Genomic DNA, 57,671 nt, shown 5'->3' with positions numbered 1-57,671 from the left:
AGAAAGAGAGGGTTACATATGGAACAAATACAGCTTGCTGAGAATGTAAAATTTTCTCGTATCGTGCATGGCTTGTGGCGCTTAGCAGAGTGGAACATGACAGACGCTGAGGTTGTGCAATTAATTGAACAATGCATGGAGCTTGGTATTACAACGTTTGATCATGCCGACATTTATGGGGATTACACATGTGAAGCGCTATTTGGTCAAGCTTTGCGCCAAAAGCCATCGCTTCGTGAAAACATGCAAATCGTAACAAAGTGCGGTATTAAGCTACTGTCAGATAAATATCCAGAACGCACAGTAAAATATTATGACACAAGCAAAGAACATATTATCAGAAGTGTAGAACAATCACTGCGTAATCTACAAACTGAGTATATTGATGTTTTGCTGATCCATCGTCCGGATCCGTTCATGAACCCTGCTGAAGTTGCAGAAGCATTCCGTCAATTGCGTCAAGAAGGAAAGGTATTACAATTTGGTGTATCCAACTTCTTACCATCTCAATTTGATATGCTGAGCGCTCATGTAGATGAACCGCTTGTTACTAATCAAATTGAAATTTCGGCCCTGCAGCTTGAACATTTCGGAAATGGTACATTAGATAAATGTCAAGAAACACGCATTGCGCCAATGGCTTGGTCACCGCTTGCTGGCGGCAGTATTTTCCGTGATTCGTCTGAGCGTGCTGTGCGTGTTCGTGGTGTTCTTGAGAAAATTGGTGGTGAAATCGGTGCCACATCATTAGATGAAGTGTTGTATGCATGGTTACTGCAGCATCCGGCGCGTATTATGCCGATTGTTGGTTCTGGCAAGCTAGAGCGTATTCAATCTGCAATGAATGCGACGAAGCTGTCTATGACAACGCATCAGTGGTTTGAGATTTATACGGCGTCTATGGGGCATGAGGTACCGTAGAAGATAAAACCGAAAACCGAAAACCGAAAACCTTTTTCTTTTTATAGGGGAGAGTTGCTCGTGCTTTGTAAAGTAGCGGTTTGGACTGGACAGAGAGCGGTCGTAGGGAGTGACGTGTTCTAATGTATGAAAGTTATGGATGAGAAGTAAGGTGATACCGATGCGTCGCTCGACTTAGTGAGAGGTTAGTTTTCTGGATAAAAAAACCTGCACATTGTGCAGGTTTTTTTTATTCTTTGTTATTCTCTTTAATAATTGTTTTTACAGTACCTGTTTTAATTTTGTTTCCTTCAAAGAAGCGGAGTAGGTCGCCTTCGATGATTTTGTCAGACATTTGCAGTTCATTTTTAGCGCGGTCTGTAAGAGCCTTTGCTTCTTCTTCAGGTAAGGTTACTTCTTGACCTGTTATACGGTCATAGAATTTGTTATCGTGGTATGTGTACTTATCTGTTACGAAGCTACCATCACGCATAACAACGAATGGGTTGCGGTCTTTTGAGAATAGGTCATGACCGAATTTAATATCGTTGTTATTCTCGATACCAAGCAAGTTCAAGATGGTTGGTTTAATGTCAACTTGACCGGCTGGTGTTGAGATTACTTCACCTTTTGTTTGACCTGGTACATGAATAAACAATGGTGTACGTTGTAGGTTCATATGGTCGTACGGTGTAATTTCATCTTTTCCTAAATATTGTGCCATTGCACGATTGTGATTCTCAGAAATACCGTAATGGTCACCGTAGAAGACAATTACGGAGTTATCGTAGATACCTTCTGCCTTTAGACGTTCTACAAAGTGCTTCAAAGCTTCGTCCATGTAACGTACTGTCACAAAGTAACGGTCCACTGTACCATTTCCAGAGTTATACGGTTCAATCAACTTTGTGCTGTCATCATACAAGAATGGATAGTGGTTTGTTAATGTGATGAAGCGTGTATAAAACGGTTGCTTCAATGTTTTTAACATATCTACAGATTGATCAAAGAATTCTTTATCTTTTAAACCCCAGCTCAATTTGTTCGTATCATCAATTTTGTAATCAAGCTCATTGAAGTAACGATCATAACCAAGGGCTGGATACATCATGTTACGGTTCCAGAATGTTGCGTTGTTTGCATGGAATACCGCAGAGTAATATCCTTGTTGACGCAAAATTTCCGGCGTGCCAACATACTCGTTATTTGCATGTGTAAAGTATACTGCACCGCGGTCTAGTGGGTACAAGGAGTTATCAATCATAAACTCAGCATCGGATGTTTTTCCTTGCCCTGTTTGATGATAAAAATTATCAAAGTAATAGCTTTCTTTTATGAGTTGGTTCATAAATGGTGTAACTTCTTGTCCGTTTACTGTTGCATTAATCAAGAATGACTGTGTGGATTCAAGAGATACTACAATTACGTTCTTACCTTTAGCAATACCAAACATTTCAGGATTTGGTTTTACTTCGTTTGCTTTTACATAGTTCTCAGTTTCTTGTAGTTTGCTGCCGTCAGCTAGCGCTTTTTGGGAACTAGATTTTGCTTGTAGACCGATATCATATACTTGATGTGCATATAAACCAAGGTTTTTAACAAGCATTACACGGTCAAAAGAACGTGTTAATAGTTCAGGGCGCTCTGCTTCCGCAAGACCAAGGTTAACAAAGAATACTGCTACACCCGTTAAAAAGTATACCATCTTCATAGGGCGAGCAATTCGGTGCGTTTGGGCAAAATTTTTGCGCTTCATCGCAACCCAAAGCAATACAAGAATATCTGCAAACATCACTAACACTTTAAAGCTTAATAGCTCCTTTGCACTAGAACCCAAGCTACCGAAGTTAGAAGTTTGCGTTAATACTGGCAGTGTAACGAAGTCGTTAAAGAAGCCGTAAAATGCCACGTTTCCCATCAATATAAATGTTAATAAAAAGTTAAGGGAAATCGCAATGTAGTTTCGCTTCGCACCGTTCACCAACAGTGAAAGTCCTACCACTAATAGGGAAGCCGCCAATGGGCTAATAAACAAAATAAACTCCTGCATAAATGATTCGAGTTTCAAATCAAAGCTCATGCGAGTGACAATATATGTTTTCAACCATACAAGAAGCGCTGTTAGCACTGTGAATCGCATGCTCTTAAATTCTGCTTTTAATGATTCCTTCATCCATTCTCACCCTTTCTATATCAGCTCCATAGAAAAAAAGGAGCCTGGCAAACCAACATAGTATATCTATGCAATGCTGCAAGTTTCCTTTATAACTAAAATAACATTATACAATAAATTTACTTTTTTAGGAATATGGTACTTTGTAACATATTATTCAGACGTTCGTTGAACCGCACAAAACACTTTAACATCTGTTTTATTTTCCGTCAACAGTAAACTATAACCTGTCCTTGCCATGCTGATGGTTCAATATATGCTGCAGCTCTAGCAAACAGGACAAATCCCTGTGAAAGTATATAAGCCAGATGTGACATTACGAGCTGAAAATAGAATTTGTATGCGCAGATATTGGGACGAACGGAAGATTTCCTATATAATGAAAGAAAGTCATTAGGAGGGATTAGGATGGAAACAAAATTTTCGCCGGATGCCTTTTGGCAAAAAACAAAGCAGGTAGCAAAAAAGGCAGGATATTTGGTCATATATGCTGCGCTTCTATTGTTTTATGTACTAAAAAAGCCAGAAGTGCCAAAGAAAACGAAGATAGCAATTATTGGTGCCTTAGCCTACTTTATTGCACCAATTGATGCGGTTCCCGATATCTTAGCAGGTCTCGGCTATACAGATGATCTGGGCGCATTAGGTGCTGCACTCGTACAGGCGGCCATGTATATTGATGATGACATAAAAGGGCAAGCAAAGGAAAAACTTGCGGAATGGTTTGAGGGTGAGTTGGATACAGGTGCTATTGATTCTAAGCTAGAATAGAAAAAGGTTGAGAACGTTTGTTCCTGTTGGTATACTGAAATAGTAAATATAATGAGGAGAAACTTATGCCATCGGGAAAAACACATACAAGTTTAAATTTATTTGCATTGCCGTTTTTGCTTTTTTTGCTGATTTCGTACGGTTTTACAAGCTGGGGCTTTTTACTTTGGTTTTGCGGCGGTTTTATTGCTGGTACCTACTTCCTAAGCCCTGATTTAGATACGCGTAGTACACCGTATCGTGCATGGGGACCACTGCGTGTACTTTGGTATCCTTACCAGGTTATTATGCCCCACCGATCGCCGCTTACGCATATGCCTATTATCGGAGATGTACTGCGCGTGTTGTACTTTGTTTGCGTTAGCATACCAATTGTCCATGTACTGGACACATATGTATACGATGTGAATGTAAAAGAGATACTAATGCGGTACAAATCAGAGCTAGTTATAATCTTTTTCGGTATTGTAACGGCAAGTACACTACATATTATGGTAGATATTATGAACACAAAACGAAAAAGATTATGGAAAAAAAGAAGAAAATAAAGTGTGAATGTAGTAGTTGACGGCACACTTTTTTTACATTATTATTTGTATGTACAAACAAACAAAAGGGAGTTTATAAATATGATGAAAACACTTGTTATTGTGGCGCATCCTAACATGAAAAATTCTCGTTTTAATAAACGTTTACGTGATGAATTAACCAAAACGGATGTAACCATTCATGACTTATATGAAACATATCCAGATGAAAATATTGATATAGCTCGTGAGCAAGAACTGCTGTTGACACATGATCGTATTGTACTGCAGTTTCCATTTTATTGGTACAGCTCACCATCTTTATTGAAGAAATGGCAGGATCATGTCTTAGCATTTGGATGGGCATACGGTCCTGGCGGCACGAAGCTACATGGTAAAGAGCTTATGCTAGCTATCACAACTGGCGGTCCGGAGGCTGCGTATCAAGCAGGGGGTTATAATCAGTACGCCATGAGTGAATTACTAAAGCCATTTCAAGCAACAAGTAACCTCATTGGTGCTAGATATTTACCGGCTTTCATCATTCATGGTGTCAACCAATTAACAGAACAACAAGTTAATGAGCATGCAGCTCGTTATGTGGAACATATTGCAAAAGATTTTGGTCCAAGAAGATAGGGCGAGCTATGTAATGAATGAACGTATTGTTATGATTGGAGGCAGCACTATCAAAAGTAACGGTGGCCATCCACTTTCATAAGAGTCTCGGCATATCGCCGAGGCTTTTTTGTATAAGAAGCTTAACTAGGTGCTTAAGATATAAAACAAGCTTATAATAGAGAAGAAGGAGTGATTATATGAAATATGTTGTATCTTGCTTAATGCTACTGCTTTTGTTCGGATGTGCACCGACAGATGAAAAATCTCAATTGTTTAAACAAGCAGAGGAAGGTTGGATTGATGCTGGCTATCGTTTAATTTTAACAAAGGAAGAACCGCCGATTGTCTTTCCAGCGCCACATCGTCATTATAAAGTGAACAATGATCACTTGGTTATGTACATATTTGATAGTCCGGAAAAGGCAAATCAAGCAAAGCTTGATGCTGAGAAACCAAATCCAAAGTGGGATTATCTCATTCCTGTTTATATAGTGAAAGATAATATGTTGTTCATTTACTTTACGTCTGCCGCACAAGCAAAGCCGCCGCTGTTTAATAAATTAGAAAAAGTAGTAGAAGGAATTAATTTACAAAAAGAGGCAAAGTGAAGGGGAACGATTTTAATTTTTGAAAAAATGTAATAAATAATAAGCCAGGCGCTGCCCGGCTTATTTGCCTTTAATAAAGGTGCGATCTTTTAAGAACAAGTTCCAGAAGAAAATGAACCCTGGAAGGAGGATAGCAATACCAATTGCGTATAGGACAAGTAACGTATAAAATGTTTCCTTCGTAGTAAAGCTCGTATCAACCGTTACGTCAGGATAGACAAGGTACGGTAGATGGGAGGCACCGTAGCCGTAACTGGCAAAGGCGTATTGTGCGATAACAGCTAGTACGGCGATACGCGGCCAACCGAGCGAATTGTGGGCACGGTTCGTCCACCAGAGTGACGTATAACCGACCACAAAGAAGATAAGAGATATCGCAAAAAACGGAATTTGCTTCATTAAGTTATCTAAAAACCAACTAGCATCTACATCAGTAGCCACCAATGCGATAATCGCTGTTACAAGTGTGGCAGGACCGAGAAAAATAGCACTGCGGCGGTACACTTGGTAGGTTTCTTCTGAACCTTGTTCACGTGAGAAATCTGCTAGAAACAATGCAGACAGAAAGAGCTCTGATGTTAAACCAAACAGCATGTAAAAATAAACGGCAGGGCTGCTGAACAGTTTGCCATATAAAAGAGACTCCGTATCGCCAGAGAAATCAACGTAGCCGCCTTCTGTAACTGGTAAAACAGTAATGAGCAGGGCTGGAATCAACAGGCCGGTAATACCTGAGATAATGCGCAGCATTTTTTCGTAACGAGGCAATGAATAAGCAAATACCATAAATGTACTGCGAATAGCAATTAAAACAAGTATCAGTGTAACCGGCGCAAACATGATTGTAGCTAATGTGTAAGCTGCCTTTGGAAAGAAGCCAATAAATGCAACAACCACAAATACAAGAACTGTATTGGTTAATTCCCATGTTGGTGATAAATAACGGTTGGCAATTTTACTGGCTAGTGATTTATGATTGGCGTACACCATCGCCCAAAAGCCAGCTCCAAAATCGATGGAGCCGAGAATACTGTAGGCAAAAATCACAGCCCATAAAATTAAAATGGCAATGCTTTGTTCATTCATCACACTTTGCCCCCATTCCCTTCAAGCTCAGGAAGCAACGGATGTCGTCTAAAAAATGTACGTAGTACGATAACGGTCAACACAGAGAGAAATACATACAACACGATGAACAACATATACATTGGAGCAATGAAATCCGCACGTGTGGCCGCCTCTGTTGTACGCTGAAAACCGTAAATCGTCCATGGTTGACGACCGCTGCAACTGAAAATCCAACCAAACTCAATCCCAAGCATGGACACTGGGCCAATAGAAGCAATGCTCCAGAGCAACCATTTCGGCAGTTTCCCGCCTCGCTTATGGTGGATAAAATACCAATAGGCAAGCGCGAGCCCAGAAATCATTGTTGTCCACCCCGCGGCACCTACCATGAGATTAAAAAAAACATGTGTGTAGAACGGGGGCCATGTTTCTGGCGGGAATTCATTTAAGCCTTTTACAACAGTATCCGGACTTAAGCCTGTTAAAATACTAAGTGCCCATGGAATTTCAATGCCGTACTTCACTTCTTGTGTAACAGGATCTACAAAGCCACCAATAGCAAGCGGCGCATGGGATTGTGTTTCAAATAGACCTTCTGCAGCTGCGAGTTTTTCAGGGGAATGCTCGTGCAAATTAATAGCCGATGAATGACCTGTCACCCACATCATGATGCCCATTGCAAAGGTCATAATTAAACTTAGTAGCAATCCTTTTTTATGATAGGCAATCTCACGTGCACTTTGATTGCGTTTGAGAAGCTTGTAGCCTGCCACAGCTGCCACAATGCCTGCGCCTGCTGCATAAGCAGTAATCACAACATGTGAAGCACCTGTATAGAAACTCGGGTTAAAGAATGCTTCCCATGGATTTACATCATATACTGTACCATCTGGACGCATAGAAAAACCGGCTGGTGTATTCATCCATGTATTGGCAGATGTAATTAAAATACCAGATGCAGTAGCGCCAATCATAACAAAAAATAGGGAAAGTAAGCGTAGAGAGGAAGAAAGTTTGTCGGCCGCATACACGTAAATGGACATAAACAATGCTTCTAAGAAGAATGCAAAAATTTCAATTTGGAAAGGCACAGCAATAACTTGTCCTACAATTTTAGCGAAGCCTGGCCAAAGTAAAGCAATCTGAACCCCGACAATTGTCCCAGTAGGAATGGCCACGCCCAATAAAATCGCGAAAGCCTTTGTCCAGCGTTTTGCCATTACTGCATAATCTGAGTCTTTCTTCCATTGATACAAAATCTCAAATAACAGAATCATAAGAGACAGTCCAATGCCGAGTGTGGCAAAAATGATATGGAACGCAAGAGATGTGCCGAAAAAGGCACGCGATAAAGTAACTGTATCCATATGTACGTTCTCCTTCGTTTTTACCAGTATTTTCTTACATGTAAAGGGAAATTATTCAAAAATATTTATATTTTTATATGTTTTGCAGAATGTAATTGTGATAATATCAAAGTATATTTTTAAAATTGAAAATTCTAAAAATTAAAACCATTTGTGACAAAGATATGACATTTTTCTTAATGCATGAGAAAAATGAAAGTAAGAGAATTGATTTATCGAAAAGTATGCTCTATAATAAATCGAACATAAGTTTGTGTTCAGTAAGGAGGCTTTTTGATGTATCCAGAGATTATTAGTAAAATGGCGTTCTCAAAAGCGCATAAAGATTTGTTATTAAAGCTGTACAACAAGGAAATTACAAGGAGAGAATATGACCGCTTAGTCCAAGAACTGTATGAGCCGGTGCCACAACCTGTAGAGAAAAAATAGCATTTACATAAGTTATGCTTTTTGCTTCAACCAATCGTTACCTTCTGTTAAGCGCGCAGTCATCATACTGCAACCATTATTGCCAAACAGTACACACCAAGTGTAACTAGAGCGGTAAAGAGAACACTTGGGCTATAGACGTTCATCTAAAATCGGCAAGGATACCCCCACTTCAAACAGACCGCAAGGTCGTTAAGTGGTGGGTTGTTGACCCAAAGAAGAAAGCGATTTGTCACACGCCGCCAAGTACAGAGCTGTCTTTATAAAGCGTAGCTACGAGTGGTATAAACTTAATTAAGTTTAGAGAGATTTGTGAAGTGATAAGCGGGCTACACAAAAGAAAAAAGCGCCAGAGCGGCGCTTTTTATTAGTTTTCGAGACGTGCTTTTACTTTTCGGTACACAGAAATAATTGGCTTATATTTTTCATGAACAAGTCCAATTACCTCGGCGATAATTTCACCGACTAGAAGAAGTACAAGTAAGATTAGCATAGACTGCCATAATAACAGTCTGGAAAATACAATGGCACTAACGCTGAAGAAAATGCCAAACATATAAATTAGCAAAACCGTTTTTCGGTGAGAAAAGCCCATTGCAAGTAAGCGATGGTGTAAATGTGATTTATCAGGTGCCGAAATGGGTTGCTTGTTTACTAACCTGCGTATAATCGCAAAACTTGTATCAAAAATAGGTACACCAAGAATAATGATAGGAACAATTAAACTAAACAAGGTAACACTCTTATACAAGCCAAGCAAAGATAAAATGGAGATACAATAACCAAGGAACAACGCCCCTGTATCACCCATGAAGATTTTTGCTGGGTTAAAGTTATAGAATAGGAAAGCAATTGTACTTGCGATTACAATAACAGCAATCGTTAGTATAAGAGGTGTATTTCCTAAAAAGGCCATAACAGCAAGTGTTGTTAAAGCAATAGAAGAAACGCCTGCCGATAAACCATCTAAGCCATCAATCAAGTTAATGGCATTTGTAATACCTACAATCCAAAATATTGTTAAAGGATATGCAAATAAACCAAGTTCATACGAGTCATTTGTAAAAGGAATATTTACATAATCAATCATTAAGCCGCTTCGTACAATTAAAAGGGCTACAAATACTTGACCAAGAAATTTCCATTTTGCAGATAGCTCATACATGTCGTCTAAAACACCGATTATTACAATAACAATCGCTCCTACCACAATCGTTGTCATTCGCTCGTTGTATAATCCGCTAACAAAATAACCAACAACTACACCAATAAAGATGGCAAGGCCACCAATACGCGGCGTGATTTTTTGATGTACCTTTCGGGCGTTCGGCTTGTCTACGGCACCAATTTTAAATGCGAGCTTGATTACGAAAGGGGTAACGAGCAGCACTGTGATAAAAGACGCGATAAACGCGTAAATAAGCTGTAAGTTCACTAATACTCCCCACCCTTAAGTATAGTTTTTATTCAATCAAACTATGTGCAGGCTTTATGCTGTATTTTTCATTCATTAGCTATCGTATCATAAACAAAAGAGAATTCAATCTTTTTTTCATGTAAAATTGATTACTATAACATGAAAAATGTTACAATCTGTCTTTTTATGGTGTTTTTTAGAAGGCAAAAGTATGGATATACAAGCCTTGCTTTTACATATTCTTAAAAAATATCGTAAGACTGTTTATATATAATAAAAGGGGAGATAGTATGATTTGGAAAGAGGTGTGGTGATGCACGTTACAGTTGTTGGAACAGGATACGTTGGTTTGGTGACAGGTGTTGGTTTGGCAAAAATGGGACACAATGTCATTTGTATGGATATCGACCACAAGAAAATTACGGCTTTGCGACAAGGACAAATTCCGATTTATGAGCCTGGTTTACAGGAGTTAATGATAGAGTGTTTGGAACGAGGGACACTACAATTTACAAGTGATCCTTCGTATGCGTATCAATATGCAAATCTGATTTTTTTGGCTGTAGGAACGCCGCAGCACCCGGACGGCACCGCAAATTTATCTTACATTGAGAGCGCATGTGATACAATTGCAGCGCATCTAACGGAATCAGCCCTTATTGTTACCAAGAGTACGGTGCCAGTTGGAACGAATGAACGGCTGCGCGCGCGTATGGCGAAGCGGTTGCCAACGGGGATAGAGGTTGAGTTTGCTTCTAATCCGGAGTTTCTAAGAGAAGGATCTGGTATACATGACTTTTTCCATGGAGATCGCATCGTAATTGGAACGGAGAATGAGAAAGCAAGGTTATGGTTGCAGGAGTTGTATGAACCGCTTGAAATTCCGATGTTTTTTACAGATGTACGCAGCTCAGAAATGATTAAATATGCCTCCAATGCATTTTTAGCAACGAAGATTAGCTTTATTAATGAGATAGCAAACATCTGTCAAAAAACAGGTGCTGATGTGGAAGCTGTTGCACGTGGTATGGGAATGGATATGCGAATTGGTTCCCAATTCTTAAAAGCGGGCGTCGGTTACGGCGGTTCTTGTTTTCCAAAAGACACAAATGCGCTTGTGCAAATAGCGGGTGATGTAAAGCATGACTTCCGGCTGTTAAAGGCTGTAATTGAGGTTAACAACCAGCAACAGGAAGTATTGGTGGAGATGGCAGAAAATGTGATGATGCTGACCGGAAAAAAGGTTGCGCTTTTAGGTCTTTCTTTTAAGCCAAATACAGATGATATACGGGAAGCACCGTCTATAGTCATCGCTAAGCGACTGCTAGCAGCAGGAGCTATTGTACGAGCATACGACCCGCAAGCAATGGGTAATATGAAGCGTGTATTGCCCGATTTATTGTATACAAGTGCAGCAGAAGAAGCACTGCAAGATGCCGATGCGGCGTTTCTTGTGACAGAATGGAAAGAAATCATACATATTCCTCTTAAGCGCTATGTCGAGTTAATGAAAACGCCGCGTATCTTTGATGGACGTAATGTCTATTCTTTACAGGAAGCGCTTGAGGCAGGCGTAGAATATTACTCGATTGGTCGTAAAGCGATTGGAAATGAGACATTGACAACTCAATAATGTATGCATAAATACCTGCTGTTAACAGAAACTAAAATGATGCATTTTCTAAAGGCAGGTGCTCTTATGGATATACGTATTTATGTTGCGGCTTTTTTAGTCAGCTTTTTAACAGTTATCATCGCAACACCGCTTTTGATTCGCGCTTCTCATAAAGCTGGCTTAGTGGACCGTCCAAATGAGCGGAAGGTGCATACAACAGCAATTCCCCGCACAGGAGGAATTGCTATTGTATGCGGTGTAATTCTCGGTTTAATTATGTTTCCGGTCTCTTTTCCGAATTTTAAAGGTGTTGCAATCGGGTCAGCTGTTATTATTTTAGTAGGGATTATTGATGACATTTATACGTTGCCGCCGCTGTATAAACTGGCGGGACAAATCGTTGCCGCAATTATTCCCATAGCCTACGGAGTTACGATTAGCAAATTTATGCTTCCGTTTTACGGTGAAGTTAATTTTGATGTGATGCGTTATGTCATTACATTTGTTTGGATTATTATTGTGACGAATTCCATTAACCTTATTGATGGACTTGATGGTTTAGCCGTTGGGATTTCTACCATCGCCCTCGCCATCATGCTGTTGTTTGCTTTTGCACAGCAGCAATACATGCTCGTTGGTTATATTGTATTGTTAATTGGCAGCAATGTTGGTTTTCTTGTATATAACTTTCATCCGGCAAAAATTTTTATGGGTGATGTTGGTTCTTTGTTTTTAGGATATACAATCTCATTGCTGTCCATTTTGGGATTTTTCAAAGGTGTAGCGCTTACCAGTTTGCTTATTCCAGTAATTATGCTAGCTATCCCGCTTTCGGATACTTTTTTTGCCGTTGTAAGACGAGTGGGGGATAAGAAAGGGATTATGAAGCCTGATAAATCCCATTTGCATCATTGTTTAATGCGAATCGGATATAGCCACCGTCGTACGGTGCTTATTTTATACGGCGCCGCTATTTTATTCGGAACGGTTGCCTTGTTTTTTCCATATTATAATTATCGAGTAGCTATTGTACTATTTCTCATTTTGTTGTTTTTCATTGAATTATTTGCAGAAATTATTGGATTAACCGGGAGAAAAACAAACCCAGTTTTAAGATTATTACGAAAAATAGGGCTGTTACTACCAGATAAAAGAACTTAAAAAATAGGCTCTGTTAAAGTTTGTTGTCAATGAGTAACATCAGATGTTAACATAGCCAAAAATAAAGGAACTTGCAGTGCAAGTTCCTTTATTGCGTGCTTTCTTCATTTGTATTATCAGTTGTATCTTCTGTTAAGTCCTCTTTTGGTACAAGCTCTAATATATCCATAAACGTATCATGAACCGTATCTACACTTTCCTCATCTAACTGATAGTAATAAATGCTGTTAATCGTTGCATCTTCACCTTCGAGCTTCAAGGTTTCAATGGATTGTGCATTAAACTTAGAAAACTTCCTGTATAGTGCTAAGCCGTCTGAAACCGGAATATCCGTTTTGATATTTTTACCAACTGCCTTTGCTAAATCGTTTACTTTTAATAAAGAGGATGGAGAGCTCACTTTCTCAAAAATAGCAGAAAGCAATTGACGTTGACGATCTGCCCTCCCGAAATCACCGCGCGGGTCGTGCTTACGCATACGCGCATAGGCAAGTGCTTCTTCACCATTTAAATGCTGCTTTCCTTTTTTAAATGTAATGCCTTTACGGGGATTCAAGTCTGACCCTTCTACAAAGTCAAAAGGTACATCCACAGTTACACCACCGACTGCATCAACGATTTGTTTAAAGCCGTTAAAGTCAATTTTCGTATAATGATCAATCGGTATGCGTAGCAATTGCTCCACTGTGTCAATCGTGAGTTGTTCGCCTCCATATGCGTAGGCTGCATTAATTTTATCTTTTTTCGTTCGGCCTGGGATTGAGACGTAACTGTCGCGCGGGATACTCATCATGGTAACACGTTGTGTTTTGGGATTCACTGCTGCAACAATCAAAGAATCTGTGCGCCCGTTATGTCCGCCTGAAGAGTAATCTTCTACCCCCATAAGCAGCACAGTAAACGGTTTTTTGGTAATCTCGACCTCTTCTTCGCGCAACTTGGACTGTTTTGTCTTTGTTCCGCTGTAAATGTCAAGCAAAGAAGAGAAGGAACTATATACATAGTATCCGCCGCCCCCAAACAGCAGTAAAATAATCAGCAGCAAAGTAATACGTCTTCGTTTTTTCTTTTTCTTTTGTTGCATTAAATATTGATAGCGGTCTTTCATATGTGTGCTCCTTTAATTAACATCGATTTCAATATATAGTGACTCAGCGGACACAATTTCGCAGCGACCGTTTGTCAGTTCAACCATCCAATCTTCGAATGCGGCGGTTTCTTCTTCCGCTACATACGTATGAAACGTAACTTGATCTAAATATTCTATCTGCTGTAGCAAAAAAGCAGAGCCGCGCAGTTCATTCTCTACTTTTCCAAGTAAGGTGTACTCTACGCTTGTGCACATATGACGCATTAAGCGGCGCTCTACGATACCTGTATGAGCAACTCCTTCGCTTACGCTTTTTCCATACGCGCGAATTAGGCCACCAGCACCAAGTTTAATTCCTCCAAAGTAGCGGGTTACAACAACGACTGTGTCCTTGAGTTTCTTTTTCTTTAGAACTTCCAACATTGGTACACCTGCGGTTCCGCTGGGTTCACCATCATCGTTTGCTTTTTGTATTTCATCGTGTTCCCCAATGAGGTAGGCAGAGCAGTTATGATTAGCGTTATGGTGTTTTTTCTTAATGCCCTGAATAAAAGCTTGTGCCGCTTCCTCGGTTTCGGCACGATCTATAAAGCAAATGAACCGCGATTTTTCAATGATAATCTCATGCTCTCCATACCCTTTTACAGTGTAATATTGATTTAACAATGATTATACGCCCCTATCTCATACAATGACATGTATTCTATTCTAAAAGGGTATTTTTTTAAATTCAAATATTTTTCTTGTTTTTCATATTAGAATGAGGAAAAAGCACATAAGCTATGCATGTTTCAAGTACATACAAGCAGGTTTTGCTTTTGTATTTTAACACCTTTCAATCGAGAAGAACGGTATGTTTAGATTTTCACTACAAGTAGATAAAACTTGTTTTTCTCTCTTAGTCAAAAAAGCATGTCGCATTTTGTGTTTGTACGTATATAAATTTTGAATTTATCTATGATTTAATGCACTGTTCTTCATTTTCATGTACAATTAGATAATAAAAAGTCAAAGGAAGGTAAATTTATGAGAACAGCGATTGTCACCGACAGTACAGCGTATATTCCAAAAGATGTACTAGATCGGTTAGATATACATATGGTTCCGTTGAATGTAACCTTCGGTGATGCCTCTTATCAAGAAGAAACGGAAATTACGGATTTACAGTTCTACATGAAAGTTCGTGAGCAAGAGGAACTGCCGAAAACGTCACAACCGGCGATCGGACTGTTTGTGGAATTGTTTGAACGTTTGGCAAAAGAGTATGACGCGATTATTAGTATTCATCTATCTAGTGGCATTAGCGGGACGTATCAAACAGCAACAACAGTGGGGAATATGATTGAAAATGCACGCGTCTACACATATGATTCTGAAATCAGCTGTGCGGTACAGGGCTTTTATGTACGAGAGGCGGCAAAAATGGCACAAGAAGGCCAAGGCCCGGAAGCTATTATTGCGCGTTTGAATGAAATGAAACAAACCGTGGATGCTTATTTTGTAGTAGATGATTTAAATCACCTGCAGCGCGGCGGTCGTTTAAACAGCGCAGCTGCTTTTATCGGCAGTCTTTTGCAGGTCAAACCGATATTATATTTCCGTGACAAAGTTATTGTCCCGTTTGAAAAGATTCGTACTCGTAAAAAAGCGCTCAAGCGAATTATAGAAATCTTTGATGAGAAGGCAAGTAAGGGTATGCCGATGGAAGCTGTGGTCATTCATGCAAATTGCGAGGAAGAAGCAAAGCGTTGGCAAGCTGAACTACAGGCGTTGTATCCTCATGTGAACGTCAGTCTTAGCTATTTTGGTGCCGTTATTGGTACGCACTTAGGTGAAGGTGCGATTGGGCTTGGATGGTACGTAAAATAAGTTCCCTGTAAAGGGGACTTTTTGTATGCGATGAAAAAGAGAGTTTTCCGTGCATATGTTTGTTGTCTACATATCGTGGATATAATTGTAAAAGAAAGATACTTACTTTTTGTAAGAAACTGTTTTATAATAAAATGGAGGTGAGAATATGGAACACAATCCTGCTTTATGTCCTAAGTTTGAGTCCGCGTTCACCCTGCTCAGCAAAAAGTGGACAGGTCTCATCATTCAATCGCTTTTGGGTGAGCCGATGCGTTTTCGAGAGATCGCGGAAATTATTCCGAATATGAGTGACCGGATGCTTTCGGAGCGTTTAAAAGAGCTTGAAAGTGAAGGTATCGTGGTACGTACTGTATACCCTGAGGTGCCGGTTCGCATTGAGTATACGCTAACTGCTAAGGGAAGAGCGCTTGAAAGTGTAATGAGGGAAGTACAAAAATGGGCGGAGCGCTGGGTGTAGCGCGCATAATAGATGAAACCTTGTGCCACAGGCACGAGGTTTTTTTGTAGTTGTTACAGAAGATAGCTAGGGCGTTTGAAGACAAAATGTAGTCGTGGGGACGTTTAAGTAATAGGACGAAATGTAACAAAGAAGCACCCTATAACTGCCTACATTTGTCGAAACAGTACGTATTATCTATATAAATATTACAAAAAAATGCAATTTAAGACGTATTCCACCACGAAAATACATAGTTTGTATTACGATTTTTTTACAAGTATGTAACAAAGGCGAAAATGTAAGAAAATTGTGGTATAAAAGAGAAAGGAAAAAGAAGGTGTGGGGGAAAAGAAAATGAAACAATTGAAAATGGTTACAACCGTAATTGCTACGGGTCTTATTATGTTTTCAACAGTAGCACCTCAAGTAAACGCAGAACGTAACAAACAAACCATTCAGGCTAATATACATACAAAAGAGCAAGAACGTAAAGATATCATGAAGCAAATGGATGAGCGTTTAAACGAAATCAAAGCGCTTGAGAAAACGATTGCTGATAATGAAACAAAGCTAAAGCAAACAGAAACGGATATTTCTGAAACACAGAAATTAATTCGTGAGAAAACAATTGCAATCGACGCGTTACAAAAGAAAATCGAACAGCGCGGAGAAGTTATAAAAAAGCGTTTGGTATCATTGCAAACACAACCAACAACAAATATTGTAACAGAAGTCGTTATCAATGCGAAAAGCTTTGCCGATTTATTAGATCGCATGAACTCTATTAATCTTTTGTTACAATCTGATAAAAGTATCCTAGAAGCACAAGAAAAGGATAAAGCGCAAGTTGAAAAGGATCGTGAGTTAATCCTTCAAAAAGAGCAACAGCTCCGCGCATTCATGGAAGAGCTTCAAAAAACACAGCAGCAACTTGCGGCAGATCGTCAAGCTAAACAAGCAATTTGGAATGAGCTAAATGATAAATTACAAGCAATCGTTGCAACAATTGCGGCTGAAAACCGTGAGCTAACAAAAGCGGAAGAACGTGATTTCCAACGTCTTTCTCTTAACCTGCAACGCTCTGACAATACAGAAGATACAAAACCAGCACCGGCTGTACCAGCACCAACAAAACCTAGTATCGCAGCACCGGCACCAGCAGGTGGTGTAGTAGCGAAAGCGCAGCAATATTTAGGTGTTCCTTACGTATTTGGAGGTGCCTCTCCGCGCGGTTTTGACTGCAGTGGGTTTATCTCTTATATTTACGGTGGCGGTCGTAAAACAGCGGCAGGCTATTATGCTTCAGCAACTAAGATTAGCACGCCACAACCAGGGGATTTGGTATTCTTTGCTAACACGTACAAGCCAGGCATTTCCCATATTGGTATTTACGTTGGAAATGGACAAATGATTCATGCGAGTGACAGAGGAATTGCTTACTCTAGCTTAAGCAGTTCTTATAACCAAAAACATTTCGCAGGATATGGAAGACTGTAAAATGATTATCAACAACTAACAAAACCAAAGTCGGTAACTTGCTTTTTCTTGAGCGAGTTATCGGCTTTTTTATATTTGTTTCTTTCTTCTCTCCCTTTTACAATAAGACTGTGTTACAGCTTGATGTTGATTGAAGTAGGTAGCCTGACGGCCTGCAACAATCAACGGTGACCCTAGAGTCTACAATAAAAGAAAAGAGGGGAAGTATGGAAGACTATTGTGTATTGCAAGGCAGACGTTTGCTGTTAAGTGAGGTTGATATTCCTTTAAATAATGAACGTGTTCGATACGAACCGGCGCTCATTCCTAAAGGGAAGAGCTATCTGTGCAAGCGTTGCGGCAATGATACGCCGTATTTATTTGCACAAACACCTTGTGTGCATTGCGGTACTTGCGTCTATTGTCGCAAGTGTATCATGATGGGACGTGTGCAATCATGCTCAACACTGGTCTCTATGCATCCTGAGCCGTTGCCAATCCAAAATAAACCGCTGTCTTGGAACGGTACCTTATCTATAGGACAAAAACAAGCATCAGACGCCATTGTGCGCGCTGTAATAGAAAAAAAGGAGCATCTTATATGGGCGGTGTGCGGCGCTGGTAAAACAGAGATGCTGTTTGCTGGTATTGAAACCGCATTGCAGCGCGGAGAACGCGTATGCATTGCCGCGCCGCGAACCGATGTTGTTCTTGAACTGCACCCCCGCCTACAACAAGTATTTCCTTATATCGATGTTATTGCTTTATATGGCAATAGTCCCGATCGTCATCGTAATGTCCCTCTTGTTATTGCTACAACACATCAGCTTCTTCGTTATTACCGCGCATTTGATATCCTTATTATTGATGAAGTCGATGCTTTTCCTTATACAGTAGATAAGACCTTGCGTTATGCGGCGGAGCAAGCACGAAAACAGCAAGCTGCGCTTATTCATCTTACCGCGACGCCGAGTAAACTATGGAAGCGTGAAATAAAACAAGGAAAGCGTTCAGCGACAATCATTAGCTCGCGCTACCATCGTCAGCCGCTTCCCTTACCAATGTTTGTATGGAGTGGGAATTGGAAGGCACACATAAAGAAGGGAAGGTTGCCTGCTGCTGTGCAAAATTGGATAAGAACTCATGTGGAAAGTAAACGTCCTGTTTTTTTATTTGTATCTAAAGTTTCTTATGTACAGCCCCTCGTTGCATGTTTGAAACAATTTTATCCTTCTACAGAGGGTGTTCATGCGGAAGATCCTGATCGTAAGCAAAAGGTAGCTGCCTTTCGGAAAGGAATGCTATCTGTTCTTGTGACAACGACAATACTGGAGCGCGGTGTAACTGTTGCTAATTTACAAGTTGCTGTACTTGGTGCAGAGGAACCGATTTTTACAGAGAGCGCGCTTGTGCAAATTGCGGGGCGCGTGGGACGAAACGCATCATTTCCAACTGGTGATGTTGTGTTGTTTCATTTTGGAAAAACCAAAGCGATGGTAGCGGCCCGCCGGCATATTCAGTCCATGAACCGTGCTGCGCGTCGAAAGGATCATCTTTCATGAACTGTCTTATTTGTTTTGACGAATTGCAGGTTGGTGATACGTGGTTTTCTTTTTTGCTTCCAACATATACAAAAGCAGTGTGTGCGCATTGCGATCAAACATTACAACGAATACAAGGTGTACTTTGTATGTGCTGTGGGCGTATGCAAGCTACGTCATCGAGTGAGTCTGAGGTCATGTGCGAGGATTGTAGAACATGGCGTCGTCTTGCGGACCCACTACGATGTAATCGTTCCTTGTATATATATAATGATGAAATGAAAAGGCATATGAATCGGTTTAAATTTCGTGGTGATGTAGCGATTGCCACAGCTTTTGGACCGGAATTACGGGCGTTGTTTTGGCATTCGTTTCGGGACTATACACCGGTCCCTATACCGCTTAGCGCAGAGCGCTTGAAAGAGCGCGGTTTTAATCAAAGTGAGGTATTGGCGGACCTTTTACAAGTACCGTTTCAACCGCTATTAGCGCGTAGACATACAGAAAAGCAGAGTAAAAAGAGTAAATGGGAACGTATGAACACAGAAAATCCCTTCTTTTTGTCGAATGAGGTGGTCGGCGGCAAGAAATATGTGTTAATTGATGATATCTATACAACGGGTGTAACGTTGCGGCAGGCAGCTTCTATCTTGTGTAAGTATGGCGCGGTCGAGGTGGCGGCGTTGACGCTGTGCAGAGGTTAGACTTGTCGTAAAAACACGACAAATCTTCTTTGACTTCTAGAGGGAAAATCCAGTATATTCAAGATGTGGGAAAACCATAAGTACATTGTTGAAGGGAATGGAAAGCATGCAAGGAAAAGTAAAATGGTTTAATGCAGAAAAAGGTTTCGGATTCATCGAGCGTGAAGAAGGAGACGACGTGTTCGTTCACTTTTCCGCAATTCAACAAGACGGATACAAGTCTTTAGAAGAAGGTCAAGAAGTAGAATTCGAGATTGTAGAGGGTGCGCGCGGACCGCAAGCTGCTAACGTAACAAAGCTGTAATTCCTCTACATATTTATATAGGAACGACAAAAAACTCCTCTAAGACGAGGAGTTTTTTTGATAGGTCTATAAATAATATACGATTCGCTCTGGTGTATAGCGGAGAACTCGTACCCAAAGCGGCAAGTCTTTAAAATCTGCATGCTTCATTTCTTTCGCATCCTCAAAGTCTTTCCGGAGTGCCATATGTACCATCTCAATTGCGTCTTTATCGTAGATGATACAATTTGATTCATCGTTGATAAAGAAGCTACGTTGGTCCCAGTTTGAAGTGCCAATTTCCAGTGTTTTATTATCGGTAATCATTACTTTACCGTGGAAAAAGCCCTTTTGATATTCGTACACTTTCGCACCGTACTTTGTTAAGGTTTGAAGTGCAACATAAGCAGGCGGTTGTGTGAACCAAGCATCCGTTTTTTTCGTTACTAAAATCTTCACCTGCACACCTCGGCGCAGTGCTTTTTTTAGTTCTTCAGTCACACGTTTTGAGGGTGCAAAGTATGGATTGGCAATTACAATGGATTGTGATGCACCTTGGATTTGTTGGAGCATATGCTCCTCAAGCCCTGTGCCAGAAGCGTATATGTATTGATGGGGGACCTTACCGGGCGGCTGTGCAGTCGCTACAGGCTTGATTACCTCATCTGTGTCTTCTTCCCAATCTTTTAAAAATTGTCGTTGTGCCTCAAAGGCACCAGTTCCAACGATACGTATTTGGTAGTCTCGCCACTTTCCGAGTTTTTTGTTTTTACCTAAATACTCTTTACCGATATTAAATCCGCCAATATAGGAGATTGTGCCATCTATTACGGCAATCCGCCGATGGTTACGCCGGTGTAATGTATAAAAAGGATGCTGCCAATGTACTTTGCGACTATAGGTAAACTCAATGCCATTTTGGCGCATGCGCTTTAACATATCAAGTGTGATGCTATGTGCGCCAAGTAAGTCTGCTGATAATTTGACATGGATACCTTGTTTGGCACGTTTCTCTAACAATTCAAGAAAGGATTTGCTGATGTGATCGTTGCCGATAATAAAAAAATGAATATAAATGGAATAGTGCGCTTTTTCGATATCATGAAACAGTGCATCATAAAAAGTTTGTCCTTCTGTATATAACCTCAAGTCTCCTGTATAAACCGGTGATATGACGAGTGGATGCGTTTGTGCGTATGTTTGCTTGCCTGCCTTTACGTCGTGATCCATCCAAAAAAACAACCCGATAAGCACGAGACCGCATAGGAAGGTGAATATCAACTTTTTTAACATAAACATTCTCCTTAGTGCGTTCTTCTCTCTCATCTAGACATGATTTGTACTCATAGCATGCGCATCTTCACGCATTTGTAACAAACTATTCATACGTTTGTGCGACTAATGCAATAATTATCGGTTACAATATAAATGTAAGGAAGGCAATCGATAGCAAAGAAATTTGTCGATTTTTCCAACCTTTTTTCAAAAAAAGAAGGAAAGCCATTCCTTATTAGCGAATATAGTGTACATAGCTTGAAAGGAGGAATTCATCTATGAAGTTTAACGTTCGTGGTGAAAACATTGAAGTAACTCCTGCATTGAGGGAGTACGTGGAGAAGAAGCTCAGCAAGCTGGATCGCTATTTCGATACATTCCCGGAAATTAAAGTCAACTTAAAGGTATACTCTGACAAGCAACGCGTAGAAGTAACTATTCCGTTTTCCAACTTAATGCTTCGCGCGGAAGAAACACATGATGACATGTATGCGGCCATTGATCTAGTTGTAGATAAATTAGAGCGTCAAATTCGCAAACATAAAACAAAAGTAAATCGCAAATTACGCACAAAGGTTCCGCAGCTGACAGTTGATTCAGCTATCGCAGTACAAGAGACAGTGGATGAGGATGAAATGGAGCTTGTGCGCACCAAGCGCTTCGACCTGAAGCCGATGGACGCTGAAGAAGCAATTCTACAAATGAACATGCTTGGCCACAACTTCTTTGTTTTCACAAACGCACATACAAACGAAACAAACGTCGTCTACACACGCCGTGACGGCAAGTACGGCTTAATTGAAACAAAATAATAAGACTGCCGGGGGCTCCCGGCAGTCTTATTATTTTGTTTTGACCGAAAAAGTTGTAAACTGACCGATATATTTGTATTTTGACCGGAAAACTGATTTAAGTGGCCGATATATAGTAGAAACTGACCGGAAAGAGCCTTTTTGGTCAGAGAACCTCAGCCCTATGGAGCTGAACAAGCCGCTTCCACTTTTCTTATTGGCATATTTTCTATGCAAGTGTTACAATTATCTGTAGATTTTTTAAATCGGTATTTTCATCTTACTTATAGATTTGTCATATATCCTACAAAGAGGAGCGTATTCCGATGATTGGTATTTTGAAGAAGGTATTTGATACGAACCAGCGTCAGATTAATCGTATGCAGAAAATAGTTGATCAAGTAGAAGCGTTGGCTCCAACGTTTTCCGGTTTAAGCGATGAACAATTACGAGGAAAAACAATTGAATTCCGCGAGCGCTTGGCAAAAGGAGAAACGCTTGATAGTTTATTGCCGGAGGCTTTTGCGACTGTTCGCGAGGCGGCAACGCGCGTGCTTGGCATGCGTCCGTATCCGGTGCAAATCATGGGTGGTATTTCTCTGCATGAGGGTAATATATCCGAGATGAAAACAGGGGAAGGTAAAACCTTAACTTCCACCATGCCGGTATATTTAAATGCGTTGACAGGAAAAGGTGTTCACGTTGTAACAGTCAACGAATACTTAGCGCAGCGTGATGCGAGTGAAATGGGCAAGCTTCACGAATTTTTAGGCTTAACAGTGGGCCTAAACCTAAACAGTATGTCACGCGAAGAAAAGCAAGCTGCATATGCAGCTGATATTACGTATAGCACAAACAATGAGCTTGGTTTTGACTACTTGCGTGATAATATGGTGCTTTATAAAGAGCAACGTGTACAACGTCCGCTTCATTATGCGGTGATTGACGAAGTAGACTCTATCCTAGTCGATGAAGCACGTACACCGCTTATTATTTCTGGACAAGCCCAAAAATCTACAGAATTATATTTATTTGCGAATGCATTTGTGCGTACACTGCGTGTTGAAACGGACTTCACGTACGATGAAAAAACAAAGAATGTAATGCTTACAGAGGAAGGCATGAATAAAGCAGAAAAAGCCTTTCATGTTGAAAACATCTTTGACTTGAAAAACGTGACATTACTTCATCATATCAATCAAGCGCTTCGTGCTCATGTCGTAATGGTACGTGACGTGGATTACGTGGTACAAGAAAATGAAATTGTAATCGTTGACCAATTTACAGGTCGTTTAATGAAGGGACGCCGCTACAGCGAAGGCTTACATCAAGCCATTGAAGCAAAAGAAGGCGTAGAAATTCAAAACGAAAGTATGACGCTTGCGACAATCACATTCCAAAACTACTTCCGTATGTATGAAAAACTGTCTGGTATGACAGGTACAGCAAAAACAGAGGAAGAAGAGTTCCGTAACATTTACAATATGAATGTTATTGTTATTCCGACAAACCGCCCGGTTGCCCGTGACGACCGTCCAGATTTAATCTTTAAGTCCATGGAGGGCAAGTTTAACGCTGTTGTAGAAGATATTGTAGAGCGTCATAAAAAAGGACAGCCTGTTCTTGTCGGTACGGTTGCCATTGAAACATCTGAGCTGATTTCAAAAATGCTTCTTCGCAAAGGGGTTCGTCACAACGTATTGAACGCGAAAAATCATGCCCGTGAAGCAGATATTATCTTAGGTGCCGGTCAAAAAGGTGCTGTAACGATTGCAACAAACATGGCAGGTCGCGGTACGGATATCAAGCTTGGTGAAGGTGTAAAGGAAGTTGGCGGCCTAGCCGTTATTGGTACAGAGCGTCATGAAAGCAGACGTATTGATAACCAGCTCCGCGGTCGTTCTGGTCGCCAAGGTGATCCAGGTGTGACGCAATTCTACTTGTCTATGGAAGATGAGCTCATGCGTCGCTTTGGTTCTGACAATATGCGTGCCATGATGGATCGCCTCGGTATGGATGATTCACAACCGATTGAAAGCAAAATGGTTTCTCGTGCGGTTGAGTCTGCTCAAAAACGTGTAGAGGGTAATAACTACGATGCGCGTAAACAGCTTTTACAATATGACGATGTACTTCGCCAACAACGTGAAGTGATTTATAAGCAGCGTCAAGAGGTATTGGAATCTGAGAATCTGCGCGGTATTATTGAAGGTATGATTCATAGTACAGTGGAGCGTGCGATTACGGCACACACCACACAGGAATTGGATGAAGACTGGAACATCAAGGGTCTAATTGAGTACTTGGAGGCATCTGTTTTAGAACCTGGTGATGTGACGGAGGAAGAGCTTCGCCGTTTGGCACCAGAAGAGATGGTAGATGTAATTGTAAGTAAAGTGAAGCAACATTATGATGCAAAAGAAGAGATGTTACCGTCCGAGCAATTGCGCGAATTTGAGAAGGTAGTTGTACTACGTGTGGTAGACTCTAAATGGATGGAGCATATCGATGCGATGGATCATTTGCGCGAGGGCATTCATTTGCGTGCATATGGTCAAATCGATCCATTGCGTGAGTATCAAATGGAAGGCTTTGCGATGTTTGAAGCGATGATTGCTTCTATTGAAGAAGAAATTTCTCGCTATATCATGAAAGCACAAATCGAAAGCAATCTGCAGCGTGAAGAGGTTGCAAAGGGACAAGCAATTCATCCGGGTAGCGGCGAAGAAGTTAAACGTCAGCCGAAGGTAAATCAAGATGACACAGGTCGCAATGAAGCGTGTCCGTGCGGCAGTGGCAAAAAGTATAAAAATTGTCACGGCGCATTAAAATAAAACAAACCATGCAGGCAACCGGCAAAACTCTCTCTGCGGTGCGGAGAGAGTTTTGCGCTGTAATTTAAACGAAGAGGTGGACGAAATGGAATTAACAGAAATTAGACAAGAGCTTGAAAAAATGGCTAAGCGATTAGCGGACTTTAGGGGGTCTCTTTGACCTCGCTAACAAAGAAAGCCGCATTGCTGAGTTAGATGAAATTATGCTAGATCCGACGTTTTGGGATGATCAGCGCAGTGCACAAACCATCATTAATGAAGCAAATGCGTTAAAGGAAATGGTGGGTAGCTTTACAGAACTAAGTGAAACACATGAAAATCTAGAGCTTACCTTTGAACTATTAAAGGAAGAATACGATGAAGACTTAAAAGTAGAGCTTGAGCAGGAAGTAAAAACATTACTGGAAACAATGAATGAATATGAACTGCAATTGCTGCTAAGTGGTGAGTATGACAAAAACAATGCTATCCTTGAATTGCATCCGGGCGCAGGTGGGACAGAATCTCAGGATTGGGGCTCTATGCTACTTCGTATGTACACGCGCTGGGCAGAAAAGCGCGGCTTCAAGGTAGAAACATTAGACTACTTACCAGGTGATGAAGCGGGTATTAAAAGTGTCACGCTGCTCATTAAAGGACATAATGCCTACGGTTACTTGAAGGCGGAAAAAGGCGTACATCGTCTTGTTCGTATTTCACCGTTCGATTCCTCGGGTCGCCGTCACACGTCATTTGTGTCTTGTGAAGTTATGCCGGAATTTGATGACAATATTGAAATTGAAATCCGTACAGAAGATTTAAAAATTGATACATACCGTGCGAGCGGTGCCGGTGGTCAGCACATCAATACAACAGACTCAGCTGTGCGTATCACACATATTCCGACAAATACGGTTGTAACGTGTCAAACAGAACGCTCTCAGATTAAAAACCGTGAGCGTGCCATGAAAATGCTACAAGCAAAATTATATCAAAAGAAATTAGAAGAGCAGCAGGCTGAATTGGATGAAATTCGCGGCGAACAAAAGGATATTGGCTGGGGTAGTCAAATTCGTTCTTATGTATTCCATCCTTACTCTATGGTAAAAGATCATCGTACCAATACAGAGGTTGGAAACGTACAAGCGGTAATGGACGGTGATATTAGTCCATTTATTGATGCATATTTACGTGCGAAGCTATAAAAAAGAGCCGGGCCAGATGCCGGCAATGAAGAATAGAGGATACATGTTTCTCTAAATGAGGAAAGGGAAGTTGGGAACCTAACTTCTCTTTTTTGCGGAAGGTATTTTTATCATAGCTTATCTGTATATCTCACGTAAAACGTAGAAAATTAAACAATGACGGAGCATTTTTACTGTCATAAGAAAGCGACAAATTCTATTTTGCTGCTGGGAAAGTAGCGAGACAATATAAAAGTAAGAAGCGGTAGAAGGAGTATACAACATCATGGGTAGAAAGAGAAGAACACGTTCAGCTGCTAGCACGTCTATTTTGGAGTATGGTTATATATTGTTGGGGTCCACGCTTGTAGCGCTGGCATTTAATTTGTTTTTGTTGCCAAATAAAGTCGCATCCGGAGGGGTAAGTGGTATTAGTACAATTTTAAACAGCTTGCTCGGATGGGAGCCAGCTTACGTACAATGGGCATTTAATATTCCGTTGTTTATTGCTGGTGTATTACTGCTAGGCAAGCAATTCGGTATTAAAACCTTAGTGGGAACGATTTTCCTACCGTTTGTCGTATTTTTATCAAAAGATATGGAGCCTGCGACAAACAATGCGCTTCTGGGTTCCTTGTTTGGCGGGATTGGTGTGGGGCTAGGCCTTGGTATCGTATTTCGCGGAAAGGCTTCAACTGGCGGTACGGATCTTGCCGCGCAAATCGTTCATAAATATACTGGCATCTCTTTAGGGCTATGTGTTGCGTTAATTGACGGTCTTATCGTTTTAACTTCAGCGCTTGCATTTAGCCTAGAAGCCGGGATGTATGCATTAATTAGTTTATATGTGACAAGTAAAACCATTGATTTCATACAAGTTGGTTTCGGGCGTTCCAAAATGGCGTTAATTGTGACAAAGCAAGAAGCAGCGGTTCGTGAAGGCATCTTTAAAAACATTGACCGCGGCGTAACGAAGCTACAAGGCACAGGAGGATTTACTGATGATGAGCGTCCCGTATTGATGTGCGTAGTGGAACAGACAGAATTCACAAAATTGAAACAACTGGTAAAAGACCTTGATCCATCTGCATTCGTCATTGTTGCAGATGCTGCGGAGGTACTTGGCGAAGGTTTTAATCGAGCTTAAATGCATTATAATGAATATGTAAGTGATTTATGAATGGGTGATTATTTGCCTAAAAAAGCACGTGCTGATTTTAAAAAGTGATTTTTACGTGGCTATTAGACGAGAAAAAACTTGTATAGAGAGTAAAAGATAGGAGTGAAGCATATGAAAAAAAAATGGCTGATCGCAGGCGCGGTTTTAGCACTTGGTCTTAGTGCATGCGGAGCGAAGGAAGAAAGCAAACCAGCTGAAACAGCACAAACATCGGATGGCTCAGAAGGAGAAAAAATTTATCAACAAAGCTGTAGCAGCTGTCACGGTAATAACCTGCAAGGTCAGGTTGGACCAGGACTTAAAAATGTTGGTGGGAAGTATGACCAAGCGGAGATTGAAAAGATTATTCTGAAGGGACGCGGCAGTATGCCAGCCGGGGTTGTAAAAGGCGAAGACGCTACAAAAGTAGCAGAATGGCTTGCAGGTAAAAAATAAATGAAAGAGCCCTTGCTGATGATGCAAGGGTTTTTTCTTGCTTGTTATTACCATGTAAAAGTGATGTGTATATGCTTTATACTGTATAAAAAACCGAATTTTGCAGTGGAAGGTGACAGCCGAATAATCTAAATGCGTATGTAATAAGGGTTTTTTTGCTTTTTTTACCAATGTAACGCAACTGTAATAAAATTGTAGCGGTATTTACAGTACATTGATGTTACAATGTAATGCGGTAGCATTTTTTTGTGGTTTATGTAGAACTTTGTAAAAAAATATATATTCATAGATTGCGTGAAGAGAGTACAGTAAAATCTCAGAAAATCGGGTGATGAAGATGATAACAATGAGCAATGTGTATAAAACATATGACAACGGCGTACAAGCCGCTAATGGCATAACCGTTAAAATTAAGCAGGGCGAGTTTGTATACGTAGTAGGACCAAGTGGTGCCGGAAAGTCTACATTCATTAAAATGATGTATCGCGAACAAAAGCCAACCACGGGTTCAATCAACGTAAACGGCTTGTCGTTAGAAACACTAGCAGAGCGTGATGTACCATACTTCCGTCGCCAGATTGGTGTGATATTCCAAAATTTCCGCTTACTCCCTAAGTTAACGGTGCATGAGAACGTAGCATTTGCCCTAGAGGTAATTGAAGAGGAGCGCGATGTAATTAATCAGCGTGTCAAAGATGTGCTAAAGCTTGTTAAGCTTGAGCATAAAGCTGACTCTTTGCCAAACCAGCTTTCCGGTGGTGAACAGCAACGTGTAGCGATTGCACGTGCCATTGTAAATCAACCGAAAGTTGTAATTGCGGATGAGCCGACAGGAAACCTGGATATGGATACCGCTTGGGAGATTATGGATATTTTTAGAGAAATCAATGAGCGCGGCACAACAGTTGTGATGGCTACGCATAACGCAGATATCGTAAATACACTGCGTCATCGTGTCATTGCTATTGAAGGCGGTAAGATTGTTCGAGATGAGATGGAAGGAGGATATGGATATGAAAGCTAACACATTTTTGCGCCATTTGCGTGAAGGAACAAAAAGCTTAATGCGTAACGGCTGGATGACGTTTGCTTCCGTAAGTGCAGTTACAATTACACTTCTATTAGTAGGCGTGTTCTTGGCAGTTATCATGAACATGAACCACTTTGCAACAAAGGTTGAAAAAGATGTGGAGATTCGTGTCCATATCGACCCGGCAGCTGCAAAAGAAGATCAAGCCGTTTTGAAAGATAAGTTAAAACAAATTTCTCAAATTCAATCGATTAAATTCTCTTCTAAGGAAGAAGAACTAAAGCGCGTAATTAAAAGCTTTGGTGATTCCGGTCGTTCGTTTGAATTGTTTGAACAAGATAACCCACTAAAAGATGTATACGTGGTAAAAACAAAAGAGCCGCGCGATACGGCAGTCGTAGCTGAAAAAATTCAAAAAATGAATTATGTAAGCAACGTGCAGTACGGTAAAGGTGAAGTAGAAAAGCTATTTAGCACGGTTAAAGTGGGACGTAATATCGGCATTGTATTAATTGCCGGTCTACTGTTTACGGCAATGTTCTTGATTTCTAATACGATTAAAATTACGATTTATGCGCGTCGTACTGAAATTGAAATTATGAAGCTAGTAGGTGCGACAAACTGGTTTATTCGCTGGCCGTTCTTACTAGAAGGTTTGTTCCTTGGGTTCTTAGGTGCGTTGCTTCCAATTGTTTTAATTATGTCAGCGTACAGTTCGATTCACTCTGTTCTGCAACAAAAATTTGCAGGCACAATCTTTGAGTTACTTCCATATAACCCTTTTGTATTCCAGCTTGCTGGTTTGCTAATCCTGATTGGAAGTTTAATTGGTATGTGGGGCAGTGTCATGTCCATTCGTAAGTTTTTAAAGGTTTAAGCGAGAAAAAGTTGCAAACATATTTCGTACAAGCTTATCATATAGTAGACATAGTAAGGGCATCACACATAAGGTGTGATGCCTTTTAAGTACATAATTTGGAAAGGAGACTCCGCATTGAAACGTAAAATAGCGGTTGTGTGGATAATTGTGGCGTTTTTGGCGGGGGCCGGCGTTATGTTCGCAGGAATTAAAGTGACAACGCAAGGACCGGCAAGTGCGCTTCTTAGTAAGTCTGACGCGCCTACAAAAGAAGAGGATTTGCAAAAGATTAGACAGGCATATGATTTGATTGATTCAAAGTATGTGGAAAATGTAAATGAAAATAAGCTGGTGGAAGGCGCAATCCAAGGAATGCTCAGCACACTGAAGGATCCATATTCTACATATATGGATAAAGACACAGCGCAGCAGTTTGAACAGTCTCTTGATTCTTCGTTAGAGGGTATTGGCGCTGAAATTAATAAAATCGATGAGAAGCTCATCATTGTTTCTCCCATTAAAGATTCACCAGCAGAGAAGGCTGGCATTAAACCAAATGATGAGGTTGTCACGGTAAATGGCGAAAGTGTGAAGGATTTAACTCGTGAAGAGGCGGTTTTAAAGATTCGCGGTAAAAAGGGAACCGTTGTTACTTTACAAGTGCAGCGTGCCGGTGTAGCAGAGCCGATTACGTTTAAAATTACGCGGGATAAAATTCCGTTGTTAACAGTCTTTGGTTCCGTGAAAAAGGAAAATGGTAAAGATATTGGTTATCTGCAAATTACATCGTTTTCTGAAGAAACGGCAAAAGAATTTAAAACAGAGCTCGAGAAGCTTGAGAAAAAGAATATCAAAGGACTTGTAATTGACGTGCGTGGTAATCCAGGCGGTTATTTAACGAGTGTAGAAGAGATCTTAAAATTATTCGTCACAGACAAGAAGCCGATGGTGCAGGTAGAAGACCGTGATGGCAAGCGGCAAAAGGCTTTTACCTCCCTTAAAGAGCGTAAGCCGTACCCTATTTCAGTTTTAATAGATAACGGCAGTGCTTCAGCTTCTGAGATTTTAGCAGGTGCGCTTCAGGAGGCAGAGGGTTATCCGCTTGTGGGTGTGAAAACCTTCGGTAAGGGTACAGTGCAACAGGCTGTTCCGCTTCCAGACGGCAGCAACATAAAGCTGACTATGTTTAAGTGGCTCACACCTGATGGCAATTGGATTCATAAGAAAGGGATTGCCCCAACAGTGGAGCTGAAACAACCAGATTACTACTACGCAACACCAATTCAATTTGATAAGCCGCTATCTTATAATATGAACAGCGAGCAAATTAAAAACGCGCAGGAACTATTAAAGGATCTCGGTTTTGAACCAGGGCGCGCAGACGGCTATTTCAGTAAAGAAACAGAAACAGCTGTAAAAGCGTTCCAGCAAATGAACAAGCTAAAAGAAACAGGAATTATCGACCAGAAAACGGCCGATACAATTCAAAATAAAATCATTGAAAAAATCCGCTCCGGTGAAAATGACCTGCAGCTACAGGCCGCACTGAAATTAATTGCAAAATAAGAAAAACCCGCAGAATTCTGCGGTTTTTTCTTATTACACAACCGATAGAAGAGGAGTTCGGCCGATAGAGAGGTAAATTCGGCCGATAGAGAGGTAAGCTCGGCCGATAGAAGAGGAAATTCGGCCGATAGAGAGGTAAGTTCGGCCGATAGAGAGGTAAATTCGGCCGATAGAGGAAGAGTTCGGCCGATAGAAGAGGAGTTCGGCCGATAGAGAGGTAAATTCGGCCGATAGAAGAGGAAATTCGGCCGATAGAAGAGGGAGTTCGGCCGATAGAAGAGGAGTTCGGCCGATAGAGAGGTAAATTCGGCCGATAGAAGAGGAGTTCGGCCGATAGAAGAGGAGTTCGGCCGATAGAAGAGGTAAATTCGGCCGATAGAAGAGGAGTTCGGCCGATAGAAGAGGAGTTCGGCCGATAGAAGAGGGAGTTCGGCCGATAGAGAGGTAAATTCGGCCGATAGAAGAGCCGATACAGATGTAAATAGGATTAATTATGAGGCCTGACAATAACCTTTTCTAGGTAAAAATAAATCCGTCTTACAAAGAATGTGATAAAATGGAGAAAATGCCGACAAGGAGGGACTTTTGTGGAGTGGCTTTTAGAGATAGGCTATGCAATGGGACGATTCTTTCTGCAACCTGCTTTATATATTTTTATCTTGATTAATATTTTCATAGGTGTACTCCGCGTTAAGAAAGAGAGGCGCGAGTTTTCATTTAAAGTCCATGATATATGGTATGAATTACGTATGTCTGCATTCGCAGGCGTTGGAATTGGTCTGCTGCTTTCTATCGCTACAGTAGGAATAGGGGTGGTAGTCTCACAAGATAGCTTACAAGTTATCGCCGTTTTAAGTGCAATCGGCGCTCTGCTGTTGCCATTTGGCCTCTTATCTGCTGCTTACAGTATCGGAGTTGCTATTATTGTTACGGGGTTTTCATTGTATAGCAATTCGGATGAGACAAGCTTAGCTGCCTTAGCGTTCCTAATGAGCTTGCTTTTATTTGCTGAAGGCCACTTGATTGCGAAGCGTGCTGCTTACGAAACAACGCCAAGATTGCAAAAAGGAAAACGTGGCTTGCTTGTGGGTTCACACGAAAGTAAGAGAATGTGGCTGGTCCCGCTTCTTGTCCTTGTACCTAGTGAAGGGATTGGTAAGCTGTTTTCTTGGTGGCCGGTATTTACAATCGGCGCTGAAACGTATTCTTTATTTGTAATACCGTTTTTACTAGGCTTTGCAAGACGTGTGATAGGCAGTTTGCCAAACATAGCGATTACTTATACAGGGCATCGTGTAATGGGACTTAGTATATTAGTATTTGTTCTTGCACTCACAAGTATTTGGATGCCAGGGATTGCGATTGCGGCAGCCGGTATTGCCATGTTGGGAAGATTGATGATTGCGATGCAAGACCGTATGCATGATCAACAGCAGACACCATATTTCTCAGTTCAAAAGACAGGTGTCATGATCTTGGATATACTGCCGGGCTCCGCTGCAGAAGAACTTGGTTTGCGTCCCGGTGAAGTGATTACAAAGGTAAACGGTAACTACATTGAAGATGTTGCCGACTTTCATCGCGCGCTGCGCCAAAAAGGTGCGTTTTGCAAGCTGGAAGTGCTTGATGTGCAAGGAGAGATTCGCTTTGCACAGCGCGCGCTATATGCTGACGATGGTGATTTGGGTATTTTATTTGTACGCGGTGATAATCGAGAGCAGGCTGTGTAAGACAGGTGGAGACATCTGTCTTTTTTGTATGATTGACGGAAAAATATACAAAATGAACATAAATTCTATTTGACACCGCACCTTAGTAGGGGATATTACACTTTTATACGAATATTTGTTCGTTTTTTTGGCTTTTTCTCATTTGTTCATGATAAAATAACGATAGATAATGTTGAGGAGGTCGAGGTGTGTGGAGCAGCAATTTGAGGTAGTGTCACCGTACTCGCCACAGGGTGATCAGCCGAAAGCAATTGAGAAGCTGGTGCAGGGGATACGTGAAGGTAAGAAGCACCAGGTTTTGCTTGGGGCAACTGGTACGGGCAAAACGTTTACAATGTCAAATGTAATTAAAGAGGTCAACAAACCGACGCTTGTCATTGCGCATAATAAAACGCTGGCTGGACAGCTATACAGTGAGTTTAAGGACTTTTTTCCAAACAACGCGGTTGAGTATTTTGTCAGCTATTATGACTATTATCAGCCGGAGGCCTATGTCCCGCAAACAGACACATTTATTGAAAAAGATGCGAAAACAAATGATGAGATTGACAAGCTGCGTCACTCCGCCACTTCGGCATTGTTTGAACGGCGTGATGTGATTGTCGTAGCGAGCGTATCTTGTATCTATGGTCTCGGCTCACCGGAAGAGTATAAGGAAATGGTAGTGTCGCTTCGGGTCGGTATGGAAAAGGGACGCGATGAGCTGTTACGCCAATTGGTAGATATACAATACGCGCGTAACGACATTGATTTTCAGCGTGGAACGTTTCGTGTACGAGGTGATGTTGTAGAGATTTTCCCGGCTTCGCGCAGTGAGCACTGCATTCGCATAGAATTTTTTGGTGACGAAATTGATCGTATTCGTGAGGTCGATGCCCTCACGGGAGAAGTACTTGCTGAGCGAGAGCATGCGGCAATTTTCCCGGCATCTCACTTCGTAACGCGTGAAGAAAAAATGCGTATTGCAATTGAAAATATTGAAAAGGAGCTAGAAGATAGACTCAAGGAATTGCGAGATGAAGATAAGCTTCTAGAGGCGCAACGTCTCGAGCAGCGTACGCGCTATGATCTTGAGATGATGCGCGAAATGGGCTTTTGCTCCGGTATTGAAAACTACTCGCGCCATCTTACACTCCGGCCGCCGGGCTCTACACCGTACACGCTTATTGACTATTTCCCGGATGACTTTTTAATTGTAATTGATGAGTCCCACGTATCTGTTCCGCAAATCCGCGCGATGTTCAACGGTGATCAAGCGCGTAAACAGGTGCTTGTAGACCATGGTTTTCGCTTGCCGTCTGCGCTTGACAATCGTCCGCTTAAATTTGAAGAATTTGAGGAAAAGGCACATCAATTGGTATATGTTTCAGCAACACCAGGTCCGTATGAACTGGAGCATTCACCTGCACCTATTGAGCAAATCATCCGTCCGACGGGGCTTTTGGATCCGATTATTGATGTACGTCCGATTGAAGGACAAATTGACGATCTTATCGGAGAAATTCAAGATCGTATTAGTAAAAATGAGCGCGTGTTAATTACAACACTCACAAAGAAAATGTCCGAAGACTTAACAGATTACTTAAAAGATATTGGTATTAAGGTCAATTATTTGCATTCAGAAATTAAAACGCTAGAGCGCATTGAGATTATCCGTGATTTGCGTCTTGGCAAATATGATGTACTTGTTGGAATCAACCTGCTTCGAGAGGGACTTGATATTCCGGAAGTGTCGCTTGTTGCCATTTTGGATGCAGACAAAGAAGGGTTCCTTCGCTCTGAGCGTTCCTTGATTCAAACAATTGGCCGGGCGGCACGTAACGAAAATGGCCATGTTATTATGTACGCTGATAAAATAACAAACTCCATGGAGCTGGCTATTAGTGAAACAAAGCGCCGCCGTGAGATTCAAGAAGCGTACAATGCGAAGCACGGCATCACGCCTCGCACGATTCGCAAGGAGGTTCGTGATATTATTCGCGCGACAACAGCTGCCGAAGAGGAAGTAACATACAAAGCAAAACCGAAGAAAATGACAAAGGAAGAGCGCACAAACTTAATTGCGCGTCTTGAAATAGAGATGAAGGAAGCGGCAAGGGCGCTTGATTTTGAGCGTGCGGCGGAGCTTCGTGACTTAGTGCTTGAGCTGAAAGCGGAAAGGTAGGGATAGCGTTGGCAAATGATCGAATTATTGTGAAGGGTGCTCGCGCCCACAACTTGAAAAATATTGATGTAACGATTCCGAGAAACAAACTTGTGGTGATTACCGGTTTATCAGGGTCGGGGAAATCTTCGTTGGCGTTTGATACGATTTATGCAGAAGGACAGCGCCGCTATGTTGAGTCGTTGTCCGCATACGCTCGTCAGTTTTTAGGGCAAATGGATAAGCCGGATGTGGACGCAATTGAAGGCTTGTCACCAGCAATTTCTATCGACCAAAAAACAACGAGCCGCAACCCGCGTTCTACGGTCGGTACAGTTACGGAAATTTATGATTACTTACGTTTATTGTATGCGCGTGTTGGCACACCAATTTGTCCGAATCACGGCATTGAAATTACATCGCAAACGATTGAACAAATGGTAGATCGGATTTTAGAATATCCGGAACGCACCAAGCTACAGGTGCTTTCGCCCATCGTTTCTGGGCGTAAAGGAACACATGTAAAAACGCTAGAAGACATCAAAAAGCAAGGTTATGTTCGTGTGCGTGTAGACGGTGAAATGCGTGAACTTTCCGATGATATTCAGCTGGATAAAAATAAAAAACACAGCATTGAAGTTGTCATTGATCGTATTGTTGTAAAAGAAGGCATTGCATCGCGACTTGCGGACTCCTTGGAAACAGCTCTTCGTCTTGGAGAGGGACGCGTACTCATTGATGTAATGGGAGAAGAAGAGCTGTTGTTTAGCGAGCATCATGCTTGTCCACACTGTGGTTTTTCGATTGGTGAATTAGAGCCGCGCATGTTTTCCTTCAATAGTCCGTACGGTGCGTGTCCATCTTGTGATGGTCTTGGTGCCAAGCTTGAGGTAGATCCGGAACTTGTAATTCCAAATTGGGACTTAAGTCTGCGCAATCATGCGATTGCCCCTTGGGAGCCGTCTAGCTCACAATATTATCCGCAGCTTTTAGAGGCGGTGTGCAATCACTATGGCATTGACATGGATGTGCCTGTAAAAGACATTCCAAAGCATTTGTTTGATAAAGTGTTGTATGGCAGCGGTGAAGAGAAAATTTACTTCCGTTACGTGAACGATTTCGGGCAGGTAAAAGAAGGGGACATTACTTTTGAAGGAGTATTGCCGAATATTGAGCGACGCTATCGCGAAACGAGCTCAGATTACATTCGTGAGCAAATGGAGAAATACATGGCGGAGCAGGCGTGTCCAAAATGTAAAGGAGCCCGTTTAAAAACAGAAAGTCTAGCTGTGTTCGTGGGAGGTAAGCATATCTCTGATGTGACAAATCAATCCGTAACGGAAGTATATGATTTTTTCTCTACAATTCTGCTGACAGAAAAACAGGAGAAAATTGCTCGTCTTATCTTGCGCGAAATTAAAGAGCGCCTCAGCTTTTTAATTAATGTTGGTCTCGATTACTTAACATTAAATCGTTCGGCAGGGACACTTTCAGGCGGTGAGGCACAGCGTATTCGTTTGGCAACACAAATTGGCTCACGTTTAACCGGCGTTCTTTACATTCTGGATGAACCTTCCATTGGTTTACATCAACGCGATAATGACAGGTTGATTCAAACATTGCAGGATATGCGCGATTTAGGGAATACGCTCATTGTTGTAGAGCATGATGAAGATACTATGATAGCGGCAGATTATCTTATTGATATCGGTCCGGGTGCCGGTATTCATGGTGGGCAAGTTGTGTCTGCAGGAACGCCGGAAGAGGTAATGATGGATGAGAAGTCACTAACAGGGCAGTACTTAGCTGGTAAAAAATTCATTCCCGTACCGATGGAGCGCCGAAAAGGTGACGGTCGTAAAATCGAAATTCTAGGTGCGAAAGAAAATAATCTGCACAATGTAAAAATGTCGTTTCCGCTCGGTACGTTTGTTGCGGTGACCGGGGTGTCGGGATCTGGTAAAAGTACGCTTGTGAACGAGATTTTATATAAAGCATTGGCGCAAAAGCTCCATAAAGCAAAACTTAAGCCAGGTGCACATAAAGATATAAAAGGTATTGAGCATTTAGACAAGGTTATTGATATTGACCAATCACCAATCGGGCGTACGCCGCGTTCAAATCCAGCAACGTATACAGGTGTGTTTGATGATATTCGTGATGTATTTGCGCAAACGAATGAGGCAAAGGTGCGCGGCTATCAAAAGGGGCGGTTCAGCTTTAATGTAAAGGGCGGACGCTGTGAAGCATGCCGCGGTGATGGTATCATTAAAATTGAAATGCATTTCCTTCCGGATGTGTACGTTCCTTGTGAGGTGTGTCACGGTAAACGCTATAACCGAGAAACGCTCGAAGTGAAATACAAAGACAAAAGTATTGCTGATATTTTGGAGATGACGATTGAAGACGGCGTACGCTTTTTTGAAAATATCCCGAAAATTAAGCGCAAGCTGCAAACACTCGCGGATGTGGGACTGGAGTATATGACACTCGGCCAGCCGGCCACGACGCTTTCGGGCGGAGAAGCACAGCGCGTTAAACTGGCATCTGAATTGCATCGCCGTTCTAATGGACGCACGCTGTATATTCTGGATGAACCGACAACAGGTTTGCATGTAGATGATATTGCGCGCCTACTAAAGGTGTTGCAGCGTTTGGTGGAAAACGGTGATACCGTTCTTGTGATTGAGCATAATTTGGACGTTATTAAAACAGCTGATTATATCGTTGACTTAGGTCCAGAAGGCGGAGACAAGGGCGGACAAATTGTTGCGACCGGTACACCGGAGCAGGTGGCGGACGTACAAGCGTCTTATACAGCGAAATATTTAAAAGCCATTATGGAACGAGATAAAGCAAGGACAAATCAAGAAGTATCGGAAACTGTGCAGTAAGGGAAAGCCTCCAAAAAGAAGGGTATTCTTTTGGAGGTTTTTTTATACAAATGAAGAAAGGAGCGCTAGAGGAGGGACAGCATGAAGGGAATGGAAAAAGTATTGGTGGCCGGTGGATATATGAGTTTATTTGTGTTACCGGCTATTCTTCCGTTTATTTTATATGTTGCGTGTTCAAATCGCGAAGTGAAATATCATGCCAGAGTGGCTTTTGCATCACAATGTGTGCCGGTGGCTTGGGTTGGAGTCACGTTTTGGTTTTTTTTATCAGCCCGCGAGGCGGATGCGATGTCTCTCGGCATTCTTTTTGGTATAGTAGTGCTAGGTTTATTTAACTTTTGGATTATGGTGTGGAGCGTCGGAAATGCGCTTCGTGTACTTGTATCTAGAAAAGAGGATGTGGAAGTATGAGATGGTTATTATCTATCGTATTAAACGCCTTTGTGCTTATCGTTGTATCAGGCTTATTAAAGCTGATTAGTCCAGAGTCATTTTACATTAAAAGTATTGGTACAGCACTCATTGCAAGCTTCACGCTTTCATTGCTACATATGTTTGTGAAGCCACTTTTAATTATTATTACGTTGCCGCTCACCATTATCACGTTTGGTTTCTTTTTAGTGATTATCAATGCAATTACGCTAAAGTTAACAGACAATTTACTTGGAGATGCCTTCAACATTAATGGCTTTGGCACAGCAATCGTAGCTGCGATTTTCATCTCTGTATTTAATATTTTTATTGATAAGCTTATATTTCGGGCACGTGAGAAAAAAGAATAAGCGGTTTCGCCTTTTCAGAAAAAAATGGTACACTAGACAAGTGAGATGTTATTAGTGAAATAGTGGAGGTAGGATATGCCAAAGGTTCGTACAAAGGATTTGATAGAGCATTTTCAGCTAGAATTAATCGGCGGAGAAAATGGTATCGATCGTCCTATTAAAACAAGTGATTTATCAAGACCCGGAATTGAGATGGCAGGCTTTTTTACATACTATCCGGCAGACCGTGTGCAGCTTCTCGGTATGACAGAGCTGACGTTTTTTGAAACGTTGACCCCGGAGCAAAAAAGAGATCGAATGAATGCGCTTTGTACACCAAAGACGCCTTGTATTATTGTAACACGTGGGCAGCAAGTACCGCTTGAGTTAATGGAAGCGGCATGTGAGGCAAATGTACCGCTATTACTCTCAACCCAGAAAACGACCCGCCTTTCAAGCCGTCTGACCAATTACTTAGAAAGTAAATTGGCACCAACAACGGCTGTACACGGCGTATTGGTTGATATTTACGGCGTAGGTGTTTTAATTACCGGTTCAAGCGGCGTTGGAAAAAGTGAAACGGCATTGGAACTTGTAAAACGCGGTCACCGCCTTGTGGCAGATGATAGCGTAGAAATTCGTCAAGAAGATGAAGATACCTTGATTGGCAGTTCACCAGAATTAATTGAACACCTGCTTGAGATTCGCGGGCTTGGGATTATCAACGTCATGACCTTGTTTGGTGCAGGAGCCGTGCGCAATCATAAACGTATTTCACTGGTTATTCATCTTGAGATTTGGGACCAAAAGAAAAACTACGATCGTCTTGGCTTGGATGAGGAAAAAATGAAGATTATTGATACAGATTTAACAAAGATTACGTTGCCGGTACGACCGGGACGTAACTTGGCTGTTATTATTGAAGTGGCGGCAATGAATTTCCGTTTAAAACGAATGGGTGTAAATGCTGCACAGCAATTTTCAGAGCGCTTGATGAATGCGATTGAAACGAAAGAAGAATAGGAGGAAACAGGGATGTTATTAGCTGCTGCACCTTACTTTGATCGCGTCTTTATCCAGCTCGGCCCTTTTCCAATTTACTGGTATGGTGTTATCATTGGCTCCGGTGTTTTGCTTGGGTTGTGGCTCGCGACACGCGAGGCGGAGAGACGAGGATTGCCGAAGGATTTATTTGTAGATCTTGTATTATTTGCGGTGCCTATCGCCATTATTTGTGCACGTGTATACTATGTTATTTTTGAATGGAGCTACTATAGTGAAAATCCATCGCAAATCATTAATATTCGTGAGGGCGGTCTTGCGATTCACGGTGGCTTAATTGGTGCTGTTTTGACAGCATTGGTATTCTCTCGTGTACGCGGCGTGTCGTTTTGGAAAATGGCTGATATTGCGGCGCCGAGCATTTTGCTAGGACAAGCGATTGGCCGTTGGGGCAATTTTATGAACCAAGAAGCGCATGGTGGACCGGTCACGCGTGGTTTTTTGGAAGGGTTGTACCTGCCAGATTTTATTATTAACCAAATGAATATTAATGGTACATACTATCATCCAACATTTTTGTATGAGTCGCTATGGAGCTTTGTGGGTGTTGCTCTCTTATTGCTGCTTCGCAAGGTAAATCTACGCCGCGGGGAGCTGTTTTTAACGTATTTAATCTGGTATTCTATCGGCCGCTTCTTTATTGAAGGACTGCGTACAGATAGCTTGATGATCGGACCTTTGCGTACGGCACAGGTTATCTCTGTTGTGATTATTGTCGTAGCGCTTATCTTGATAGTGGTGCGCCGCAAGATGGGGAAAGCCGACAAACGGTATCTAGAAGCATAAAAAGCAGCGCCTGTCACAGGCGCTGTTTCTCATAGGGGGAAACGAGATGGAAACGTTGAAGAGAGGGGTACTTGCAGGGGGGAAAACGACCTGGGCACTCGGAAAGATTATCTTTCCAATTACGTTGTTTGTGACCATTTTACAATACACACCGGTATTGCCGTGGCTTACCAAACTGATTGCCCCGCTTATGGGCTTACTTGGTTTGCCTGGTGATGCGGCGATTGTATTGGTTTTAGGTAATGTACTCAATTTATATGCAGCAATTGGAGCCATTTTAACGTTAGATTTAACAGTAAAAGAGGTATTTATTCTAGCTGTCATGCTGTCATTCTCTCATAATTTACTAGTGGAGTCTTCTGTTGCCGCTAAGGTAGGGGTACAAATTTGGATTGTTCTTGCTGTTCGTATTGGTTTAGCTATTATGTCAGCAATATGTATTGATCAGCTTTGGCAAGGCGGTGGTAAACAAGCGCAGTATGGGTTTGCTGCAGAAAGCAAAGCTGTACCTGAAACATGGATTGATATTATCTTTGTTGGGTTACAGAAGGCAGCCAGCGGAATATGGCAACTTGCGCTTATTGTAATCCCGCTTATGATTATGATTCAGATTTTAAAAGATTACGGATTTTTGGATCGTTTTTCAAAGATGATGGCACCATTTACACGGTTGCTTGGCATGAAGGAGAATACGTCTACTACATTAGCGGCGGGTTTATTATTCGGTTTGGCACTCGGTGCCGGTGTAATGATTCAAGCAGTACGTGAAGATGGTGTAGAAAAGCGTGATTTGGTACTGGCGTTCATTTTCCTAGTTGCATGCCATGCTGTTGTAGAAGACACACTTATTTTTATTCCGCTTGGCATACCGGTATTGCCGCTGTTTTTCATTCGTATTATAGTAGCGGTATTACTGACGGTTGTGATTGCTATTACTTGGAGAAAGACAGATGGAAAGGACTTGGCTTATGAAAATTAATACAGTTTTATTTGATTTAGACGGAACACTCATTAATACGAATGAACTTATTATCTCATCCTTTTTACACACGTTAAACACATATTATCCAGAGACATACAAGCGAGAAGATGTGTTGCCGTTTATCGGGCCATCGCTCACAGAAACCTTTTCGGCATTGGATCCGGAACGTACGGAAGAAATGATAGCATGCTACCGAGCTTACAACCACGCTAATCATGATGCTCTTGTAGAAGAATATGAAACTGTATATGAGACGGTAGAAGCATTGCATAAACAAGGCTATAAGCTCGGTATTGTGACAACGAAGGCGCGTGTGACAGTTGAAATGGGACTCAAGCTGTTTGATTTACGGAAGTTTTTTGATGTCATTGTGACCATTGATGATGTAACAAATGTCAAACCGCATCCAGAACCTATTGAGCAGGCTTTGCGTTTGCTTGATGCCAAGCCAGAAGAGGCTTTGATGGTAGGAGATAATCACCATGACATTTTGGGTGGTCGTAGCGCTGGCACACGAACCGCTGCTGTTGCGTGGTCTATTAAGGGTAGAGAATATGTAGCTTCGTATCATCCGACATATATACTAGAGCGGATGAGTGATTTGCTTGGTATATTGGCTGAGGAGGGAGAAGTGTGAGACGTACAACACGATATCCTGTTACCGGCGCGAATTCATTGTGGCATGTATATAAAACGGTGCCGTTTTGGAAGGTTGTCAAAAATTTTATTGTAATTCAATTAGCTCGCTATACACCGTTTTTACAAATGAAACATTGGCTGTATCGCACGTTTTTGCGCATGGATATCGGTTCCGAAACCTCATTCGCGCTCATGGTTATGTTGGATATTATGTTTCCTGAAAAAATTAAAGTAGGTCGCAATACCGTGATTGGCTATAATACAACGATTCTTGCGCATGAGTATTTAATTAAGGAATATCGTCTTGGTGAGGTTATTATTGGTGATGAAGTAATGATTGGTGCGAATACCACCATTCTACCGGGTGTTATTATTGGAGATGGGGCTATTGTTTCCGCAGGGACGCTTGTTCATAAGGATGTACCGGCCGGTGCTTTTGTGGGCGGAAATCCTATGCGTGTCATTTATACGAAAGAAGAAATGGAACAACGGGTATGAAAAGCCATAAATTGCATACAATATACTGTTTTGTTTTTTCAAGAATCGTTTATACTTATAAGTAGAGAAATACGGATGTTTTTCACTTTGCATGTGAACGTATCATAGATAAACGGAGGAATTATGGGGAAAAAACAACAGATCGAGGAAGAGAAGGGACAAGTTATTACCTTTCATCAATCATCGCAATATTTCTATGAAAAAGGTATGAAAGCGTATCGTCGCAGCAATTTGGATGATGCGATTAAATATTTACAACGAGCGGCGGATATGAATCAAGATCCGTTTGTTTTGTGTCAACTGGCATCTGCTCTTTCAGAGGCTGGACAGTATTATGAATCCAATCGGCTCTTTAAAAAAGTGATGCGATTGGATGAAAGTATGACAGAGTGCTATTACTATTTAGCAAATAATTTTGCTTTTTTAGGTTTGTTTCAACAAGCTAAAAATTATGCGGAGCGCTATTTAGAGGCAGAGAAAGATGGGGAGTTCAGAGAAGAGACATTTGAACTTTTAGACATTATTGCAATTGAAGATGAGGAGGAAGAGTTTGCAGCAGAAGATGAACTCATTTTGATGCAAGAGCAAGCAAATCTTCTCATCCGCGGTGGTCACCTAGAAGAAGCGATTCATACATTAGAGAACGTGCTTGCAGACTACCCAGAATTTTGGTCAGCGCATAATAACTTGGCCATTGTTCATTTTCAACTTGGTCAGGTAGAGGAAGCCATGCGAATTTTGAACCATGTATTAGAGCAAAATCCGGGGAATTTGCATGCGCTTTGTAATAGTCTTATATTATTATATTCAATTGGTCGTAGAGAACAGGCAGAGCGTCTTGCAGATCAATTGGAGAATGTGCACCCCATTTTATTAGAGCAACGTTTTAAGTTGGCAAACACACTGGCGACAGTAGGTCGTTTCCAAGCAGCGTATGTTATGTTTAAAAGTCTTAAAAAGAATGGGTATGAAGGGGATACAAGTTTTCATTACTGGTTTGCCTATGCAGCGCATATGGTAGGTGATACGATTCTTGCACAAAAGCTATGGGAACGCGTTGTAGAAGCGTTACCAGACCGAGAAGGAAAAGAGCCTTGGCGCCCAACGACATTTACAAATGGGAATCAAGCAGCATTGCTTGGTCAACTTCTCGTTTCCTTTAAAGAGGCAACAACAATAGAGGAAAAGATGCTGGCGCTGTATCTGATGAATGAGCTCAACATAGACGAAAAAGCACAGGTCTTTTTAGATATTGCAGAAGAATCGGAGCAGGATGTAATTTGTAATTGGGCATTGTATTTATATAGTGAAGTGACGGGAGAAGCAATGCCCCAAGTGGCACATGGTTTTGCGCATTGTGCGCATATTGCTCATCTTTTATATCATCATACAGAAAAGGATGATATGTTGATTGAAGAATGCTTACAGCGCTGGTTCCGTATTTTTACTTCTTATCAGGAAAATTCTTATGGTAATGCAGTTGCTTGGTCAGCTGCGATTGAGTACATTGTGCGGGGCGATTTAAAAGAAAACATGACACAAGCAGAAATAGGGCATATGTATAATGTGTCCGTATCCACCGTTCGCAAATATGTGCAGGCGGTCAAGAAGATGGAAGCAAATAATTAGAAAAAAGCATGTCCACTGCGTATAATGGAGATGTATAAGGAGTGAGAAACAGTAAATAAAAATATATACAAATATGAGTGAATGTATTCAAATGTATAAAAGGTGTAGGTTGTGAATGTTCCCGTACATTGCGAAAGTGGTGTAATCATAGGGTAGAACCTTGAGGGTCGCCTACATTGTTAGAAATGCGAGAGCCAAGCGAAAATAAAATTTAAAGAAAGGAGAGTCTACTGAACAGAGGATATACAATTATCATTGCACGATAATGTATATATGTACGGTGGGCTACATCGGAATTTACGCCTGTGGAGAACTATACAAACGATAGTAGCGAGTAATTGGCGAGGTCGAGTTCGTAGAAGCAGGAATCCTCTGGATGTATATATTTGTATACATTTTCAGTAGCAGTGAAACAAGGTGTCTGAAGAAAAAATTTATGACGTAATGATTATCGGTGCAGGCCCTGCCGGCATGACGGCTGCATTATATACATCTCGTGCTAATTTGAGCACACTTATGCTTGAGCGTGGTATTCCGGGCGGACAAATGGCAAATACAGAAGAAGTTGAAAACTACCCAGGCTATGATCATATTTTAGGTCCAGAACTATCTACGAAAATGTTTGAACATGCGAAAAAATTCGGTGCGGAATACGCATACGGTGATGTAAAAGAAATTATTGACGGCAAAGAGTTTAAAACAGTAATTGCTGGCAAAAAGGAATATAAAGCACGTGCTATTATTATCGCAAGCGGTGCAGAATATAAGAAAATTGGCGTACCAGGTGAAAAAGAGCTTGGTGGTCGCGGTGTATCCTACTGTGCAGTATGCGACGGTGCATTCTTTAAAGGAAAAGAGCTTGTTGTTGTTGGGGGCGGCGACTCCGCAGTTGAAGAAGGTGTATACTTAACACGCTTTGCCAAAAAGGTGACGATTGTGCACCGCCGCGATAAATTACGCGCGCAAAAAATCCTTCAAGATCGTGCATTTAACAACGAAAAAATCTCTTTCATTTGGAACAGCACAGTAAAGGAAATCAATGAGGCCAACGGTAAGGTCGGTAGCGTTACTTTAACAGATGTGAATACAGGTGAAGAGCAAGAGTTTAAAACGGATGGGGTATTCATCTACATCGGCATGTTGCCATTGTCTAAACCGTTTGAAGCGCTTGGTATTACAAACGAAAACGGTTATATCGAAACAAATGATCGCATGGAAACGAAGGTGCCTGGTATTTTTGCTGCAGGTGATGTGCGTGAAAAAGCACTTCGTCAAATCGTAACAGCAACAGGTGACGGCAGTATTGCCGCACAAACCGCACAGCATTATATTGAAGAGTTGCTAGAAGAACTAAGTCGCGAAACCGTAACGGAAGAGTAATTATTGGTTAATGTCTTTGTAACGGTAACAAAATATAGATGGGGTATAGTTAAGACACAGTTGACCCCCTCGAATATGTGAGCATGAGCTACGGCTTGTGCTCTTTTTTTATGGAAAATGGAAGCCCAAGTGAATAGTATGATATAACGAGCGCTTCTAGCATAGTAGGAATTAAAAGGAAAAATACTACACCTGAACAAGCCGCTTCCGCTTTTCTAGATCCAGCTGCGCCTCCTAGGCACTGCCATCTAAGAACCTCAGCCACAAAAAGGCAAAAAACGCCTTTTAGGGATGAGAACCTTAGATTCTGTGCCTAAACAGTCGGCTCCGCTTTTCTTTTCAGTTTTTTCAGAAAAAATACTAGGACAGCTTCATTGTGGCAAAGCTCGTTTAATAGTATAATGAACGGAAGGAGAGACGAAGGTCTCTTCCCACATAATTGAGGTGAAATAAACGTGCAAAGAGTAACAAACTGTGTACTGTTAAAAGATAATCAAGTTCTTCTTTTGCAGAAGCCGCGCCGCAATTGGTGGGTTGCACCGGGCGGGAAAATGGAAAGCGGAGAAAGCATCCGCGAAGCGGTAACGCGAGAGTATCGAGAAGAAACTGGGATTTACTTAAAGAATCCTGCATTAAAGGGCATATTTACATTTGTAATTAAAGAAGGCGATAAAGTTGTCTCTGAATGGATGATGTTTTCCTTTTTAGCGACGGACTTTACTGGCGAAAACAAAGACGAATGTGAAGAAGGAATTTTACAATGGCACAACAAAGAAGATATTGCACAGCTGCCGATGGCGCCGGGCGATCATCATATTATAGATTACTTGTTGCAGGGAAATGCCATCATATACGGAACTTTTGTATATACACCGGATTTTGAGTTAATTTCGTATCGATTAGATCCGAGCTAAGGGGGAAACGGGGATGAATAAAAACGATATTAAAATGGTGATCATTACAGGCATGTCGGGCGCTGGAAAAACGGTTGCACTGCAAAGCTTTGAAGATCTTGGCTATTTTTGTGTCGATAATTTACCGCCGGCACTGCTTCCTAAGTTTGTGGAGCTGATGTCTGAATCCCGCAATAAGATGGATAAAGTGGCGTTAGGCATTGACCTGCGCGGGCGAGAGTTTTTTGATCAATTATGGGAATCATTAGATGATTTGACGGAGCGTACATGGCTAATTCCACACATCTTGTTTTTAGATGCAAAAGACAGCACGCTTGTAACGCGTTATAAAGAAACAAGACGTTCGCATCCCTTAGCGCCTACGGATCTGCCCCTTAAGGGAATTGAACTGGAGCGAGAATTGCTAGGTGACATGAAAGCACGTGCCAACATGGTTCTTGATACTTCAGATTTAAAACCAAAAGATTTGCGTGAAAAAATTTCTAATGTATTTTCTTCACCAGATCAAGATGGATTTCGCATCAACGTAACTTCCTTTGGCTTTAAATACGGTGTACCAATTGATGCAGACTTAATGTTTGATGTGCGTTTTTTGCCAAATCCGTTTTATATTCCGCAAATGAAACCGCTGACCGGCTTAGATGAAGAGGTTTCTTCGTATGTGTTAAAGTTTAACGAAACCAATAAGTTTTTAGAAAAGCTGACAGACTTAATTTCATTCATGTTGCCTTACTATAAGCGTGAAGGCAAGAGTCAGCTTGTGTTGGCTATTGGCTGTACCGGTGGACAGCATCGCTCTGTCACAATTGCAGAATATCTGAAAGAATATTTTGCGAAGGAGTATACAACACATGTATCTCATCGTGATGTGGAAAAAAGAAAGGGACATTAATTCATGATGACAAGCCGAAAGCCCAAAATGGTCATTGTGGGCGGAGGGACTGGGCTGTCCGTTCTGCTTCGCGGATTAAAAAAATATCCGGTCGATTTGACCGCCATTGTCACTGTAGCTGATGATGGTGGCAGCTCTGGTCGTCTTCGGAACGATATGGAAATTCCGCCCCCTGGTGACGTACGAAATGTATTAGTCGCGCTCTCTGATGTAGAGCCTCTTGTGGAGGCTTTGTTTCAGCATCGCTTTACTACTGGCGACTTGTCTGGACACGCGCTTGGCAATCTATTATTAGCAGGTATGACATCCATCACCGGTGACTTCTTTCATGCGATTACAGAGATGAGTAAGGTATTAAATGTAAGAGGCCGTGTATTGCCGGCAGCCAACCAAAGTGTTGTCCTGCATGCAGAATATGCGGATGGTACTGTTGTAACAGGTGAGTCTAAAATTCCATACCGCGGTGAAAAAATCAATCGTGTATTTTTAACACCAAATGATGTAGAGCCATTAGCGGAGACCCTAAATGAAATACGTAAAGCGGATTTGCTTGTGTTTGGACCAGGTAGTTTATATACAAGTATATTGCCAAACTTAATGGTTCGAAAAATTGGTGAAGCGGTGTTGCAGGCGAAAGCCCGTAAAGTGTATGTATGCAACGTCATGACGCAAGCAGGGGAGACGATGGGATATAAAGCATCTGATCATGTCCAGGCGCTACATGATCACCTAGGCCCGTTTATTGATACTATTATTGTTAACAATGGCTCTATTCCGGAGCGTTTATTAAAGCGATACGAAAAAGAGCTTTCCACGCAGGTTGTGTGTGATGAAAAGCGTTTGTCTGATATGAATATTACTGTTATACAAGATATGCTTGTTAAATATGAAGACGATGTTGTTCGTCATGATACGGTGAAATTGGCTAGTATCCTATATTCATTGCTGTGAGGAGGTGAGCAAAGATGTCCTTTGCATCAGAAACAAAAAAGGAATTGACAAACTTAGACATAAAAGACTGTTGCGTAAGGGCGGAGCTCTCTGCATTGATTCGAATGAACGGCTCACTTTCCTTTTCCAATCGCCGGTTAATTATTGATATTCAAACTGAAAATGCTGCCATTGCCAGACGTATTTATACATTGTTAAAAAGAAGCTATAACGTTGCTGTTGAGTTGCTCGTCCGCAAAAAAATGCGTTTGAAAAAGAATAATGTATATATTGTGAGACTTGTTGAACAAGCAAAGGAAGTGCTCGAAGATCTCAAAATCATGCAGGGTGATTTTTCACTGATTCACAATATTTCAGAAGAATTGATTAAGAAAAAATGCTGCAAGCGCTCTTATTTACGAGGTGCTTTTTTAGCAGGTGGGTCCGTAAATAATCCAGAAACCTCTTCGTATCATCTAGAGATTTTTTCTTTGTACAAAGAGCATAATGAAGCCATATGTGAGCTTATGAACGAATTTGATCTTAACAGTAAAACGCTTGAGCGTCGCAAAGGTCATATTACGTATTTAAAAGAAGCAGAGAAAATCACTGAGTTTTTGAACATCATTGGGGCACATGGTGCACTGCTTCGATTTGAGGATATTCGCATTGTTCGTGACATGAGAAATTCTGTAAACCGTTTGGTGAACTGTGAAACAGCAAACCTTAACAAGACGATTGGCGCTGCGCTTAGACAAATCGAAAATATCAAATATATTGAACGAACTGTCGGTTTAGATTATTTGCCGGAGAAATTACGGGAAATCGCGCAGCTGCGTATTAGTTACGAAGATGTCACTCTAAAAGAGCTTGGAGAAATGGTAACAGGAAAAATCAGTAAGTCAGGTATTAATCATCGTCTCCGCAAAATTGATGAAATTGCCGAAAAGCTGCGTGCGGGAGAAATAGCAATAAAGTAAAAGTATTTATATAAAAGGGGGAAAAAACGTTGGTACAAAAGCAAGTAAAAGTTGCATTAAAATCCGGGTTACAGGCACGCCCGGCTGCTTTGTTCGTACAAGAAGCAAACCGTTTTCAATCTGATGTGTTTATTGAAAAGGAAGGAAAGAAAGTGAATGCAAAAAGCATTATGGGGTTAATGAGTCTGGCGGTAGGTGCAAATGAAACAATCACGATTATTACAGAGGGGCATGACGAAGTGGATGCATTGGATGCTTTAGTCAGTTATGTAGAGAAAGCATAAAACTTTTAAAGTAGAGGAAAAGCCGATGAAGGTATTCATCGGCTTTTTTCAATCATTATTGTTTATTTGCTACAATTTTATCAATCAAACCGTATTCAAGCGCTTTTTCAGCTGTCATAAAGTTATCGCGATCTGTATCGCGTGCAATAACTTCAAGTGGCTGTCCAGTGCGCTCAGAAAGAATTGTGTTCAGTTTATCGCGCAAGAACAAGATACGTTTTGCAGCAATTTCAATTTCTGTTGCTTGACCTTGTGCACCGCCAAGTGGTTGGTGAATCATGACTTCACTATTTGGAAGGGCATAACGTTTTCCTTTCTCACCAGCTGCAAGCAAAAATGCGCCCATAGAAGCAGCCATACCAATACAAATTGTAGATACCGGCGCTTTAATGAATTGCATTGTATCGTAAATTGCCATACCTGCTGTAATTGATCCGCCTGGGCTGTTAATGTACAGATGAATCTCTTTCTCGGAATCTTGAGACTCTAGGAACAACAGCTGTGATACGATAGAGTTTGCAACGTTATCATCAATTGCACTGCCAAGCATAATAATGCGATCTTTCAACAGACGAGAATAAATGTCATATGCACGCTCGCCGCGGTTTGTTTGTTCAATAACTGTAGGAATTAAATTCATGAATAGGCCTCCTTTGTAATAGCATGTTTCAAGTAATACAGCGGAGTAATCCGCTCTTGTTGTTTCTATAATACAATTATGGTCAGTAAAGGTCAAATAAAACCATTTGGATTTGTTTTTTTCTTGACCTATAGCTATATATTCGATGAGAATGACGTGTTCCCTTCACAGCATAACCGCTCCGCATGAAATTAAACGTGTTGATTTTCACACTTTATATGATATAATGTCGATATGACTATGTGCGCTCGTAGCTCAGGGGATAGAGCGGTGGTTTCCGGTACCACGTCATGCGGGGGTTCGATTCCCTCCGAGCGCGTCGATGAAGGCCTGTGTGCGAATGCATACAGGCTTTTTTATGTGGAAACAGGCTTTGTTAAAGCCTAATGTTGATCTATTGCACTTGTTGATTGGAATGAAGGGGACGAGACTTGTTTGTTAGGGTTTTACGCGGCATGTGCTCTCACCGAAACTACAAATCGCTTGGTTTTCTTTTCTATCTACAAACATGAGAGCCTTTCATCTTATGTTTTAAACTCGATTTTTCTTGTCGTATTTTCCCATTCCTCTTAATAAAAATGAAATAACGAATACTGGGTGGGTTTTACCATTCAATTTATGCACCGATGTATTGTACAATAGAGGCTAAGGGGGAGATTGGATTGAAGGCAAGTTTGGTACAGGAACAGTCACTTCGTTTGGCGATGACACAAGAGTTGCGTCAGGCTATTGCGATGCTGCAGTATAATGCACAAGAGTTAACAGAGTTTTTGTATGAGCAATCGCTGGAAAATCCGTTAATTGAGCTAAAGATCCGAGAGGGCGGGCGTAAAACACAGAACCAGATGGAGATTTACGGTTCGCATAGTGAAACGTTGCAGCAGCATTTATTGGAGCAGCTTCGCATTCATAAAGCAGCCAATATGCGCGCATTGCGCTTTATAGTAGATAATATAGATGAAAATGGGTATTTACGAGAAAGTGACGAAGAGCTCGCAGCACTCCTCAATATGCCGATTGATGAAGTGCGAGCTTGTGTGCATGTCTTGCAAGGTTTAGAGCCAGCAGGGGTTGGGGCACGAACTTTACAAGAATGTTTGCTTCTTCAGTTAAAGCGCTTACAAAATAGGTGTGGTCTAGCTGAACAGATGATTGCTTATCATTTTGACGCGTTTGCTAAAAAAGATTGGAAGCAGCTGACACAGGCACTAAAATGTCAAGGTGAAGAATTACAGCAGGCAATGCGTGTCATCGTTTCGTTACAACCGAAGCCGGGTCTTGCATTTTCATCTGAAAAGCCGTGGTACGTTACACCTGATTTAGCGGTTCACCGTAAAAATGGTGAACTTATTATTACAGTAGAACAAACGCATTTGCCTAAAATTGAAATTCACCCAACCTATAGCGCGATGTTGACAACAGAAGCAGAGCGTGATGTGGCTTCCTACTTGGCACAAAAGCAGCAGCATGTGCAGTGGCTTTTGAAAAGTTTGGAACAACGAAAGATTACGTTGCTTCGTGTAATGGAAGTTATTGTAGCAAGACAATCTGCTTTTTTTATGCGCGGTCCGTTATTTGTACAGCCGATGGCATTAAAGGAGGTTGCTGCAGAGCTTGGGTTGCATGAATCAACCGTTAGCCGCGCTACAAGAAACAAATTTGTACAGACGCCGTATGGTGTATTTGAGATGAAGTATTTCTTTAGCAACGCTGTATCAGAGGATGATGTGTCTGCGCTGCGGGTCAAGGAATTGCTAAAAAGCATGATAGAAAAAGAAGACAAACGCAAACCTTTGTCTGATCAAAAAATTGTACAATGCTTAGAGAAGGAGTATGGGATTGGTGTATCGAGGCGAACGGTTGCAAAGTACCGGGAGCAGCTCAAGATTCCTGCCTCTTCGCTCCGCAAGACAATGTAAAGGCCTGGTGGTTAAAATGAATGTGGTACTATACGGAAAAAAAGATTGCTGTCTATGTGATGATGCAAAAGCGATTTTGCATGAATTACAGCAAGAGCACAACTTTATATGGAAAGAAATTGACATTTATAGCGATGATGTGCTGTTAGAAAGGTACCAAATCATGATTCCTGTCATAGAAATAGAGGGAGAAGAGGTGCAAGCGGGCATTATTCAAAAAGATGTCATAAGTAAGCGCTTAACACAAGGTTCTTGACTTGAATAAAAAAATATATCCTGTTACAATACTATATGTAGCAGGAAATTTTTTTTACAGCACGCGGGACATAATGTGTCTCTATGGGACGTATATTGACCCACAACAAAGTGAATGATAGTGAGGGAAGAATGATGCGTTCATGGATTGATTATGCAAAACGATTATTGCCCGATCTGCTACCTGTTATGCAAACTCGCATGCAAATTCTGCAATACATACGACTTACGCAGCCAATTGGTCGCCGGAATTTGTCTGCCAGTTTAAACATGACAGAACGTGTGTTGCGAAGTGAAGTACAGATTTTAAAAGAAGAGCACTTGATTCATGTAGCTTCCGCCGGTATGACGCTAACAGAAAGTGGTATGGAGGTTGTCACAGCACTGGAAGAATTTATGCGAGAAATTTCTGGATTAAAGGTTTTGGAAGCACAGCTTAAGGAAACATTAAATCTGGAGGAAGTTTTCGTAGTAGCAGGTGACAGTGATGCTTCTCCTTGGGTAAAACAAGAGATGGGCCGTGCCAGCGTAGCGTGCATAAAGAAGCGGCTTGGTGCGAATAATATCGTTGCCGTAGCCGGAGGTACAACGCTCGCGGCTGTAGCGGACATGATGAAATCAGACTTTAAAAATCTGGATATCTTGTTTGTTCCGGCACGAGGTGGCATTGGTGAAAGCGTCGAAAATGAAGCAAACACCATTTGTGCCAAAATGGCCAAAAACACAAACAGCAGCTACCGCCTTCTGTACGTTCCGGATCAAATTAGCAGCGAAGTGTATGCATCCATTATGACAGAGCCATCTGTGAAGTCAGTTCTGGAACTTATTCAGGCTTCCAACATTGTGATTCATGGTATCGGCGATGCGCTAAAAATGGCGCAAAGACGCAAAACCGCTGAAACGGACTGGAATAAAATTATAGAAGGACACGCGGTAGGAGAAGCATTCGGGTATTACTTTGATGAACACGGTAAGGTGGTACACAAGGTACTCACAGCAGGTATGCAACTTGCAGATTTACGCCATATTCCGCACGTGGTGGCTGTAGCAGGCGGCGCTTCAAAGGCAAAGGCTATTCGCGCAGTCGTTAGACAAGGACACACATCACTATTGGTGACGGATGAAGGTGCAGCAAAAGCGTTACTAAGGGGAAACCCTTAACATAAAATTTGATCCATATTTGAGGAGGATTTTCAAATGGCAATTAAAATTGGTATCAATGGATTTGGACGTATTGGACGTAATGTATTCCGTGCAGCTCTTAACAACAGCAATGTAGAAGTAGTAGCAATCAACGACTTAACAGATGCAGCTACTTTAGCACATCTATTGAAATATGACTCTGTACACGGCACTTTGAATGCAGAAGTATCTGTTAACGGCAGCAACCTTGTTGTAAACGGAAAAGAAATTGCAGTATCTGCAGAGCGTAACCCAGCTGAACTTGCTTGGGGCAAATTAGGCGTAGATATCGTAGTAGAATCTACTGGATTCTTCACAAAGCGTCAAGACGCTGCAAAACACTTAGAAGCAGGTGCGAAAAAAGTTATCATCTCTGCACCAGCTACAGACGAAGATATTACGATCGTTATGGGTGTTAACGAAGATAAGTACGATGCTGCGAAGCACGATGTAATCTCTAACGCTTCTTGTACAACAAACTGCTTGGCGCCATTTGCGAAAGTTCTTCATGAGAAGTTTGAAATCCGCCGTGGTATGATGACAACAATCCACTCTTACACAAACGACCAACAAATTCTTGACTTGCCGCACAAAGACCTTCGTCGTGCACGTGCAGCAGCTGAGAACATGATTCCAACTTCAACTGGTGCAGCAAAAGCGGTATCTCTAGTATTGCCTGAGCTAAAAGGTAAATTGAATGGTGGCGCAGTTCGCGTTCCAACTTCTAACGTATCTCTAGTTGACCTAGTTGTTGAACTTGGCAAAGAAGTAACAGTGGAAGAAGTAAACGCAGCACTAAAAGCAGCTGCTGAAGGCGAACTAAAAGGTATTCTTGCATACAGCGAAGAGCCACTAGTATCTCGCGACTACAACGGTTCTACTGCATCTTCTACAATCGATGCATTGTCTACAATGACTATGGAAGGCAACATGGTAAAAGTTCTTTCATGGTACGATAACGAAACTGGTTACTCTAACCGCGTTGTTGACCTTGTTGACTACATCGCTTCTAAAGGTCTTTAATTTAAGAATGGGGAGAGAGGGCATGTTCCCCCTCTCCTCCTCTTATGTATGCTTGTAATAGGCAAGGTTTTCCCTCGTGGGGAAGATGTGGTAATATGAAATTGGTTTTGTCAATCCAACCAAATCGGAGGTCAATCGAATGAACAAAAAATCGATTCGTGACGTGGATGTAAAAGGCAAACGCGTATTTTGCCGCGTTGACTTTAACGTACCAATGAAGGACGGGCAAATTACGGACGAAACACGTATCCGCGCAGCTCTTCCTACAATTCAGTACTTGATGGAGAAAGGCGCGAAAGTGATTCTTGCCAGCCACTTCGGTCGTCCAAAGGGTCAAGTTGTAGAAGAAATGCGTCTTACACCAGTAGCAAAGCGCCTTGGCGAATTGCTTGGTAAAAACGTTGCAAAAACAGACGAAGCTTACGGACCAGAAGTACAAGCTGCTATCGCTGAAATGAATGAAGGCGATGTATTAGTTCTTGAAAACGTTCGTTTCTATCCGGGCGAAGAAAAGAACGATTCGGCACTTGCGAAGGAATTTGCAGCACTTGCTGACTTGTATGTAAACGATGCATTCGGCGCGGCGCACCGTGCACATGCTTCTACTGCAGGTATCGCGGAGTATATACCAGCAGTATCCGGTCTATTAATGGAAAAAGAAATTGAAGTATTGGGTAAAGCATTATCCAATCCAGAGCGTCCGTTCACAGCAATTATTGGCGGCGCGAAAGTAAAAGATAAAATCGGCGTAATTCGCAATTTACTAGACAAGGTTGATAACCTGATTATTGGTGGAGGTCTTGCTTACACATTTGTGAAAGCACAAGGCTATGAAATCGGTAAATCCTTATGCGAGGACGATAAACTCGATCTTGCCAAAGAGTTTATGCAAATGGCAAAGGAAAAAGGTGTTAACTTCTACATGCCAGTAGATGTTGTTGTCGGTGATGATTTCTCTGAAAATGCAAACACACAAGAAGTAGATATTGATGCAATCCCTAGCGATTGGGAAGGTATGGACATCGGACCGAAAACACGCGAAATCTATGCGGATGTAATTCGCAATTCTAAGCTTGTCATTTGGAATGGGCCAATGGGTGTATTTGAAATGAACAAGTTCGCAAATGGAACAAAAGCAGTAGCAGAAGCTCTTGCAGAATCTACGGATACATATTCCGTTATCGGCGGCGGCGACTCTGCGGCAGCGGTTGAAAAATTCGGTTTAGCTGACAAGATGAGCCACATCTCTACAGGCGGCGGCGCATCTCTTGAGTTTATGGAAGGCAAAGAACTTCCGGGCGTTGTACGTCTAAACGACAAGTAATTTAAAGGACGGTGTACCGAATGCGTAAACCTATTATCGCAGGAAACTGGAAAATGCATAAAACGCTATCCGAGGCGGTTAGCTTTGTTGAAGAAGTAAAAGGAAACATTCCTAGCTCGCAAGCAGTGGACTCTGTTGTGTGCTCTCCGGCACTATTTTTAGAGCGACTTGTAGCAGCTACGGAAGGCTCTGACCTGAAAATTGGTGCACAAAACATGCACTTTGAAAACAGCGGTGCGTTCACTGGTGAAATTAGTCCAGCTGCACTGAGCGATTTGAAAGTAAGCTATGTGGTACTTGGTCATTCTGAGCGCCGTGAAATGTTTGCGGAAACAGATGAAACAGTAAACAAAAAAACATTGGCAGCATTTGCAAACGGCTTGACCCCGATTGTATGCTGCGGTGAGACACTGGAAGAGCGCGAGAGCGGCAAAACGTTTGATCTTGTAGCGGAACAAGTGACAAAAGCGTTAAATGGCTTAACAGCAGAACAAGCGAAAGCAACAGTGATTGCCTACGAGCCAATCTGGGCAATCGGTACAGGTAAATCTTCCTCTGCAAGTGATGCAAATGAAGTATGCGCGCACATCCGTAAAGTTGTAGCGGAACAATTTTCAGCAGATGTGGCAGAAGCGGTTCGTATTCAATACGGCGGCAGCGTAAAACCTGAAAACATCAAAGAATATATGGCACAGCCTGATATCGACGGCGCGTTAGTGGGCGGCGCAAGCTTGGAGCCAAGCTCTTTCTTGCAGCTTTTGGAGGCTGTGAAGTAATGAGCAAAAAACCAACAGCTTTGATTATTCTAGATGGCTTTGCTTTACGTGAAGAAACTTACGGTAATGCAATCGCACAAGCGAACAAGCCAAACTTTGACCGCTACTGGAACCAATTCCCGCATACGACGTTAAAGGCGAGCGGCGAAGCGGTTGGTCTCCCAGAAGGTCAGATGGGGAACTCTGAGGTAGGTCACTTAAATATTGGTGCCGGCCGCATTGTATACCAAAGCTTAACACGCGTAAACGTTGCGATTCGTGAAGGTGAGTTTAATCAAAATGAAACATTTTTAAAAGCAATGCAACATGTGAAGCAAGCAGGTACTGCACTTCACTTATTCGGATTATTATCTGATGGTGGCGTACACAGCCATATTGATCATATGTTTGCCTTGCTTCGCTTAGCGGCACAAGAAGGTCTAGAAAAGGTATATGTGCATGCATTCCTTGATGGTCGTGATGTGGGTCCGCAAACGGCGAAAGAGTATTTAGATGCAACTTATAAAGTAATGAAAGAAACGGGTACAGGGCAGATTGCCACTGTTTCTGGACGCTATTATTCCATGGACCGTGATAAGCGTTGGGATCGTGTTGAAAAATGCTACCGCGCTATGGTATACGGTGAAGGTCCAACTTACAAAGATGCCTACGAGTGCGTAAACGATTCATACGAAAACGGAATCTTCGATGAGTTCGTATTACCATCCGTTATGCTACAAGAAGACGGTACGCCGGTTGGAACAATTAACGATGATGATGCAATCATCTTCTACAATTTCCGTCCGGACCGTGCGATTCAAATTGCACGCGTGTTCACAAACGAAGATTTCCGTGAATTTGATCGCGGTGAAAA

54 protein-coding genes and 1 tRNA gene (1 of these 55 only partly in view) are annotated in these 57,671 nt (G+C 41.7%); 47 read left to right on the top strand and 8 right to left on the bottom strand.

Annotated elements, in window-relative coordinates; genetic code table 11:
- The first annotated feature begins 18 nt into the window (after positions 1-18).
- On the top strand, positions 19-921 hold the full coding sequence (locus EEJ45_RS09315; protein ID WP_124564532.1) for an aldo/keto reductase: 903 nt from the start codon (positions 19-21) through the stop codon (positions 919-921).
- 229 nt (positions 922-1,150) lie between these two features.
- Here the strand turns inward: EEJ45_RS09315 and EEJ45_RS09310 are convergent, their stop codons facing one another.
- Positions 1,151-3,073, bottom strand: a complete 1,923-nt coding sequence (locus EEJ45_RS09310) for an LTA synthase family protein (protein ID WP_124564531.1) — start codon at positions 3,071-3,073, stop codon at positions 1,151-1,153.
- A 408-nt stretch (positions 3,074-3,481) separates the two neighbouring features.
- Here EEJ45_RS09310 and EEJ45_RS09305 point away from each other — a divergent pair, with 408 nt between their 5' ends.
- The 4 genes from EEJ45_RS09305 (at position 3,482) to EEJ45_RS09290 (ending at position 5,600) form a co-directional block, all read left to right on the top strand.
- Positions 3,482-3,844 (top strand): YkvA family protein, encoded by a 363-nt coding sequence (locus tag EEJ45_RS09305; protein WP_124564530.1) that lies wholly within the window; start codon positions 3,482-3,484, stop codon positions 3,842-3,844.
- A gap of 65 nt (positions 3,845-3,909) precedes the next feature.
- Complete coding sequence (locus EEJ45_RS09300; protein ID WP_124564529.1) at positions 3,910-4,392, top strand: metal-binding protein; 483 nt, start codon at positions 3,910-3,912, stop codon at positions 4,390-4,392.
- A gap of 84 nt (positions 4,393-4,476) precedes the next feature.
- Positions 4,477-5,010 carry an NAD(P)H-dependent oxidoreductase gene (locus EEJ45_RS09295; RefSeq protein ID WP_124564557.1) on the top strand — a complete coding sequence of 178 codons (534 nt, stop codon included), beginning with the start codon at positions 4,477-4,479 and terminating at the stop codon, positions 5,008-5,010.
- Between the two features lie 179 nt (positions 5,011-5,189).
- Positions 5,190-5,600, top strand: coding sequence for a hypothetical protein (locus tag EEJ45_RS09290; RefSeq protein WP_124564528.1), 411 nt, complete (start codon positions 5,190-5,192; stop codon positions 5,598-5,600).
- Between the two features lie 60 nt (positions 5,601-5,660).
- Here EEJ45_RS09290 and EEJ45_RS09285 read toward each other — a convergent pair whose 3' ends face one another.
- Positions 5,661-6,686, bottom strand: coding sequence for a cytochrome d ubiquinol oxidase subunit II (locus tag EEJ45_RS09285; RefSeq protein WP_124564556.1), 1,026 nt, complete (start codon positions 6,684-6,686; stop codon positions 5,661-5,663).
- Entirely contained in the window at positions 6,686-8,035 is a 1,350-nt protein-coding gene (locus EEJ45_RS09280) for a cytochrome ubiquinol oxidase subunit I (protein ID WP_124564527.1), read from the bottom strand. Before EEJ45_RS09280 ends, EEJ45_RS09285 begins: the two co-directional genes overlap by 1 nt.
- Positions 8,036-8,311: 276 nt before the next feature.
- Here EEJ45_RS09280 and EEJ45_RS18375 point away from each other — a divergent pair, with 276 nt between their 5' ends.
- Positions 8,312-8,464: a hypothetical protein gene (locus EEJ45_RS18375; RefSeq protein WP_164464235.1), complete on the top strand. Its 153-nt coding sequence runs from the start codon at positions 8,312-8,314 to the stop codon at positions 8,462-8,464.
- Positions 8,465-8,831: 367 nt separating this feature from the next.
- On the opposite strand, the gene EEJ45_RS09275 is transcribed toward EEJ45_RS18375, so the two are convergent.
- On the bottom strand, positions 8,832-9,899 hold the full coding sequence (locus EEJ45_RS09275; RefSeq protein ID WP_124564526.1) for a glycosyltransferase family 4 protein: 1,068 nt from the start codon (positions 9,897-9,899) through the stop codon (positions 8,832-8,834).
- 295 nt (positions 9,900-10,194) lie between these two features.
- Between EEJ45_RS09275 and EEJ45_RS09270 the strand changes: the two genes are divergently transcribed.
- Together EEJ45_RS09270 and EEJ45_RS09265 are read left to right on the top strand one after the other, a co-directional pair.
- Positions 10,195-11,514, top strand: coding sequence for a UDP-glucose dehydrogenase family protein (locus tag EEJ45_RS09270; protein ID WP_124564555.1), 1,320 nt, complete (start codon positions 10,195-10,197; stop codon positions 11,512-11,514).
- A gap of 66 nt (positions 11,515-11,580) precedes the next feature.
- The gene (locus EEJ45_RS09265; protein ID WP_245999864.1) at positions 11,581-12,657 is read left to right on the top strand and encodes a glycosyltransferase family 4 protein; all 1,077 of its coding nucleotides are present in this window, start codon (positions 11,581-11,583) and stop codon (positions 12,655-12,657) included.
- 88 nt (positions 12,658-12,745) lie between these two features.
- Here the strand turns inward: EEJ45_RS09265 and EEJ45_RS09260 are convergent, their stop codons facing one another.
- Together EEJ45_RS09260 and EEJ45_RS09255 are read right to left on the bottom strand one after the other, a co-directional pair.
- On the bottom strand, positions 12,746-13,765 hold the full coding sequence (locus EEJ45_RS09260) for an LCP family protein (protein ID WP_124564525.1): 1,020 nt from the start codon (positions 13,763-13,765) through the stop codon (positions 12,746-12,748).
- Positions 13,766-13,777: 12 nt separating this feature from the next.
- Complete coding sequence (locus EEJ45_RS09255; protein WP_124564524.1) at positions 13,778-14,413, bottom strand: YigZ family protein; 636 nt, start codon at positions 14,411-14,413, stop codon at positions 13,778-13,780.
- Positions 14,414-14,773: 360 nt separating this feature from the next.
- Here EEJ45_RS09255 and EEJ45_RS09250 point away from each other — a divergent pair, with 360 nt between their 5' ends.
- From EEJ45_RS09250 to cspD, 6 genes are all read left to right on the top strand, one after another.
- Positions 14,774-15,616, top strand: a complete 843-nt coding sequence (locus tag EEJ45_RS09250; protein ID WP_124564523.1) for a DegV family protein — start codon at positions 14,774-14,776, stop codon at positions 15,614-15,616.
- A gap of 148 nt (positions 15,617-15,764) precedes the next feature.
- On the top strand, positions 15,765-16,076 hold the full coding sequence (locus EEJ45_RS09245) for a winged helix-turn-helix transcriptional regulator (protein WP_124564522.1): 312 nt from the start codon (positions 15,765-15,767) through the stop codon (positions 16,074-16,076).
- 336 nt (positions 16,077-16,412) lie between these two features.
- The gene (locus EEJ45_RS09240) at positions 16,413-17,555 is read left to right on the top strand and encodes a C40 family peptidase (RefSeq protein WP_124564521.1); all 1,143 of its coding nucleotides are present in this window, start codon (positions 16,413-16,415) and stop codon (positions 17,553-17,555) included.
- Between the two features lie 206 nt (positions 17,556-17,761).
- On the top strand, positions 17,762-19,096 hold the full coding sequence (locus EEJ45_RS09235; RefSeq protein ID WP_124564520.1) for an ATP-dependent helicase ComFA: 1,335 nt from the start codon (positions 17,762-17,764) through the stop codon (positions 19,094-19,096).
- On the top strand, positions 19,093-19,779 hold the full coding sequence (locus tag EEJ45_RS09230; protein ID WP_124564519.1) for a ComF family protein: 687 nt from the start codon (positions 19,093-19,095) through the stop codon (positions 19,777-19,779). Before EEJ45_RS09235 ends, EEJ45_RS09230 begins: the two co-directional genes overlap by 4 nt.
- A gap of 106 nt (positions 19,780-19,885) precedes the next feature.
- A complete protein-coding gene (gene cspD, locus EEJ45_RS09225) occupies positions 19,886-20,083 on the top strand; it encodes a cold-shock protein CspD (RefSeq protein ID WP_124564518.1) in 198 nt (65 codons plus the stop codon).
- A gap of 66 nt (positions 20,084-20,149) precedes the next feature.
- On the opposite strand, the gene EEJ45_RS09220 is transcribed toward cspD, so the two are convergent.
- Positions 20,150-21,355 carry a phospholipase D-like domain-containing protein gene (locus EEJ45_RS09220; protein WP_164464234.1) on the bottom strand — a complete coding sequence of 402 codons (1,206 nt, stop codon included), beginning with the start codon at positions 21,353-21,355 and terminating at the stop codon, positions 20,150-20,152.
- Positions 21,356-21,615: 260 nt separating this feature from the next.
- On the opposite strand from EEJ45_RS09220, the gene hpf reads away from it, so the two are divergent.
- The 25 genes from hpf to EEJ45_RS09095 all read left to right on the top strand — a co-directional run bounded on the left by hpf (position 21,616) and on the right by EEJ45_RS09095 (position 49,699).
- Positions 21,616-22,149, top strand: a complete 534-nt coding sequence (gene hpf, locus EEJ45_RS09215) for a ribosome hibernation-promoting factor, HPF/YfiA family (RefSeq protein ID WP_124564516.1) — start codon at positions 21,616-21,618, stop codon at positions 22,147-22,149.
- A 305-nt stretch (positions 22,150-22,454) separates the two neighbouring features.
- The gene (gene secA, locus EEJ45_RS09210; RefSeq protein ID WP_124564515.1) at positions 22,455-24,962 is read left to right on the top strand and encodes a preprotein translocase subunit SecA; all 2,508 of its coding nucleotides are present in this window, start codon (positions 22,455-22,457) and stop codon (positions 24,960-24,962) included.
- Positions 24,963-25,047: 85 nt separating this feature from the next.
- Positions 25,048-26,146, top strand: a protein-coding gene (prfB, locus tag EEJ45_RS09205; protein ID WP_124564514.1) for a peptide chain release factor 2 whose coding sequence is annotated in 2 segments (ribosomal slippage) — positions 25,048-25,119 and positions 25,121-26,146 — 1,098 coding nt in all. Because the reading frame shifts where the segments join, the coding sequence is not laid out codon by codon here.
- 265 nt (positions 26,147-26,411) lie between these two features.
- Positions 26,412-27,272, top strand: a complete 861-nt coding sequence (locus EEJ45_RS09200; protein ID WP_124564513.1) for a YitT family protein — start codon at positions 26,412-26,414, stop codon at positions 27,270-27,272.
- A 144-nt stretch (positions 27,273-27,416) separates the two neighbouring features.
- Positions 27,417-27,740 (top strand): cytochrome c551, encoded by a 324-nt coding sequence (cccB, locus tag EEJ45_RS09195; RefSeq protein WP_124564512.1) that lies wholly within the window; start codon positions 27,417-27,419, stop codon positions 27,738-27,740.
- A 337-nt stretch (positions 27,741-28,077) separates the two neighbouring features.
- Positions 28,078-28,764 (top strand): cell division ATP-binding protein FtsE, encoded by a 687-nt coding sequence (gene ftsE, locus EEJ45_RS09190; protein WP_124564511.1) that lies wholly within the window; start codon positions 28,078-28,080, stop codon positions 28,762-28,764.
- Positions 28,754-29,647, top strand: coding sequence for a permease-like cell division protein FtsX (gene ftsX, locus EEJ45_RS09185; protein ID WP_124564510.1), 894 nt, complete (start codon positions 28,754-28,756; stop codon positions 29,645-29,647). The genes ftsE and ftsX overlap by 11 nt, the downstream gene beginning before the upstream one ends.
- A 117-nt stretch (positions 29,648-29,764) precedes the next feature.
- Positions 29,765-31,195 (top strand): S41 family peptidase, encoded by a 1,431-nt coding sequence (locus EEJ45_RS09180; protein ID WP_380017901.1) that lies wholly within the window; start codon positions 29,765-29,767, stop codon positions 31,193-31,195.
- Positions 31,196-31,782: 587 nt separating this feature from the next.
- The gene (locus EEJ45_RS09175; RefSeq protein WP_124564508.1) at positions 31,783-32,925 is read left to right on the top strand and encodes a PDZ domain-containing protein; all 1,143 of its coding nucleotides are present in this window, start codon (positions 31,783-31,785) and stop codon (positions 32,923-32,925) included.
- 190 nt (positions 32,926-33,115) lie between these two features.
- A complete protein-coding gene (gene uvrB, locus EEJ45_RS09170) occupies positions 33,116-35,089 on the top strand; it encodes an excinuclease ABC subunit UvrB (protein WP_124564507.1) in 1,974 nt (657 codons plus the stop codon).
- Between the two features lie 8 nt (positions 35,090-35,097).
- On the top strand, positions 35,098-37,962 hold the full coding sequence (gene uvrA / locus EEJ45_RS09165; protein WP_124564506.1) for an excinuclease ABC subunit UvrA: 2,865 nt from the start codon (positions 35,098-35,100) through the stop codon (positions 37,960-37,962).
- A gap of 81 nt (positions 37,963-38,043) precedes the next feature.
- Positions 38,044-38,373 carry a hypothetical protein gene (locus EEJ45_RS09160; protein ID WP_124564505.1) on the top strand — a complete coding sequence of 110 codons (330 nt, stop codon included), beginning with the start codon at positions 38,044-38,046 and terminating at the stop codon, positions 38,371-38,373.
- Complete coding sequence (locus EEJ45_RS09155) at positions 38,370-38,744, top strand: phage holin family protein (protein ID WP_124564504.1); 375 nt, start codon at positions 38,370-38,372, stop codon at positions 38,742-38,744. Before EEJ45_RS09160 ends, EEJ45_RS09155 begins: the two co-directional genes overlap by 4 nt.
- A gap of 75 nt (positions 38,745-38,819) precedes the next feature.
- Positions 38,820-39,746: an HPr(Ser) kinase/phosphatase gene (gene hprK / locus EEJ45_RS09150; protein WP_124564503.1), complete on the top strand. Its 927-nt coding sequence runs from the start codon at positions 38,820-38,822 to the stop codon at positions 39,744-39,746.
- Between the two features lie 12 nt (positions 39,747-39,758).
- Positions 39,759-40,571, top strand: coding sequence for a prolipoprotein diacylglyceryl transferase (gene lgt, locus EEJ45_RS09145; protein WP_124564502.1), 813 nt, complete (start codon positions 39,759-39,761; stop codon positions 40,569-40,571).
- A gap of 46 nt (positions 40,572-40,617) precedes the next feature.
- Positions 40,618-41,550, top strand: coding sequence for a nucleoside recognition domain-containing protein (locus tag EEJ45_RS09140; RefSeq protein WP_124564501.1), 933 nt, complete (start codon positions 40,618-40,620; stop codon positions 41,548-41,550).
- Positions 41,540-42,190 carry a pyrophosphatase PpaX gene (gene ppaX, locus EEJ45_RS09135; RefSeq protein WP_124564553.1) on the top strand — a complete coding sequence of 217 codons (651 nt, stop codon included), beginning with the start codon at positions 41,540-41,542 and terminating at the stop codon, positions 42,188-42,190. The genes EEJ45_RS09140 and ppaX overlap by 11 nt, the downstream gene beginning before the upstream one ends.
- Positions 42,187-42,690 (top strand): acyltransferase, encoded by a 504-nt coding sequence (locus tag EEJ45_RS09130; protein ID WP_124564500.1) that lies wholly within the window; start codon positions 42,187-42,189, stop codon positions 42,688-42,690. The genes ppaX and EEJ45_RS09130 overlap by 4 nt, the downstream gene beginning before the upstream one ends.
- Positions 42,691-42,813: 123 nt before the next feature.
- On the top strand, positions 42,814-44,319 hold the full coding sequence (locus EEJ45_RS09125) for a tetratricopeptide repeat protein (RefSeq protein ID WP_124564499.1): 1,506 nt from the start codon (positions 42,814-42,816) through the stop codon (positions 44,317-44,319).
- A 417-nt stretch (positions 44,320-44,736) separates the two neighbouring features.
- The gene (gene trxB / locus EEJ45_RS09120) at positions 44,737-45,699 is read left to right on the top strand and encodes a thioredoxin-disulfide reductase (protein ID WP_124564498.1); all 963 of its coding nucleotides are present in this window, start codon (positions 44,737-44,739) and stop codon (positions 45,697-45,699) included.
- Between the two features lie 455 nt (positions 45,700-46,154).
- Positions 46,155-46,613, top strand: a complete 459-nt coding sequence (locus EEJ45_RS09115; RefSeq protein ID WP_124564497.1) for an NUDIX hydrolase — start codon at positions 46,155-46,157, stop codon at positions 46,611-46,613.
- A gap of 13 nt (positions 46,614-46,626) precedes the next feature.
- The gene (gene rapZ / locus EEJ45_RS09110; protein ID WP_124564496.1) at positions 46,627-47,505 is read left to right on the top strand and encodes an RNase adapter RapZ; all 879 of its coding nucleotides are present in this window, start codon (positions 46,627-46,629) and stop codon (positions 47,503-47,505) included.
- Between the two features lie 3 nt (positions 47,506-47,508).
- Positions 47,509-48,456, top strand: a complete 948-nt coding sequence (locus tag EEJ45_RS09105) for a gluconeogenesis factor YvcK family protein (RefSeq protein WP_124564495.1) — start codon at positions 47,509-47,511, stop codon at positions 48,454-48,456.
- A gap of 14 nt (positions 48,457-48,470) precedes the next feature.
- Positions 48,471-49,415, top strand: coding sequence for a DNA-binding protein WhiA (whiA, locus tag EEJ45_RS09100; RefSeq protein ID WP_124564494.1), 945 nt, complete (start codon positions 48,471-48,473; stop codon positions 49,413-49,415).
- A gap of 29 nt (positions 49,416-49,444) precedes the next feature.
- Complete coding sequence (locus EEJ45_RS09095) at positions 49,445-49,699, top strand: HPr family phosphocarrier protein (RefSeq protein WP_124564493.1); 255 nt, start codon at positions 49,445-49,447, stop codon at positions 49,697-49,699.
- Positions 49,700-49,754: 55 nt separating this feature from the next.
- Here the strand turns inward: EEJ45_RS09095 and clpP are convergent, their stop codons facing one another.
- Positions 49,755-50,339, bottom strand: coding sequence for an ATP-dependent Clp endopeptidase proteolytic subunit ClpP (gene clpP / locus EEJ45_RS09090; RefSeq protein WP_124564492.1), 585 nt, complete (start codon positions 50,337-50,339; stop codon positions 49,755-49,757).
- Between the two features lie 244 nt (positions 50,340-50,583).
- Here clpP and EEJ45_RS09085 point away from each other — a divergent pair.
- From EEJ45_RS09085 to gpmI, 8 genes are all read left to right on the top strand, one after another.
- Positions 50,584-50,658: transfer RNA gene (locus EEJ45_RS09085), tRNA-Arg, on the top strand.
- A 343-nt stretch (positions 50,659-51,001) separates the two neighbouring features.
- Positions 51,002-52,258, top strand: coding sequence for an RNA polymerase factor sigma-54 (gene rpoN / locus EEJ45_RS09080; protein ID WP_124564491.1), 1,257 nt, complete (start codon positions 51,002-51,004; stop codon positions 52,256-52,258).
- A gap of 16 nt (positions 52,259-52,274) precedes the next feature.
- The gene (locus EEJ45_RS09075) at positions 52,275-52,514 is read left to right on the top strand and encodes a glutaredoxin family protein (RefSeq protein WP_124564490.1); all 240 of its coding nucleotides are present in this window, start codon (positions 52,275-52,277) and stop codon (positions 52,512-52,514) included.
- Positions 52,515-52,648: 134 nt separating this feature from the next.
- A complete protein-coding gene (locus EEJ45_RS09070; protein WP_124564552.1) occupies positions 52,649-53,674 on the top strand; it encodes a sugar-binding transcriptional regulator in 1,026 nt (341 codons plus the stop codon).
- A gap of 36 nt (positions 53,675-53,710) precedes the next feature.
- Positions 53,711-54,718 (top strand): type I glyceraldehyde-3-phosphate dehydrogenase, encoded by a 1,008-nt coding sequence (gene gap, locus EEJ45_RS09065; RefSeq protein ID WP_124564489.1) that lies wholly within the window; start codon positions 53,711-53,713, stop codon positions 54,716-54,718.
- 139 nt (positions 54,719-54,857) lie between these two features.
- The gene (locus EEJ45_RS09060) at positions 54,858-56,042 is read left to right on the top strand and encodes a phosphoglycerate kinase (RefSeq protein WP_124564488.1); all 1,185 of its coding nucleotides are present in this window, start codon (positions 54,858-54,860) and stop codon (positions 56,040-56,042) included.
- Between the two features lie 20 nt (positions 56,043-56,062).
- Positions 56,063-56,818, top strand: coding sequence for a triose-phosphate isomerase (gene tpiA / locus EEJ45_RS09055; RefSeq protein WP_124564487.1), 756 nt, complete (start codon positions 56,063-56,065; stop codon positions 56,816-56,818).
- Positions 56,818-57,671, top strand: partial view of a 2,3-bisphosphoglycerate-independent phosphoglycerate mutase gene (gene gpmI, locus EEJ45_RS09050; protein ID WP_124564486.1) — the 5' portion only. 682 nt of this gene lie beyond the right edge of the window; 854 of the gene's 1,536 nt are visible here — the first part of the coding sequence; its start codon is at positions 56,818-56,820; the stop codon falls past the right edge of the window. Before tpiA ends, gpmI begins: the two co-directional genes overlap by 1 nt.

Source organism: Ectobacillus antri (assembly GCF_003852715.1).
GTDB classification, from domain to species: Bacteria; Bacillota; Bacilli; order Bacillales; family Bacillaceae_G; genus Ectobacillus; species Ectobacillus antri.
Note: the sequence above shows the minus strand (reverse complement) of the source record. Positions and strands in the feature narration are given on the sequence as shown.

Coding starts and splice junctions, on each gene's coding strand:
- EEJ45_RS09315 (WP_124564532.1), top strand. CDS start 19: ATGGAACAAATACAGCTTGCTGAGAATGTAAAATTTTCTCGTATCGTG.
- EEJ45_RS09310 (WP_124564531.1), bottom strand. CDS start 3,073: ATGAAGGAATCATTAAAAGCAGAATTTAAGAGCATGCGATTCACAGTG.
- EEJ45_RS09305 (WP_124564530.1), top strand. CDS start 3,482: ATGGAAACAAAATTTTCGCCGGATGCCTTTTGGCAAAAAACAAAGCAG.
- EEJ45_RS09300 (WP_124564529.1), top strand. CDS start 3,910: ATGCCATCGGGAAAAACACATACAAGTTTAAATTTATTTGCATTGCCG.
- EEJ45_RS09295 (WP_124564557.1), top strand. CDS start 4,477: ATGAAAACACTTGTTATTGTGGCGCATCCTAACATGAAAAATTCTCGT.
- EEJ45_RS09290 (WP_124564528.1), top strand. CDS start 5,190: ATGAAATATGTTGTATCTTGCTTAATGCTACTGCTTTTGTTCGGATGT.
- EEJ45_RS09285 (WP_124564556.1), bottom strand. CDS start 6,686: ATGAATGAACAAAGCATTGCCATTTTAATTTTATGGGCTGTGATTTTT.
- EEJ45_RS09280 (WP_124564527.1), bottom strand. CDS start 8,035: ATGGATACAGTTACTTTATCGCGTGCCTTTTTCGGCACATCTCTTGCG.
- EEJ45_RS18375 (WP_164464235.1), top strand. CDS start 8,312: ATGTATCCAGAGATTATTAGTAAAATGGCGTTCTCAAAAGCGCATAAA.
- EEJ45_RS09270 (WP_124564555.1), top strand. CDS start 10,195: ATGCACGTTACAGTTGTTGGAACAGGATACGTTGGTTTGGTGACAGGT.
- EEJ45_RS09265 (WP_245999864.1), top strand. CDS start 11,581: ATGGATATACGTATTTATGTTGCGGCTTTTTTAGTCAGCTTTTTAACA.
- EEJ45_RS09260 (WP_124564525.1), bottom strand. CDS start 13,765: ATGAAAGACCGCTATCAATATTTAATGCAACAAAAGAAAAAGAAAAAA.
- EEJ45_RS09250 (WP_124564523.1), top strand. CDS start 14,774: ATGAGAACAGCGATTGTCACCGACAGTACAGCGTATATTCCAAAAGAT.
- EEJ45_RS09245 (WP_124564522.1), top strand. CDS start 15,765: ATGGAACACAATCCTGCTTTATGTCCTAAGTTTGAGTCCGCGTTCACC.
- EEJ45_RS09240 (WP_124564521.1), top strand. CDS start 16,413: ATGAAACAATTGAAAATGGTTACAACCGTAATTGCTACGGGTCTTATT.
- EEJ45_RS09235 (WP_124564520.1), top strand. CDS start 17,762: ATGGAAGACTATTGTGTATTGCAAGGCAGACGTTTGCTGTTAAGTGAG.
- EEJ45_RS09230 (WP_124564519.1), top strand. CDS start 19,093: ATGAACTGTCTTATTTGTTTTGACGAATTGCAGGTTGGTGATACGTGG.
- cspD (WP_124564518.1), top strand. CDS start 19,886: ATGCAAGGAAAAGTAAAATGGTTTAATGCAGAAAAAGGTTTCGGATTC.
- EEJ45_RS09220 (WP_164464234.1), bottom strand. CDS start 21,355: ATGTTAAAAAAGTTGATATTCACCTTCCTATGCGGTCTCGTGCTTATC.
- hpf (WP_124564516.1), top strand. CDS start 21,616: ATGAAGTTTAACGTTCGTGGTGAAAACATTGAAGTAACTCCTGCATTG.
- secA (WP_124564515.1), top strand. CDS start 22,455: ATGATTGGTATTTTGAAGAAGGTATTTGATACGAACCAGCGTCAGATT.
- EEJ45_RS09200 (WP_124564513.1), top strand. CDS start 26,412: ATGGGTAGAAAGAGAAGAACACGTTCAGCTGCTAGCACGTCTATTTTG.
- cccB (WP_124564512.1), top strand. CDS start 27,417: ATGAAAAAAAAATGGCTGATCGCAGGCGCGGTTTTAGCACTTGGTCTT.
- ftsE (WP_124564511.1), top strand. CDS start 28,078: ATGATAACAATGAGCAATGTGTATAAAACATATGACAACGGCGTACAA.
- ftsX (WP_124564510.1), top strand. CDS start 28,754: ATGAAAGCTAACACATTTTTGCGCCATTTGCGTGAAGGAACAAAAAGC.
- EEJ45_RS09160 (WP_124564505.1), top strand. CDS start 38,044: ATGAAGGGAATGGAAAAAGTATTGGTGGCCGGTGGATATATGAGTTTA.
- EEJ45_RS09155 (WP_124564504.1), top strand. CDS start 38,370: ATGAGATGGTTATTATCTATCGTATTAAACGCCTTTGTGCTTATCGTT.
- hprK (WP_124564503.1), top strand. CDS start 38,820: ATGCCAAAGGTTCGTACAAAGGATTTGATAGAGCATTTTCAGCTAGAA.
- lgt (WP_124564502.1), top strand. CDS start 39,759: ATGTTATTAGCTGCTGCACCTTACTTTGATCGCGTCTTTATCCAGCTC.
- EEJ45_RS09140 (WP_124564501.1), top strand. CDS start 40,618: ATGGAAACGTTGAAGAGAGGGGTACTTGCAGGGGGGAAAACGACCTGG.
- ppaX (WP_124564553.1), top strand. CDS start 41,540: ATGAAAATTAATACAGTTTTATTTGATTTAGACGGAACACTCATTAAT.
- EEJ45_RS09125 (WP_124564499.1), top strand. CDS start 42,814: ATGGGGAAAAAACAACAGATCGAGGAAGAGAAGGGACAAGTTATTACC.
- rapZ (WP_124564496.1), top strand. CDS start 46,627: ATGAATAAAAACGATATTAAAATGGTGATCATTACAGGCATGTCGGGC.
- EEJ45_RS09105 (WP_124564495.1), top strand. CDS start 47,509: ATGATGACAAGCCGAAAGCCCAAAATGGTCATTGTGGGCGGAGGGACT.
- whiA (WP_124564494.1), top strand. CDS start 48,471: ATGTCCTTTGCATCAGAAACAAAAAAGGAATTGACAAACTTAGACATA.
- clpP (WP_124564492.1), bottom strand. CDS start 50,339: ATGAATTTAATTCCTACAGTTATTGAACAAACAAACCGCGGCGAGCGT.
- EEJ45_RS09075 (WP_124564490.1), top strand. CDS start 52,275: ATGAATGTGGTACTATACGGAAAAAAAGATTGCTGTCTATGTGATGAT.
- EEJ45_RS09070 (WP_124564552.1), top strand. CDS start 52,649: ATGCGTTCATGGATTGATTATGCAAAACGATTATTGCCCGATCTGCTA.
- gap (WP_124564489.1), top strand. CDS start 53,711: ATGGCAATTAAAATTGGTATCAATGGATTTGGACGTATTGGACGTAAT.
- EEJ45_RS09060 (WP_124564488.1), top strand. CDS start 54,858: ATGAACAAAAAATCGATTCGTGACGTGGATGTAAAAGGCAAACGCGTA.
- tpiA (WP_124564487.1), top strand. CDS start 56,063: ATGCGTAAACCTATTATCGCAGGAAACTGGAAAATGCATAAAACGCTA.